This is a genomic window from Nonomuraea sp. NPDC001699 (assembly GCF_053596455.1).
On record NZ_JBSFGF010000040.1, the window covers coordinates 1 to 47,657 of the forward strand.

The 47,657-nt window shown below is 72.0% G+C and carries 42 protein-coding genes and 1 pseudogene; 28 read left to right on the forward strand and 15 right to left on the reverse strand.

Annotation, left to right across the window (positions count from 1 at the left end; all coding sequences use genetic code 11):
• Window positions 1-37: 37 nt before the first annotated feature.
• Window positions 38-889, reverse strand: a complete 852-nt coding sequence (locus ACWCSU_RS49905; RefSeq protein ID WP_357694234.1) for a glutamate ABC transporter substrate-binding protein — start codon at window positions 887-889, stop codon at window positions 38-40.
• 25 nt (window positions 890-914) lie between these two features.
• Window positions 915-1,670 (reverse strand): amino acid ABC transporter ATP-binding protein, encoded by a 756-nt coding sequence (locus ACWCSU_RS49910; protein ID WP_357694232.1) that lies wholly within the window; start codon window positions 1,668-1,670, stop codon window positions 915-917.
• 137 nt (window positions 1,671-1,807) lie between these two features.
• Between ACWCSU_RS49910 and miaB the strand changes: the two genes are divergently transcribed.
• Window positions 1,808-3,301 (forward strand): tRNA (N6-isopentenyl adenosine(37)-C2)-methylthiotransferase MiaB, encoded by a 1,494-nt coding sequence (gene miaB, locus ACWCSU_RS49915; protein ID WP_357694230.1) that lies wholly within the window; start codon window positions 1,808-1,810, stop codon window positions 3,299-3,301.
• Between the two features lie 56 nt (window positions 3,302-3,357).
• Here miaB and ACWCSU_RS49920 read toward each other — a convergent pair whose 3' ends face one another.
• Window positions 3,358-3,801: a hypothetical protein gene (locus ACWCSU_RS49920; protein ID WP_357694228.1), complete on the reverse strand. Its 444-nt coding sequence runs from the start codon at window positions 3,799-3,801 to the stop codon at window positions 3,358-3,360.
• Window positions 3,802-4,126: 325 nt separating this feature from the next.
• On the opposite strand from ACWCSU_RS49920, the gene ACWCSU_RS49925 reads away from it, so the two are divergent.
• From ACWCSU_RS49925 to ACWCSU_RS49935, 3 genes are all read left to right on the forward strand, one after another.
• Window positions 4,127-4,660, forward strand: a complete 534-nt coding sequence (locus tag ACWCSU_RS49925; protein ID WP_449944048.1) for a hypothetical protein — start codon at window positions 4,127-4,129, stop codon at window positions 4,658-4,660.
• Window positions 4,661-4,738: 78 nt separating this feature from the next.
• Complete coding sequence (locus ACWCSU_RS49930) at window positions 4,739-5,497, forward strand: isocitrate lyase/PEP mutase family protein (protein WP_449944051.1); 759 nt, start codon at window positions 4,739-4,741, stop codon at window positions 5,495-5,497.
• A 102-nt stretch (window positions 5,498-5,599) separates the two neighbouring features.
• A complete protein-coding gene (locus ACWCSU_RS49935) occupies window positions 5,600-6,271 on the forward strand; it encodes a class III extradiol ring-cleavage dioxygenase family protein (RefSeq protein ID WP_357694223.1) in 672 nt (223 codons plus the stop codon).
• A 21-nt stretch (window positions 6,272-6,292) separates the two neighbouring features.
• Here the strand turns inward: ACWCSU_RS49935 and ACWCSU_RS49940 are convergent, their stop codons facing one another.
• The gene (locus tag ACWCSU_RS49940; protein WP_449944054.1) at window positions 6,293-7,207 is read right to left on the reverse strand and encodes a ribonuclease Z; all 915 of its coding nucleotides are present in this window, start codon (window positions 7,205-7,207) and stop codon (window positions 6,293-6,295) included.
• Between ACWCSU_RS49940 and ACWCSU_RS49945 the strand changes: the two genes are divergently transcribed.
• From ACWCSU_RS49945 to ACWCSU_RS50000, 12 genes are all read left to right on the forward strand, one after another.
• Window positions 7,206-7,718, forward strand: a complete 513-nt coding sequence (locus ACWCSU_RS49945; protein ID WP_357694219.1) for a methylated-DNA--[protein]-cysteine S-methyltransferase — start codon at window positions 7,206-7,208, stop codon at window positions 7,716-7,718. The two genes, ACWCSU_RS49940 and ACWCSU_RS49945, sit on opposite strands and share 2 nt — an antisense overlap.
• Window positions 7,719-7,758: 40 nt before the next feature.
• Entirely contained in the window at window positions 7,759-8,664 is a 906-nt protein-coding gene (miaA, locus tag ACWCSU_RS49950) for a tRNA (adenosine(37)-N6)-dimethylallyltransferase MiaA (protein WP_449944057.1), read from the forward strand.
• A 9-nt stretch (window positions 8,665-8,673) separates the two neighbouring features.
• Window positions 8,674-9,486, forward strand: coding sequence for a diaminopimelate epimerase (gene dapF / locus ACWCSU_RS49955; RefSeq protein ID WP_357694215.1), 813 nt, complete (start codon window positions 8,674-8,676; stop codon window positions 9,484-9,486).
• Between the two features lie 52 nt (window positions 9,487-9,538).
• Window positions 9,539-10,294 carry an SCO6745 family protein gene (locus ACWCSU_RS49960; RefSeq protein ID WP_449944060.1) on the forward strand — a complete coding sequence of 252 codons (756 nt, stop codon included), beginning with the start codon at window positions 9,539-9,541 and terminating at the stop codon, window positions 10,292-10,294.
• A 19-nt stretch (window positions 10,295-10,313) separates the two neighbouring features.
• Window positions 10,314-12,590, forward strand: a complete 2,277-nt coding sequence (locus ACWCSU_RS49965) for a tetratricopeptide repeat protein (RefSeq protein WP_449944063.1) — start codon at window positions 10,314-10,316, stop codon at window positions 12,588-12,590.
• Window position 12,591: 1 nt separating this feature from the next.
• Window positions 12,592-13,350 carry an SDR family NAD(P)-dependent oxidoreductase gene (locus tag ACWCSU_RS49970; protein WP_449944066.1) on the forward strand — a complete coding sequence of 253 codons (759 nt, stop codon included), beginning with the start codon at window positions 12,592-12,594 and terminating at the stop codon, window positions 13,348-13,350.
• A gap of 26 nt (window positions 13,351-13,376) precedes the next feature.
• Window positions 13,377-14,000 carry a GNAT family N-acetyltransferase gene (locus ACWCSU_RS49975; RefSeq protein WP_357694208.1) on the forward strand — a complete coding sequence of 208 codons (624 nt, stop codon included), beginning with the start codon at window positions 13,377-13,379 and terminating at the stop codon, window positions 13,998-14,000.
• Window positions 14,001-14,082: 82 nt separating this feature from the next.
• A complete protein-coding gene (locus ACWCSU_RS49980; protein WP_449944121.1) occupies window positions 14,083-16,476 on the forward strand; it encodes a GcvT family protein in 2,394 nt (797 codons plus the stop codon).
• Window positions 16,473-17,675 carry a sarcosine oxidase subunit beta family protein gene (locus tag ACWCSU_RS49985; RefSeq protein ID WP_449944069.1) on the forward strand — a complete coding sequence of 401 codons (1,203 nt, stop codon included), beginning with the start codon at window positions 16,473-16,475 and terminating at the stop codon, window positions 17,673-17,675. The genes ACWCSU_RS49980 and ACWCSU_RS49985 overlap by 4 nt, the downstream gene beginning before the upstream one ends.
• A complete protein-coding gene (locus ACWCSU_RS49990) occupies window positions 17,675-17,923 on the forward strand; it encodes a sarcosine oxidase subunit delta (protein WP_357694204.1) in 249 nt (82 codons plus the stop codon). Before ACWCSU_RS49985 ends, ACWCSU_RS49990 begins: the two co-directional genes overlap by 1 nt.
• Window positions 17,920-21,021: a 2Fe-2S iron-sulfur cluster-binding protein gene (locus ACWCSU_RS49995; RefSeq protein WP_449944072.1), complete on the forward strand. Its 3,102-nt coding sequence runs from the start codon at window positions 17,920-17,922 to the stop codon at window positions 21,019-21,021. Before ACWCSU_RS49990 ends, ACWCSU_RS49995 begins: the two co-directional genes overlap by 4 nt.
• Window positions 21,022-21,081: 60 nt before the next feature.
• Window positions 21,082-21,753, forward strand: coding sequence for an HNH endonuclease family protein (locus ACWCSU_RS50000; protein ID WP_357694200.1), 672 nt, complete (start codon window positions 21,082-21,084; stop codon window positions 21,751-21,753).
• 6 nt (window positions 21,754-21,759) lie between these two features.
• Here ACWCSU_RS50000 and ACWCSU_RS50005 read toward each other — a convergent pair whose 3' ends face one another.
• Window positions 21,760-22,998 carry a sensor histidine kinase gene (locus ACWCSU_RS50005; protein WP_449944075.1) on the reverse strand — a complete coding sequence of 413 codons (1,239 nt, stop codon included), beginning with the start codon at window positions 22,996-22,998 and terminating at the stop codon, window positions 21,760-21,762.
• Window positions 22,995-23,672 carry a response regulator transcription factor gene (locus ACWCSU_RS50010; protein WP_364086709.1) on the reverse strand — a complete coding sequence of 226 codons (678 nt, stop codon included), beginning with the start codon at window positions 23,670-23,672 and terminating at the stop codon, window positions 22,995-22,997. The genes ACWCSU_RS50005 and ACWCSU_RS50010 overlap by 4 nt, the downstream gene beginning before the upstream one ends.
• Before the next feature lie 93 nt (window positions 23,673-23,765).
• On the opposite strand from ACWCSU_RS50010, the gene ACWCSU_RS50015 reads away from it, so the two are divergent.
• Window positions 23,766-24,176, forward strand: a complete 411-nt coding sequence (locus ACWCSU_RS50015) for a hypothetical protein (RefSeq protein WP_357694194.1) — start codon at window positions 23,766-23,768, stop codon at window positions 24,174-24,176.
• A gap of 22 nt (window positions 24,177-24,198) precedes the next feature.
• On the opposite strand, the gene ACWCSU_RS50020 is transcribed toward ACWCSU_RS50015, so the two are convergent.
• From ACWCSU_RS50020 to aceB, 7 genes are all read right to left on the reverse strand, one after another.
• Window positions 24,199-24,411: a DUF2277 domain-containing protein gene (locus ACWCSU_RS50020; RefSeq protein ID WP_397042821.1), complete on the reverse strand. Its 213-nt coding sequence runs from the start codon at window positions 24,409-24,411 to the stop codon at window positions 24,199-24,201.
• A 4-nt stretch (window positions 24,412-24,415) separates the two neighbouring features.
• Entirely contained in the window at window positions 24,416-25,156 is a 741-nt protein-coding gene (locus tag ACWCSU_RS50025; RefSeq protein WP_364086712.1) for an IclR family transcriptional regulator, read from the reverse strand.
• Between the two features lie 38 nt (window positions 25,157-25,194).
• Window positions 25,195-25,938, reverse strand: coding sequence for an IclR family transcriptional regulator (locus ACWCSU_RS50030; protein ID WP_449944124.1), 744 nt, complete (start codon window positions 25,936-25,938; stop codon window positions 25,195-25,197).
• Between the two features lie 2 nt (window positions 25,939-25,940).
• On the reverse strand, window positions 25,941-27,167 hold the full coding sequence (locus ACWCSU_RS50035; RefSeq protein WP_449944081.1) for a (Fe-S)-binding protein: 1,227 nt from the start codon (window positions 27,165-27,167) through the stop codon (window positions 25,941-25,943).
• Window positions 27,168-27,169: 2 nt separating this feature from the next.
• The gene (locus ACWCSU_RS50040) at window positions 27,170-28,363 is read right to left on the reverse strand and encodes an FAD-binding oxidoreductase (RefSeq protein WP_449944084.1); all 1,194 of its coding nucleotides are present in this window, start codon (window positions 28,361-28,363) and stop codon (window positions 27,170-27,172) included.
• Window positions 28,363-29,802, reverse strand: a complete 1,440-nt coding sequence (locus ACWCSU_RS50045; protein ID WP_449944087.1) for an FAD-linked oxidase C-terminal domain-containing protein — start codon at window positions 29,800-29,802, stop codon at window positions 28,363-28,365. Before ACWCSU_RS50045 ends, ACWCSU_RS50040 begins: the two co-directional genes overlap by 1 nt.
• A gap of 111 nt (window positions 29,803-29,913) precedes the next feature.
• Window positions 29,914-31,491: a malate synthase A gene (gene aceB / locus ACWCSU_RS50050; protein ID WP_449944090.1), complete on the reverse strand. Its 1,578-nt coding sequence runs from the start codon at window positions 31,489-31,491 to the stop codon at window positions 29,914-29,916.
• Window positions 31,492-31,648: 157 nt separating this feature from the next.
• Between aceB and ACWCSU_RS50055 the strand changes: the two genes are divergently transcribed.
• From ACWCSU_RS50055 to ACWCSU_RS50085, 7 genes are all read left to right on the forward strand, one after another.
• Window positions 31,649-32,341, forward strand: coding sequence for a DUF4097 family beta strand repeat-containing protein (locus tag ACWCSU_RS50055; protein ID WP_449944093.1), 693 nt, complete (start codon window positions 31,649-31,651; stop codon window positions 32,339-32,341).
• A gap of 96 nt (window positions 32,342-32,437) precedes the next feature.
• Entirely contained in the window at window positions 32,438-33,850 is a 1,413-nt protein-coding gene (gene hflX / locus ACWCSU_RS50060; protein WP_357694651.1) for a GTPase HflX, read from the forward strand.
• A gap of 427 nt (window positions 33,851-34,277) precedes the next feature.
• Window positions 34,278-35,486, forward strand: a complete 1,209-nt coding sequence (gene hutI, locus ACWCSU_RS50065) for an imidazolonepropionase (RefSeq protein WP_357694176.1) — start codon at window positions 34,278-34,280, stop codon at window positions 35,484-35,486.
• Between the two features lie 35 nt (window positions 35,487-35,521).
• Entirely contained in the window at window positions 35,522-36,331 is an 810-nt protein-coding gene (locus ACWCSU_RS50070) for a DegV family protein (RefSeq protein ID WP_449944097.1), read from the forward strand.
• A 612-nt stretch (window positions 36,332-36,943) separates the two neighbouring features.
• Window positions 36,944-37,576, forward strand: coding sequence for a ComEA family DNA-binding protein (locus ACWCSU_RS50075; protein ID WP_357694172.1), 633 nt, complete (start codon window positions 36,944-36,946; stop codon window positions 37,574-37,576).
• Window position 37,577: 1 nt separating this feature from the next.
• Window positions 37,578-40,451: a ComEC/Rec2 family competence protein gene (locus tag ACWCSU_RS50080; protein ID WP_449944102.1), complete on the forward strand. Its 2,874-nt coding sequence runs from the start codon at window positions 37,578-37,580 to the stop codon at window positions 40,449-40,451.
• A 575-nt stretch (window positions 40,452-41,026) separates the two neighbouring features.
• The gene (locus ACWCSU_RS50085; RefSeq protein ID WP_449944105.1) at window positions 41,027-41,242 is read left to right on the forward strand and encodes a hypothetical protein; all 216 of its coding nucleotides are present in this window, start codon (window positions 41,027-41,029) and stop codon (window positions 41,240-41,242) included.
• A 229-nt stretch (window positions 41,243-41,471) separates the two neighbouring features.
• On the opposite strand, the gene ACWCSU_RS50090 is transcribed toward ACWCSU_RS50085, so the two are convergent.
• The gene (locus tag ACWCSU_RS50090) at window positions 41,472-42,470 is read right to left on the reverse strand and encodes an alpha/beta hydrolase family protein (protein ID WP_449944108.1); all 999 of its coding nucleotides are present in this window, start codon (window positions 42,468-42,470) and stop codon (window positions 41,472-41,474) included.
• A gap of 480 nt (window positions 42,471-42,950) precedes the next feature.
• Here ACWCSU_RS50090 and ACWCSU_RS50095 point away from each other — a divergent pair, with 480 nt between their 5' ends.
• The gene (locus ACWCSU_RS50095) at window positions 42,951-44,693 is read left to right on the forward strand and encodes a leucine-rich repeat domain-containing protein (protein WP_449944111.1); all 1,743 of its coding nucleotides are present in this window, start codon (window positions 42,951-42,953) and stop codon (window positions 44,691-44,693) included.
• A gap of 29 nt (window positions 44,694-44,722) precedes the next feature.
• Here ACWCSU_RS50095 and ACWCSU_RS50100 read toward each other — a convergent pair.
• Window positions 44,723-45,037: pseudogene (locus ACWCSU_RS50100) on the reverse strand (transposase); the annotation flags it as partial.
• A 233-nt stretch (window positions 45,038-45,270) separates the two neighbouring features.
• On the opposite strand from ACWCSU_RS50100, the gene ACWCSU_RS50105 reads away from it, so the two are divergent.
• From ACWCSU_RS50105 to ACWCSU_RS50115, 3 genes are all read left to right on the forward strand, one after another.
• A complete protein-coding gene (locus ACWCSU_RS50105; protein ID WP_449944113.1) occupies window positions 45,271-45,642 on the forward strand; it encodes an ArsR/SmtB family transcription factor in 372 nt (123 codons plus the stop codon).
• Window positions 45,639-46,820 (forward strand): MFS transporter, encoded by a 1,182-nt coding sequence (locus ACWCSU_RS50110; protein WP_449944116.1) that lies wholly within the window; start codon window positions 45,639-45,641, stop codon window positions 46,818-46,820. The genes ACWCSU_RS50105 and ACWCSU_RS50110 overlap by 4 nt, the downstream gene beginning before the upstream one ends.
• A gap of 155 nt (window positions 46,821-46,975) precedes the next feature.
• Window positions 46,976-47,503, forward strand: a complete 528-nt coding sequence (locus ACWCSU_RS50115) for an isochorismatase family protein (RefSeq protein WP_449944118.1) — start codon at window positions 46,976-46,978, stop codon at window positions 47,501-47,503.
• Window positions 47,504-47,657 lie beyond the last annotated feature (154 nt).

Here is a 47,657-nt window from a genome sequence, read left to right on the forward strand (position 1 = left end):
GCGGCGGCCGGGATCCCGGCCGCCGCCTCTGGCGTGACTAGCTGCAACCCTCGGCCGGGGGCGCGGTCTCCGACAGCTTCAAGCCCTGGATGCCGCCGAACCACTTCTCCAGCAGCTGCTTCATGGTGCCGTTGTCCCACAGCTTCTTCACCGCGGTGTTGACGGCCTCACACGTCTTGCTGTCGCCCTTCTTCAGGCCGATGCCGTACTTCTCGTCCGTGAAGCCCTGGCCGAGCACCTTGAAGTTGCCGCCGGCCTGCTTGGCGAAGCCCGCCAGGATCAGGTCGTCGGTGGTGACGGCGTCGAGGTTGCTGCCCGACAGCTTCTGCACGCACTCGGAGTAGGTGGCGGCGTCGACGGTCGTGGCGTCGATGTCGAGCTTGCCGTCCGGGGGCGGGTCGGTGACCCGCTTGTAGGAGTTGGAGCCGGCCGCCTTGCAGATCTTTTTGCCCTTGAGATCCTGAGGGGTGTTGATCGCGGTGTCGTCCTTGCGGACCATGATGTCCTGGTGCGCGATCACGTACGGGCCGCCGAAGGAGACCTTGCCCTTGCGCTCCTCGGTGATGGAGTACGTGGCGAAGATGATGTCGACGGTGCCGTTCTGGAGGAAGGGCTCGCGGTTGGAGGAGGCCGACTCCTTCCACTCGATCGTGGCGTCCTTGCCGCCGTTCATCTCCTTCAGCACGGCCTTGGCGACGTCGACGTCGAAGCCCTCGGGCTCCGACCCCTTCTTCAAGCCCAGGCTCGGCTGGTCCCACTTCGTGCCGACCACGACCTTGCCGCCGTCCTGGACCTTCTCCAGGACGCTGGCGTAGGTCTTGTCCCCGCCGCAGGCGGCGAGCGCGGCGAGCATGCCCGCTGCCGTGACCACCGCTCCCAAACGACGCATGTGCATGTATACCTGCCTCAAAATCTCAGTGCGTGAGGATCTTCGAAAGGAAATCACGCGCGCGGTCGGTCTGCGCGTTGGTGAAGAACTCGTCGGGGGTGTTCTCCTCCACGATCTGCCCGTCCGCCATGAAGACCACCCGGTTGGCGGCCCGGCGGGCGAATCCCATCTCATGCGTGACGACCATCATCGTCATGCCGTCACGTGCCAGCCCGATCATCACGTCGAGCACCTCCTGGACCATTTCCGGGTCCAGCGCCGAGGTGGGCTCGTCGAAGAGGATCATCTTCGGGTCCATGGCCAGCGCACGTGCGATCGCGACCCGCTGCTGCTGGCCGCCGGAGAGCTGGGCCGGGTACTTGTCCGCCTGCGCGGCGATGCCCACCCGTTCCAGCAGTTCCATGGCCCGCGTGTCGGCCGCCTGGCGATCCTTGCGGCGCACCTTGATCGGCCCGAGCGTGACGTTCTCACGGATGGTCTTGTGCGCGAACAGGTTGAAGGACTGGAACACCATGCCGACCTCGGACCGCAGCCGGGCCAGCGACCTGCCCTCCTCGGGCAGCACCTGGCCGTCGAACACGATCCTGCCGTCGTCGATCGTCTCCAGGCGGTTGATCGTCCGGCACAGCGTGGACTTTCCACCGCCCGAAGGCCCGATGACCACCAGAACCTCGCCACGAGAGACGGTCAAGTTGATGTCCTTCAGGACGTGCAACGCCCCGAAGCGCTTGTTGACGCCCTCCAACTGAACGAGTGGAGTGGCGTCGCCGTTCTCCGTCATGGACCAAAACGGTAGAGGTCATTAAGACGCTGGTCACTAACCAGGTGGTACCGATCCGGTCACATCGAGCCGTCAAGCTGGTGTTTTAGACGGGGGCGGCTGCCGCGAGCCGGACAACGACTACCCTTGAACCTGCCATGACTGTGACCCAGGAGAGCGCCCGCACGTATGAAGTGCGCACATACGGGTGCCAGATGAACGTGCACGACTCCGAGCGCCTTTCCGGCCTGCTTGAGGACGCCGGTTACGTGCCGGCCCCCGAGGGGGGAACGGCCGACGTCGTCGTGTTCAACACGTGCGCCGTGCGGGAGAACGCCGACAACCGCCTCTACGGAAACCTCGGCCACCTGCGGCCGGCCAAGATGAGCAACCCGCGCATGCAGATCGCGGTGGGCGGCTGCCTGGCCCAGAAGGACCAGGGCGACATCGTCCGTAAAGCGCCCTGGGTCGACGTCGTCTTCGGCACCCACAACATCGGGTCTCTGCCGGTGCTGCTGGAGCGGGCCCGGGTGGCCGGTGAGGCCCAGGTCGAGCTGAAGGAGTCGCTGGAGGTCTTCCCCTCCACGCTGCCCACCAAGCGCGAGTCGGCCTACGCGGCGTGGGTCGCGATCTCGGTCGGCTGCAACAACACCTGCACGTTCTGCATCGTGCCGTCGCTGCGCGGCAAGGAGAAGGACCGCCGTCCCGGCGACGTCCTGTCCGAGGTGCGCACGCTCGTCGGCCAGGGCGTCCTGGAGGTGACGCTGCTCGGCCAGAACGTCAACACCTACGGCGTCGAGTTCGGCGACCGGCTGGCCTTCGGCAAGCTCCTGCGCGCCTGCGGCGACGTCGAGGGCCTGGAGCGGGTGCGCTTCACCTCGCCCCACCCGGCCGCCTTCACCGACGACGTCATCGCCGCCATGGCCGAGACGCCCAACGTCATGCACCAGCTCCACATGCCGCTGCAGTCGGGCTCCGACCGGGTGCTGCGGGCCATGCGCCGCTCCTACCGGGCCGAGCGCTACCTCGGCATCATCGAGCGCGTGCGCGCCGCCATGCCCGACGCGGCCATCTCGACCGACATCATCGTCGGCTTCCCCGGCGAGACCGAGGACGACTTCCAGGCCACCCTCGACGTCGTCCGCCAGAGCCGCTTCGCCAACGCCTTCACCTTCCAGTACTCCATCCGTCCGGGCACCCCGGCGGCCACGATGGAGGACCAGATCCCCAAGGAGGTCGTCCAGGAGCGTTACGAGCGCCTGGTCGCCCTTCAGGAGGAGATCTCCTGGGAGGAGAACAAGAAGCAGGTCGGCCGCACGCTGGAGGTGCTGGTCGCCGAGGGCGAGGGCCGCAAGGACGACGCCACGCGCCGCCTGTCCGGCCGTGCCGCCGACAACCGGCTCGTGCACTTCGCGGTGGGCGAGGAGACCCCCAGGCCCGGTGACATGGTCACGGTCGAGGTCACCTACGCCGCCCCCCACCACCTGGTCGCCGACGGCGCGGTCCGCGCGCTGCGGCGTACGCGGGCCGGCGACGCCTGGGAGGCCCGCCAGGGCGCCCCGGCCAAGGGGCCGGGCGTGCTGCTCGGCATGCCGTCCGTCGGCCGTCCGGCGACCCCCGCCCCGGCCGCCGGGGCCTGCTCGGCCCACTGAGTCACTGCGTTCCCGCACCCCGCCGCCCGTCCGGACGGCGGGGTGTCCTGCGTGGGTCAGCGGGTGAGACGGTCGAGGAAGCTGTAGCACGGCTGCCGGCGGAAGTCGTCGAACGTGGCGCACGGGTCGTGCCCCCCGGCCCGTACGGACGGAGGCGGCGGCGGGGGAGGCGCCTGACGGTCCGGCTCGGGCACCGACCGTTCCCGCGGCGGGGCCTGCGGGGACGCGTGCGGCGCCGGACGGCGTACGGTGGCCCGCCGGGACGGCCGCGGCGGCGCGACGAGCGGCGGATGCGTGGGAAGCGCCTTGGGCGAGAGCGGCGACGACAGCTCGCCCTTCAGCGGCGGGACGGACACGTCGACCTTCACCGCCGGGGCCGACGGCTCGCCCTTGTCCGGCGTCGCCGTCGTGGGCCGGCCGGGTGCCGGCACGGCCTCCATCCAGCCCGGCGACCACGGGCCCGCCGAGGGGATGGGCGGTGCGGGGGAAGGCTCGGCCACCGGGGAGACCGCGATCTGCGAAGGAAAATACGATCTTGGGATAAGCGGTGTTTCCTGATCGAATTCACGGTGGCTTTGCGGGCGTGATTCCGGAGAACTGGTGAATGCGAGGAATATCCCGAGGCCGGCCGTGACGAGTACCCCGGCCGCTCCGGCCGCGGCGCCCCACCGGGGACGGCCACCTGGGCAAACAGATCTTTGGGGGGACAAGTCGTGATTCCTTTGTGATTGGTGTGCGAGCATTCCGCTGATGCGGCTAGTGTGGTCCATCACCCGCGGAAGCCGGCGAGCTTTCCCCGATACGACCGCAGGGAGCTGCACCACCATGCATGATCCGACCGAACCGGATCGTCGGGAGATCCTCTCCGGGCCGGGCTCGTCCCCGAGGCCCCCGGGCAAAAGCAGGAAGACCGTCATCATCGCCGCCTCGGCCCTCGTCGGCGTGCTCGCCGCGGGCGGCGCCGGCTACCTGCTGGCGGCCAAGCCCGGCCAGAGCACCCAGCAGGAGCAGGGCGCCGGCCGGCCGTCCCCGGCCAAGAGCCCCGGCGACGAGGTGTTCGAGGCCGACGAGGAAGCCACCATGGGCGACGCCACCACCGACGCCCCCGACGACGGCCTGCCCACCGACGGTTCCGACGACTCCGCCATGGGCGACGCGGTCACGGACACGGGCGGCGGCACCGACGCCGCCGACAAGGGATCGACCGGCTCCGACGGCACCAGGCAGACGGGCACCGGCAAGAAGCCCGGCACGCCGTCCACCAAGCCGCCCACCAAGGCGCCCGAACCCGACGGCGACAACCCCGCCGACGGCCCCGCGGGCGAGCTCAGCGGCCAGTGCGCCCAGAACGGCTGCTGAGAGCGCCGCAAGTGGCTCGTCCTTTCCGGCCGGCAATGGACCTGCTGGGGAGCCGGCCGGGCTCGTAGGGTTCCGGGCATGACGACTGACAGAGCGGCCACGTCGGCGGCCGCGTTGCGACGGCTGCACGTGCCCGGCGACCCGCTGATCCTGCCCAACGTCTGGGACGCCGCCTCGGCGCGCGCCGTCCAGGAGGCGGGGTTCCCGGTGGTGGCCACCGGCAGCGCGGCCGTCTCCCGCGTGCTGGGCTACGCCGACGGCGAGAGCACGCCGGTCGGCGAGATGATGGCCGCCGTCGCCCGCATCGTGAGGGCCGTGGACGTGCCCGTGACCGCCGACGTCGAACGCGGTTACGGGCTCGCGCCGGGCGAGCTGGCCGAGCGGCTGGCCGAGGCCGGGGCGGTGGGCTGCAACGTGGAGGACTCCGACCCGCGTACCAAGGAGCTGGTGGACGCCGGGGCGCAGGCGGACTACCTGGCCGCGATGCGGGCGGCCGCCGGCGACGCCCTCGTGATCAACGCGCGGGTGGACACGTACGTGCTCGGCCGGGGTGACCGGGCGGCGGCGGTGGAGCGCGGGCGGCGCTACCTGGAGGCGGGGGCCGACTGCGTTTACCCGATCATGCTGGAGGACGAGGGCGAGATCGCGGCCCTGGTCGCCGAGGTGGGCGGGCCGGTGAACATCCTGTTCCGGCCCAAGGCGCCGTCGTACGCGCGGCTGGCGGAGCTGGGGGTGGCCAGGATCAGCTTCGGCGGCGGCCTGCACCAGGCGACCCACACCTACGCACAGCGCCTGTTCACCGCGATCGCCCAAGGCCACGACCCCTACACGAACTGACCGGCGGGCTGGGGACGCATGGGCCCTGGGCGGGCTGGGGACGCATGGGCCCTGGGCGGGCTGGGCGGTGGCGTCGAATGAGGGGCGCGTACGCTTGCGCTCGTGCTTGTCGCCGCGGCCGTCTGCCCGCAAACCCCGCTGATCGTGACCGGGCTCCCCGAGCTGCGCGCGGCCTGTCGCGCCGCGGTCGCCGCGCTCCGGGCCGCCCGTCCCGACGTGCTGGTCGTGGTGGGCGGGGCCGAGACGACCCGCTCGTACGACGGCGGCGCGGCGGGCAGCCTGCGGCCCTGGGGGTTCGAGGTCACGGTGGGCGAGGGCCGGCCCGTGCTGCCGCTGTCCCTGACCGTCGGCCGCGGGCTCCTGAACGACGCCGAAGAGGCTCCCGACCACGACGGTGACGGGGTGCCCGCCACAGCGGTGGCCTACGACGCCGCTCCGGAGGAGTGCCGGGCGATCGGCGCCGAGCTGGCCGCCCCCGGCAGGGTCGCGCTGCTGGTCATGGCCGACGGCTCGGCCTGCCTGACCCCCCGGGCGCCGGGCCGGTACGACGAGGCGGCCGGGCCGTACAACGCCCTGATCGCCGACGCGGTCGGCAGGGCGGACGCGGCGGCGCTGGCCGCGCTCGACCCCGTGGAGGCCGACCGGCTGTGGGTGACCGGCCGCGCGGCCCTCCAGGTGCTGGCCGGCGCGGCCGAGGGCACGTCGCTGACGGGCAGGCTGCTCATGGAGTCCTCGCCCTACGGCGTCGGCTACTTCGCGGGCGTGTGGAGCTGACGGGACAGCCTCCGAGCCGCGTCACGTCGTGGAGGTGTGGGGTCGGCGGCGGGGGACCGGGATGCGCATAAGGTCGCGGGCGGTGATCACCTCGCCGTCGAAGCTGCGCCGCACCTCCTCCACGAAGGCCGGCTCCTCGGCGAACCCGTAGCGCTCGGAGAAGTGCGTGAGCACCAGCCTGCGCACGCCCGCGTCCGCCGCCACCACGCCCGCCTCGAACGCCGTCAGGTGCCCGTACTCCTTGGCGAGCGCGCCCTCGGCGGACAGGAACGTCGACTCGATCACCAGCAGGTCGGCCCCCGACGCCAGCTCGAACACGGCGTCGCACAGCCGGGTGTCCATGACGAACGCCGCGCTCTGCCCCGGCCTGGGCTCGCTGCAATCGGCGAGCGTGACGCCCCGGACCGAGCCGGTGCGCTGGAGTTCGCCGACCTCGGGGCCGCGGATGCCGTGGCGGGCCAGCCGGTCGGGCAGCATGCGGCGGCCGGGCGGCTCCTGGATGCGGTAGCCGTAGGACTCGACGGGATGGGACAGGCGGCGGGCGATCAGCGGGCCCACCCCGGCCAGCGCGCCGGAGACCGGATGCTCCTCGATCACCGTGGTGTCGGCGAACGCGGCGGCGTGCCGCAGCCTGCGCCAGTAGCTCTGACCGGCGGCGGGGAAGACCGCGCGCACCGGATGGCGCACCCGGTCGCGGGCGATGCGCTGCACGACGCCGGGCACGCCCAGGCAGTGGTCGCCGTGGAAGTGGGTCACGCACAGCCAGTGGACGTCGTTCGCGCTCAGCCCGGCGTGCAGCATCTGCCGCTGCGTGCCCTCGCCGGGGTCGAAAAGGAAGCCCTGCCCGTCCCAGCGCAGAAAGTACCCGTTGTGGTTACGGTGTCGGGTGGGCACCGCACTGGAGGTGCCCAGCACCACGAGTTCACGTGAGGACATGATGACCACGGTCGCGTTCGCCGAGGTGCCGACGCCGGTCGGCCCGTTCGTCCTGGCCGTCACCGAGCGGGGGCTGGTCGCGTCGGGGTGGGGTTCCCCCGCTGGACTGGCCGGCAGGCTCGGCCTGGCTGAGGTTCATGATGCGGATCGTACGGCCTCCGCGGTCGCCGAGCTGCATGCTTATTTCGCCGGCGAGCTGCGCTCGTTCAGCACGCCCGTGGACTGGCGGCTGATGACGGGCTCGCGGTTGCAGGTGCTCCAGGCCCTGCACCGCGTCCCGTACGGCACCGCCGTCACCTACGGCGAGCTGGCCCGGCGAGCCGGGTCGAGCGTGCCCGCCCGCGGCATCGGTTCGATCATGGGCTCCAACCCGATCCCCATCATCGTGCCCTGCCACCGGGTGGTCGCGGGCAACGGGCTGGGCGGGTTCAGCGGCGGCGTGGGCGTGGAGACCAAGCGCTGGCTGCTGACGCACGAGGGATACCTCCAGCCGACACTCCTCGACCTGTAGATGGTCCGTCCACACCCGGACAGTTGACACACTGGTCGGTGTGCGCCAGCAGCCAGTCATCGCCGTCGTGGGCCCCACGGCGGCCGGGAAGTCCGACCTCGCCGTCGACATCGCGCTCCGGCTCGGGGGCGAGTGCGTCAACGCCGACTCCATGCAGCTCTACCGCGGCATGGACATCGGCACGGCCAAGCTCACCCCCGCCGAGCAGCGCGGCGTCCCGCACCACCTGCTGGACATCTGGGACGTCACGGTCACGGCCAGCGTCGCCGAGTACCAGCGGCTGGCCAGGGAGCTGTTCGCGAAGATCGACGTCCCGGTGCTGGTGGGCGGCAGCGGCCTCTACGTCCGCGCGGCCCTCGACGACCTGGAGTTCCCCGGCACCGACCCGGTGATCAGGGCCCGGCTGGAGGCGGAGCTGGCCGAGCGCGGCCCGGCCCCCCTGTACGAGCGGCTGCGCGAGCTCGACCCGCCCGCCGCCGAGGCGATCCTGCCGAGCAACGGCCGCCGCGTCGTGCGCGCGCTGGAGGTGATCGAGCACTCCGGCCGGCCGTTCTCGGCCACCATGCCGTCCTACGACGCCGTCTATCCCAGCGTGCAGCTCGGCCTGGAGGTGCCGCGGCCCGTGCTCGACGAGCGCATCGAGCTGCGGGTCGAGCGCATGTGGGCCGCGGGCCTGGTCGAGGAGGTCCGCGCGCTGCTCGGGCAGGGCCTGGCCGAGGGGCGCACGGCGGGCCGCGCGCTCGGTTACGCCCAGGTCATCCGGTTCCTGGAGGGAGAGTGGACCGAGGAGCAGGCGTTCGCCGAGACGGTCAGGGCCACCAGGCGCTTCGCCCGCCGTCAGGAGTCGTGGTTCCGCCGCGACCCCCGGGTGCGCTGGCTCCCGTACGACGCTCCCGACCTGCTTGAACGATCCCTGGCGCACATCGCCGACCCGGGTGCGGCATAAACTCAGGCAATGCGGTTTCTCAAGGGGCACGGCACCGAGAACGATTTCGTCATCCTGCCCGATCCCGACGACGGCGTGGAAGTGACGGCCGCGCTCGTGGCCAAGATCTGTGACCGGCGGGCCGGGATCGGCGCCGACGGCGTGCTCCGGGTCGCCAGGACCAAGCAGCACGCCGAGGTGGCCGAGCAGGCCGCGGTGGCCGACTGGTTCATGGACTATCGCAACGCCGACGGCAGCGTCGCGGAGATGTGCGGCAACGGCGTACGCGTCTTCGCCCGTTACCTGGTGGACGCGGGGCTGGTGGAGGGGACGGAGTTCTCCCTGGCCACCAGGGGCGGCCCGCGCCGGGTCCGGGTCGAGCCCAACGGCGACATCACGGTCGACATGGGCAAGCCCGTCGTGCTGGGGGAGAGCGTGGCCGGCGTCGGCGGCCACGAGTACCCCGGTATCCGCGTGGACATGGGCAACCCCCACCTGGCCTGCGCGATCGGCGACCCGGTCGTCCAGCTCGACCTCAGCCACCAGCCGGGCTTCGACACCGGGGTCTTCCCCTCGGGCGTCAACATCGAGTTGTTCAACCCGGTCGGCGTCAGCCGTGTGGTGATGCGGGTCTACGAGCGCGGCTCGGGCGAGACGCGTTCCTGCGGCACGGGCGCCGTGGCCACCGCCGTGGCCGCCGCCCACCTGTCCGGCGACACCACCGGCACCTGGACCGTCGAGGTCGTCGGCGGCTCGCTGACCGTCATCCTCGACGAGGACACGAGCTACCTGTCCGGTCCGGCGGTGATCCTGGCGAGCGGCGAGCTCATGCTTGCAGAATGATGTTCTCCTGAGGGATGCTGGGTCCACTTTCCGAACCGAGAAGGGGTTGAGGATGGCGGACCCACGTACCACGGCGGTTCAGGTCAAGGCGCCCATCGGCCAGTACGGCGGCGGCTTCATGGTCTCCCGCGAGGCCAAGGCCATCTGCGAGGAACACGGACTCGGCCCGCGCGAGCTGTACTTCCGCGGGCGGTGCGGGGTGCTCGGCGAGTGCCACGCCGACGTGGTCACCTCGGTGGCGGTCTTCTTCCCCGCCGCCCACGTGGAGGAGAGCTGGAACGGCGGCAGGAAGATGCACGTCGAGCGGGCCGTCGAGCTCTACACCGAGGCGTGCAGGCAGTGGGGGCGGCGCAAGCTGGGCGGCCACGACGGCTGCGCCAGGATCGCCGAGCTGCTCGAACCCGTCGTCGCGCAGGCCTCGCCGGTGGGGGCGCCGCTGTTCGCCGGCTGGCGGGCGGTGCCGCTGCCGGACGACCCGCCCGCGCGCGCCGTCCAGCTCATGCACGTCCTGCGCGAGCTGCGCGGCGGCCTGCACGCCAATGCCGTGCTCGCGGCCGGCCTGCACCCCCTGGAGGCGACGCTCGCCGCCACCCACGACACGACCCCCTTCGGCTACGCCGACGGCGTGACGATCGCCCGGTTCTTCACCTGGCCCGAGCCCTACGCCACCCCCGGCCCTGACGTCGTGGCGCGGCGGGCCCAGGTCGAGGAGACCACCGACGACCTGATGGCACCGTTCTTCGCGGTGCTGCGCGACAACGAGTCGGACGAGCTGATCGAGCTTCTGCGTTTTGGGCACGCTCGTTGACCTGGCAGACTGACTGCCCATGGACGTGGACATCTGGGCCTGGGTCGGCGAAACCCAGCAGCAGCTTTCCGAGGCGGGCAACGTTGGCCTCGCCATGGCGCTGGGAGACCTTCCCGCACAGGCCTACGAGGGCCGGTATCCGCAGCTCGACGTGATGGCCCCGGCCATCGCCCAGCAGGCCGAGTCGCTTGAGCTGCCCTGGCTGGAGTTCTACGCCCGCTACTGGCACCTCATGGGCCGCATCGGCGACCGGGCCCAGGGCGCGGTGGCCATCGACGACGCGCGGCAGCTGCTCACGTTCGCCCAGCGCGAAGACGTGCGCGACTGCCCGGCCACCCCGGCCGCCGTCGAGGCGATGGCCGTCGTGTGGGCCAACACCGACGGCCCCGGCTACGCCGCCGAGCGGCTGGAGACGGTGGGCGCCTTCCTGGAGGGCATGAGCCCGGAGCGGCCCGCCTTCTGCGGCCTGGTGACCCAGTACGTCGCGGCGCTCGTCGACGCGGGCAAGGCCGGCGAGGCCGTCACCTACGCCGAGTCCGCCGTCGAGCGGCTGCGCACGGCCGGGCGCGAGGCGAGCTGGGAGCTCGGCGCCGAGGGCGCCCGCGCGCTGCTGGCCGCCGGCCGGGCCGACGACGCGCTGGCCGCCCTGCAGGCCGCCGCCGACCTCGCCCCCGACGACCCGCCCGCCAAGGCCCACCGCGAGGGCGTGCGCCGCGCGCTCATCCTGGCCGAGCTCGGCCGCACGGCCGAGGCCGTCGACGCGCTGCCCGACCTCGACGTGGTCGGCGAGCACCCGCGCGTCTTCGTCGAGTGGTCGCGCGCGGTCGCCAAGCTGGCCGGGTCCTCCCAGATCACCAACACCTGGCAGCTCGGCCGGGTGCTGCGCCAGTGGATCGACTACTTCGGCATGATGGGCGGCTACCGCGCCCGCGTCGAGCTCGCGCTGGTCGCGGGCGACCTGGCCGTCGCCAGGAAGGGCGTGTGGCAGGCCCGGCTGCTCGCCGACCTGGCCGAGTCCGGCGCGGCCGAGCTGCGCGAGACGAGCGGCCTGGGCGAGCGCGTCGCCGCGCTGCGCGGCGCCGCCGACGCCACCTCCGAGCCGGAGGCCCCCGGCCCCCTGTCGGAGCGGGTCGGGCTGTTCGACGCCGCCGACGGTTTCAACGCCGACCCCGAGAAGTGGGTGGGCTGGCTCGCGCCGCTGTCCGGCTCCGACCTGGAGGCCACCCGCCGCCACACCACCACGCTCGGCTTCCTCGGCTTCCCCTCGGCGGGCGCCGACATCTACTGGAAGCTGCTGGTCGACTCGGGCGAGACCGCCTCCGCCGACCCCGACGACGTGGCCTACCTGACCACCCTGCTCATCGAGGCCCGCCAGGACGAGCGGCTGGAGCAGCTGGCCGCGCTGCTGCCGCACGCCGCCCAGCACCTCGCGCTGGCTCGCCTGCACAGCGCCCGCGAGCGCTGGCCGGAGACGCTCGACGCCGCCGAGCACGCGGTCGCGGCCGGGGCCGGCATCGAGGCCAGGCGCCTGCTGTCCGGCGCCGCCCAGCAGCTCGACCACAACGACAGGGCCGCCGGCGTGCTGCTGGAGGTGCTCGACGAGCTGACCGACGAGGACATCTGGCGCATGATCGTCATGGCCACCTCGGCGGAGGACTGGGACACCGTGCGCAAGGGCGCGGCCAAGATCGGCATGCCGATCAAGTCCAAGGAGGGCCCGATCGAGGAGGAGATGGGCCTGATCCGGCTCATCCTCCCGGCGCCCGACGGCGGCCAGCGCCAGGTGCTGTCCATCCGCACCGGCCCGGCCACCGCCCGGCTGGCGCTGCCGCAGCCGCGCGGCATGGACTACAACGCGGGCGACCTGGTCGTGTTCGACCCGCAGCTGCTGGAGCCCGTCCCCGAGGACCCGCAGGAGCAGCAGAACTTCGTGCCGCCGTTCGCGGCCGTGCGCATCCTGCGGCCCGGCGGCTACACCAGCTACTTCTTCGACGGCGCCGCGCCGAGCGAGGAGGACTGGGCGGAGTTCACCGAGGTCATGGCCGAGCGCGGCTGGCCGATGTGGGTCTACAGCGACGAGAACTACACCGTCACCCACCCGACCAGCGGCGAGCCGCTGCCGGGCGTGTTCGGCTGGGTCGCGGTGCCGCCGGACGTGTCGGCCTCCGAGGTCGACGCCCTGCTCGACGACGCCACCGAGCGCTGGGTGCACCCGCTGGCCTGGCTCGACCTGGCCCGCGAGATCGACGTCGAGATCGAGCGGCACGAGCGCATCGTCAAGGAATACGGGCTCTGACGTGCTTGAGCGCTTCAGCCTCGACGGCAAGGTCGCCATCGTCACGGGCGCGTCGTCGGGGCTGGGCGTGGCCTTCGCCCACGGGCTGGCCGAGGCGGGCGCCGACGTCGTGATCGGCGCCCGGCGCAGGGAACGGCTGGAGGAGACCCGGCGTCTGGTCGAGGAGACCGGGCGCCGTTGCCTGGCCCTCCAGACCGACGTGTCGGTCCCGGAGGAGTGCGACGCGCTGGTCGCCGCGGCCGTCGCCGAGTTCGGGGCGGTCGACGTGCTGATCAACAACGCGGGGGTCGGCACCGCCGTCCCCGCGCTGCGCGAGCGGCCCGAGGAGTTCCGCCGGGTGGTGGAGATCAACCTGCACGGCACGTACTGGATGGCGCAGGCGTGCGCGCGGGTGATGCGGCCGGGGTCGTCGATCGTCAACGTCGGCAGCATCCTCGGCGCGACCACCGCCGGGCTGCCGCAGGCCGCCTACAGCGCGTCGAAGGCGGCCGTCGCCGGGCTCACCCGCGACCTGGCCCAGCAGTGGACGGCCCGGCGCGGCATCCGGGTCAACTGCCTGGAGCCGGGGTTCTTCGCCTCGGAGATGACCGAGCAGTATCCCCCCGGCTACCTGGAGCGCATGCTGGAGCTGCGGGTGCCGATGAAGCGGGCCGGAGATCCGGCCGAGCTGGTGGCGGCGGCGGTCTTCCTGGCCGGCGACGCCTCCTCGTACGTCACCGGCGTGACGCTGCCGGTCGACGGCGGCATCCTGATCACGTAGAGGGTCCTTCTAGTACGTTGTCGGGAATGACCGCCCCCTTCGTACGTCCGTATCGTTCCGCCGATCTGGCCGCCGTCTACGACATCTGCGTGCGTACCGCCGACGCCGGTGGCGACGCCCGCGGCCACTACGCCTCCGACCTGCTCATGGGCGACATCTTCGCCGTCCCCTACGTGACCCTGGAGCCCGAGCACGCCCACGTCCTGGACGACGGCACGGGCCAGGCCGTCGGCTACGTCGTGGGCACCGCGGACACCGCGACGTTCGTCCGCCGCTACCGCGAGGAGTGGATCCCGAGGTCCGCCGGACGTTGCCCCCTTCCCGCCGATCCGCCGGTCACGGCCGACGACGTGATGCTCGCCCTGCACCACCGGCCCGAGCGCATGCTGGTGCCCGAGCTGGCCGGTCACCCCGCCCACCTGCACATCGACCTGCTGCCCGACTGGCAGGGCAAGGGCTGGGGACGCCGGCTCATGAGCGCCCTGGTCGACGGCCTGCGTGCCGCCGGGGTCGCGCGGCTGCACCTGGGGATGGTCAGCACCAACGCGCCGGCGCGGGCGTTCTACGACCGGCTCGGGTTCGCCGAGCTGGCGGTGGCCGACGCGGGAGCGGTGACGTACCTGGGGCGGGACACCTCGCCGCTCGGCTAGCTCTTGTCCCCGAGGATTCGGGGCCTTATGTTCGTTGCGTAGTCCGGTGCGTGTTGCGTAATAAGGAACAACCGGAGGCGTGATGGGTCGGCCGCGCGTAGTGATCATCGGGGCGGGGATCGTGGGATGCGCGGTGGCCGACGAGCTCACCGAACGCGGCTGGACCGACGTCACCGTGGTGGAGCAGGGCCCGCTCTTCGCCGCGGGCGGCTCCAGCTCGCACGCCCCCGGCCTGGTCTTCCAGACGAACCCGTCGAAGACCATGACCGAGTTCGCCGCCTACACCGTGCGCAAGTACACCGCGCTCGGCCGGCACTGCTTCCGGCAGGTCGGCGGGCTGGAGGTGGCCACCACCCCCGAGCGCTGGACCGACCTGCACCGCAAGCTCGGCTGGGCGCAATCGTGGGGCGTCGAGGGCCGCCTGCTGGACGCCGAGGAGTGCGCCCGGCTGTGGCCGATGCTGGACCGGAGCCGGGTGCTGGGCGGCCTGCACGTGCCCAGCGACGGCCTGGCCGCCGCCGTGGCGTGCGGCGAGACGCAGGCGGCGCGGGCCACCGGACGCGGCGCCCGGTTCCTCGGCGGGCACACCGTGATCGGCGTCGAGCAGAAGGGCGGCCGGGTCACCGGCGTGTCCTGCGCGGTCGAGGGGGAGTACCGGACGATCCCGGCCGACGTGATCGTGTGCGCGGCCGGTTTCTGGGGCCCCTCGATCGGCGAGCTGGCCGGGCTGACCGTGCCGCTGCTGCCGCTGGCCCACCAGTACGCGAAATCCGGCCCGCTGCCCCCGCAGCCCGAGGGCCCCATCCTCCGCCACCAGGACCGCGACCTGTACGCCCGGCAGCACGGCGACCGCATCGGCATCGGCTCCTACGCCCACCGCCCGATGCCGGTCGCCCAGCACGAGATCGGCCCGAAGGGCACCACCATGCCCTCGGTCCAGTCGTTCACCGAGGAGGACTTCGACCCCGCCTGGCGCGACGCGGCCGAACTGCTGCCCGCGCTCGCCGAGTCCAAGTACGAGGACGGCATCAACGGCGTCTTCTCCTTCACCGCCGACGGCTTCCCGCTGATCGGTGAGGCGCCGCACCTGGACGGGTTCTGGCTGGCCGAGGCCGTCTGGGTGACACACTCGGCCGGGGTGGCCAGGGCGGTGGCCGAGCTGCTGGTGACCGGCCGGTCGCAGGTGGACGTGCACGAGTGCGAGCTCGCCAGGTTCGAGCAGGCGCAACTGTCGCCCGCCTATGTCGAGGAGCGCGGCAGGCAGAACTTCGTCGAGGTCTACGACGTCATCCACCCGCTGCAGCCCATGGAGTCGCCGCGCCCGATGCGGACCAGCCCGTTCCACCCCCGCCAGGTGGAACTGGGCGCGTTCTTCCTGGAGTCGGCCGGGTGGGAGCGGCCGCACTGGTTCGAGGCGAACGAGCCGCTGCTCGCCGGCCTCGAAGAGCCCCGGATCGGCGCCGACCGGCGGGACGCGTGGGCCGGCCGCTACTGGTCGCCCGTCGCCGCCGCCGAGGCGTGGGCCACCCGCGAGCGGGTCGCGCTCTACGACATGACCTCGCTCAAGCGCATCGAGGTCAGCGGCCCCGGCGCGGCGGCGTTCCTCCAGCACATGACCACGAACAACGTCGACAAACGGCCCGGGACGGTCACCTACACCCTGCTCCTGGACGCCGGCGGCGGCATCCGCTCCGACCTCACGGCGGCGCGGCTGGAGGAGGACAGGTTCCAGATCGGCGCGAACGGCAACCTCGACCTCGACTGGCTGACCCGGCACGCCCCCCGCGGCGTGCACATCAGGGACATCACGTCCGGCACCTGCTGCGTCGGCGTGTGGGGGCCGCAGGCCAGGGAGCTGGTGCAGGGGCTCACCGACATGGACCTGTCCAACGAGAACTTCCGCTACTTCACCTGCCGGTCCGGGTACGTCGGGCAGGTGCCGGTGCTGGCGATGCGCGTCTCGTACGTGGGCGAGCTGGGCTGGGAGCTCTACACCGGCGCCGACATGGGCCTCAAGCTGTGGGACACGCTCATGGCCACCGGGATGCCGGTCGCGGGCGGGCGGGCCGCGTTCAACAGCCTCCGGCTGGAGAAGGGGTACCGGCTCTGGGGCGTGGACATGACCACCGAGCACGACCCGTACGAGGCCGGACTGGGGTTCGCGGTCAAGGCGGACAAGGACTTCCACGGCCGCGACGCGCTCTCCGCCGAGCCGTCGCGCAGGCTCGTGCCGCTGCTCAGCGCGGAGGTCGTCATGGGCAAGGAACCGGTCTCGCACGCCGGCCGCGTTGTCGGGTATGTCACCAGCGCCGCGTACGGGCACACCGTCGGCCGTCCCATCGCCTACGCCTGGCTGCCCTCCGAGCTGGCCGGACCCGGGACGCGGGTGGACATCTCCTACTTCGGCCGCCGCGTGCCCGCGGAGGTCGCCGCCGAGCCGCTGTTCGACCCCCAGATGGAGAAGATCAGACGTTGACCCACCCCGGCTTCCTCTGGCGCAACCCCGATCCGAGGCCCTCCTACGACGTGGTCGTCGTGGGCGGCGGCGGGCACGGCCTGGCCACCGCCTACTACCTGGCCAGGAACCACGGCCTGACGAACGTCGCCGTCCTGGAGAAGGGCTGGCTGGCCGGCGGGAACATGGCGCGCAACACCACCATCATCCGCTCCAACTACCTGTGGGACGAGAGCGCCGCCATCTACGAGCACTCCCTGAAGCTGTGGGAGGGCCTGAGCGAGGACCTGGACTACGACCTGCAGTTCAGTCAGCGCGGCGTGCTCAACCTGGCGCACAACCTGGGCGACGTGCGCGAGGGCAGGCGGCGGGTCAACGCCAACCGGCTCAACGGCGTGGACGCCGAATGGCTGGAGGCCGACGAGGTCAGGAAGTTCTGCCCGATCGTCAACGTGTCCGACCGGGCGCGCTACCCCGTCCTGGGGGCCACGTTGCAGCGGCGCGGCGGCATCGCCAAGCACGACCACGTCGCGTGGGCGCTGGCCCGCAAGGCGGACGCGTACGGCGTCGACCTGATCCAGGGGTGCGAGGTCACCGGGTTCGAGATCACCGGGAACCGGGTGACCGGCGTGCGGACCTCGCGCGGGCCCATCGCGGCCGGCAAGGTCGCGCTCGCCTCGGCCGGGCACACCTCGGTCCTGGCCGAGCGGGCCGGCCTCCGGCTGCCGCTGCAGTCGCACCCGCTCCAGGCGCTGGTGTCGGAACTGCTGGAACCGGTGCTCGACTGCGTGGTCATGTCCAACGCCGTCCACGTGTACGTCAGCCAGGCGCACAAGGGCGAGCTGGTCATGGGGGCGGGCATCGACGCGTACAACTCCTACGGGCAGCGCGGCGGGTTCCACGTGATCGAGGCGCAGATGGCGGCGGCCCTGGAGCTGTTCCCGCTCTTCAGCCGGGTCCGCGTGCTGCGGACGTGGGCCGGGATCGTCGACGTCGCGCCGGACGCGTCCCCGATCATCGGCGCCACCCCCGTGGACGGCCTCTACGTCAACGCCGGCTGGGGCACCGGCGGCTTCAAGGCGACCCCCGGCTCCGGCTGGGTGTACGCCGACACGATCGCCAACGGGCGGCCGCACCCGCTGGCCGAGCCGTTCGCGCTGGAGCGGTTCACCACGGGCGCGCTCATCGACGAGCACGGCGCGGCGGCGGTGGCCCACTGATGCTGCTCCTCGACTGCCCCCACTGCGGCCCCCGCGACGAGAACGAGTTCCACTACGGCGGCCAGGCCGGGGTTCCGTATCCGCAGGCCCCCGCCGAGCTGTCCGACCAGGAGTGGGCCGCCTACGTCTTCCTGCGCGACAACCCCAAGGGCTGGTTCCGCGAACGCTGGTTCCACACCCACGGCTGCCGGACCTGGTTCACCGTCGAACGACACACGGTCACGCACGAGATCAGGAAGGCGCCATGAGGTTCACCTTCGACGGCCGTCCCCTCCAGGGGGAACCGGGCGACACGCTGGCCGCCGCGCTGCTGCGCAACGGGGTGCGCGTGGTGGGCCGGGGCGTGGAGTCCGGCCGCCCGCGCGGCGTCTTCTCGGCCGGCCCCGAGGAGCCGAACGCCCTGGTCCGCGTCGGCGCCGACCCGATGCTGGCGGCCACGACCGTGGAGCTGTACGACGGTCTGGAGGCGTGGAGCCTGCGTGGCAAGGGCCGGGTGGACCTCGGCGCGGCCGACGACCGCCGCTGCGACAAGGGCTACCTGCACTGCGACGTGCTGGTGGTCGGCGGCGGCCCGGCCGGGCTCGCCGCGGCCGCCGCGGCGCGCGAGACCCGGGTGATCCTGCTCGACGACCAGCCCCGCCTCGGCGGCGACCTGCTGAACAGCCGGGTGCTGCTGGACGGCGCACCCGCGCTGGACTGGGTGGACTCGCTGGACCTGTCCGGCGTACGGGTGCTCACCAGGACCACGGCCGTCGGCTACCACGACCACGGCTACGTGGTGGCGGTGGAACGGCGGGCGCGCGGCGAGCGGCTGTGGCACATCAGGGCCCGCCGGGTGGTCCTGGCGACCGGCGCGCACGAACGCTCGCTCGCCTTCCCCGGCAACGACCGGCCCGGCGTCATGCTGGCCTCGGCCGCCCGCGCCTACGTCAACCGGTACGGCGTGCTCCCCGGCCGCCGCGCGGTCGTGTTCGCCTGCGCCGACTCCGGCTACGAGGCCGCCGGGGACCTGCGCGCGGCCGGTGTGGAGATCGCCGCGATCGTCGACCCGCGCCCCGAAGGGCTCACCGCCGACGCCCTGGCCGGGCAGGTGGTGACCGGCACCACGGCCGGGCCGGACGGCGTGCTGACCGGCGTGCGGGTGGGGGAGCGGCACATCGAGGCCGACCTGCTGGCCGTGGCGGGCGGCTGGAACCCCGCCGTGCACCTGTTCAGCCAGTCGCAGGGACGGGTGCGCTTCGACGAGGCGTCGCAGGCGTTCGTCCCGGACGTCTCGGCCCAGGCCGAACGCTCCGCCGGCGCCTGCCGCGGCCTGTACGGCACCCGCGAGGCCATCGCCGACGGCCACGCCGCCGGACGGGAGGCCGCCGGATCCGCCGCCCGCGAGCTGCGCGTGCCGGAGTGCGACGAGCGGTCCCCGCGGCCACCGGCGGCGTTGTGGCTGGTCGACGGGGACGGCGACGAGCCCGCCTTCGCCGACCTGCACCGCGACGTGACCGTGGCCGACCTGGCCAGGGCGACCGGGACCGGGATGCGCTCGGTCGAGCACGTCAAGCGGTACACCACCGCGGGCACCGGCGCCGACCAGGGCAAGACGTCGGGCGCGGTCGTCGTGGGCGTGATGTCGGCCCTGCTCGGGACCACGCCCGGGCAGGTGGGCACGACCACGTTCCGGCCGCCGTACACGCCGGTGTCGTTCGCGACGCTGGCCGGACGGGACCGGGGCGCGCTCTCCGACCCGGTCAGGACCACCGCCATGCACGCCTCGCACGTCGCGGCGGGAGCGGTGTTCGAGGACGTCGGCCAGTGGAAGCGCCCCCGCTACTTCCCGCTGGACGGCGAGCCGATGGAGGCGGCCGTGCAGCGCGAGTGCCGGGCCGCCCGCACCTCCGTCGCCGCCATGGACGCCTCCACCCTGGGCAAGATCGACGTCCGGGGCGCGGACGCGGGCGTGTTCCTGGACCGGATCTACACCAACATGTACTCCACGCTCGCCGTCGGCGCCTGCCGGTACGGGCTCATGTGCCGGGCCGACGGCATGGTGTTCGACGACGGCACCACCACCAGGCTGGCCGACGACCACTACCTCATGACCACGACCACCGGCAACGCGGCCGCGGTGCTCGACTGGCTGGAGGAGTGGCGGCAGACCGAGTGGCCGCGGCTCGACGTCTCCCTCACCTCGGTGACCGACCACTGGGCGACGGTGGTCGTGGCCGGACCCAAGGCGCGGCGGGTGATCGCCGCCGTCGCGCCCGGCGCGCTCGGCCTGCCCTTCATGCGGTACGCGGAGACGGACGTGCTCGGCGTGCCCGGCCGGGTGTTCAGGATCAGCTTCTCCGGCGAGCTGGCCTACGAGGTCAACGTGCCCTGGCCGTACGGCAGGGCGTTGTGGGAGGCGGTGCTGGGGCTGGGCGCGGTGCCGTACGGGACCGAGGCGATGCACGTGCTGCGGGCCGAGAAGGGGTTCGCCATCGTCGGCCAGGAGACCGACGGCACGGTCACGCCGCACGACCTCGGCATGTCGTGGATCGTCTCCCCGCGCAAGCCCGACTTCGTGGGCAGACGCTCGCACGCCCGCCCCGACACCGCGCGGGACGGCCGCAAACGCCTGGTCGGGCTGCTGGCCGACGACCCCGCGACGCCGATCGAGGAGGGCGCCCAGCTCGTCAGGGGCGGGCCGGGCGCGCCCATGCTGGGCCACGTGACCTCCGGCTACGCCAGCGCGGCGCTCGGCCGGACGTTCGCGCTGGCCATGGTCAGGGACGTCGTTCCGGGGGACCGGCTCACGGCGGTGTCGGGGACGGCGGCGCACGGCGTGACGGTCGTCGAGCCGGTCCTGTACGACCCGGACAACGCCCGCCGCGACGGCGACCCCCTGGAGGAGGACGCGCCCGCGGTCCTCGGGGGCCTCCCGGCGCGGGAGAGCCCGGCGGCGGCGTTCGCCGGGCGGTTCGCGGCGGCGAGCGGGCCGTCGGCGCGGCTGCGGGAGCTGCCGTTCGAGCCGATGTGGGAGGTCCGGGGCGCCGATCCCGGCGTGGGGCTGCGGCTCGGCCCGTCCTGGTGGCTGGTCGCCGGGGACGCCGTGCCCGGTCCCGGCTGGGTGGACGTCTCCGGGCAGCGCACGATCCTGGAGCTGTCCGGGCCGGCGGCGGACGACGTCCTGATCACCGGCTGTCCGGTGGACCTGCATCCGGACGTGTTCCCCGGGCACGCCCAGACGTTCCTGGGGAAGACCTCGGTGATCCTGGAACGGCGGACGTCCGGCGTCTATCGGATCCACGTCAGGTCGTCGTTCACGTCGTACCTGGCAGAGTGGCTCTTGGACGCCATTTTGGCGTTATAAGACCATTTAAGGGTACTTGCTATACCTAGACTTTACGAAAACCGAAGTCTGGGAGATGACGTGCGCGTACGGGCGTTCACGGCCGGTCTGGCCGCAGTGACCATGCTGACCGGCTGCGGCGGCCTGGCGGCGCAGTCGGGCGGCGGCCCGGACCCGGCCAAGCCGGACTCGGCGTCCGTCTCGGACGCCCGCAAGAAGCTGGACAAGCTCAAGGTCAAGGGCCGCGCCCCGCGCACCGGCTTCGACCGGGACGCGTTCGGCCCCGCCTGGGCCGACGTCGACCACAACGGCTGCGACACCCGCAACGACATCCTCAAGCGCGACATGAAGGACGAGACGTTCAAGTCGGGCACCCACGACTGCATCGTGCTCACCGGCACGCTGGACGACCCCTACAGCGGCAAGACCATCAAGTTCAAGCGCGGCCAGGACACCAGCACGGCCGTCCAGATCGACCACCTGGTGCCGCTGTCGGACGCCTGGCAGAAGGGCGCCCAGCAGTGGTCGCCCACCAAGCGCAAGGAGTTCGCCAACGACCCGCTGAACCTGCTGGCGGTGGACGGCCCGCTGAACAACCAGAAGAGCGACTCCGACGCGGCCACCTGGCTGCCGCCGCGCAAGGCGTACCGGTGCGCCTACATCGCCCGCCAGATCGACGTGAAGAGCAAGTACGACGTCTGGATCACCGACGGCGAGAAGAGCGCCATGGAAGGCATACTCAAGGACTGCTGACGCGCGTCAGGGGGCGGTCAGCGTCAGCTCCACGCGGGCCCCGCCGCCCTCCGGCGCGGAGACGGCCAGCGTGCCGCCGCAGGACTCGGCGGTACGCTGGGCGATGTCCAGCCCGAGCCCGGTCGAGCCGCCCCCGCTGTTCCCCCGCTCCAGCAACTCCGGGTCGAACCCCGGCCCCGAGTCCTCCACCACCAGCAGCGCCCCGCCGGGCCGGGACGACAGCCGTACGGCCATGGCGGTCCCCTCCGGGGTGTGCGCGAACACGTTGCCGAGCAGCGCGTCCACGCACGCGGCCAGCTCCTCGCCGCCGACCGCGACCGGCGCGGGAGCCTCGGGCAGCGAGACCGACACCGGCCGCCCCTGGTCCTCGGCCAGCACCGACCAGAAGCGCACCCGCTCCCGGACCACCTCGGCCGCGTCGCACGGGCCGCGCCCGGCCGAGCGCCGCCGCGCCTCGGTGATGACCGCGCTGACCGCCCGTTCCAGCGCGTCCACCCTGGTCTGCACGCGGGCGGCCTCCTCCGGGTCGCGCAGCGACTCCGCCTCCAGCCGCAGGCCGGTCAGCGGCGTGCGCAGCCGGTGGGACAGGTCGGCGACCGACTCGCGTTCGGCGGCCAGCAGGTCGCCGATGCGCCCGGCCAGATGGTTGAGCGCCAGCGCCACCGACCGCACCTCGGGCGGCCCGCCCGGCTCGGCCCGCGCGCTCAGGTCGCCGCCGGCCAGCCGGTGCGACACCCGCGCCAGCCCGACCACGGGCCTGGTCACGGCCAGGGCCAGCCGGTCGGCCAGCACGATGCCGAGCACCACGAGCCCCAGCCCGAGCACCAGCAGCGCCAGCCAGGCGGCCCGCACGCCGTGCGTCAGCTCGTCGTCCGGCACGAACACCCTGATCACGGCCGTGCCGCCGGTCGACTGCGCCGACACCAGCACCTCCCGGCCGCCGGGGGCGACGGCGGTCACGCTCCGGCCGGTCGCGGCCAGCCGTACGGCGTCGGAGCGGGCGGCGGGCGCGCCCATCGTCTTCCCGCCGGGCAGGAACACCGTCACCCGCCGGGGCACCTGCTCGACGGCCAGCGGCAGGTCGGGCGTGCCGACCGCGACCGCGACGGACTCGGCGGCGGCGGTGGCCCGGCTCATCGCGCCGTTCTCGGCCACCGTCCCGATCAGCAGCGCCATCGGCACCAGCAGCGCGATCAGCACGAGCGACGTCGTCGCCGCCACCAGCAGCGCCAGCCAGCGCCTCACGACGGCTCGACCAGCTTGACCCCGACGCCTCTGACGGTGTGCAGGTAGCGGGGTTCCGCCGCGGTCTCGCCCAGCTTCCTGCGCAGCCACGACAGGTGCACGTCCACGGTCTTGTCGGCGCCGCCGTACGGGAGCCGCCACACCTCCGTCAGCAGCTCGCGCTTGGTGACCACCTCGCCGGGCCGCGCCGCCAGGAAGTGCAGCACGTCGAACTCGCGCGGCGTGAGGTCGAGCGACACGCCGTCGAGCGTGGCCGTACGAGCCCGGGGATCGACGCGAAGGCCGCCCACGGCCAGCGGTTCCGGCACGGCCTCGCCCGCGCGCCGCAGCACCGCCCGCACCCGGGCGTCGAGCTGCCGGGCGCTGTACGGCTTGACCACGTAGTCGTCGGCCCCCGCGTCGAGGACGGGCACCATCTCGGCGTCGCCGTCGCGGGCGGTCGCCACGATCACCGGTACCCGGCTCACCGCCCGCAACATGCGCAGCAGCTCGACGCCGTCGAGGTCGGGCAGGCCCAGGTCGAGCACGATCAGGTCGGGACGGTCCTGCACGGCCAGCCGCAACCCCTCCAGCGCGGTCGGGGAGGAGGAGACCGCGTGGCCGAGATCGCGCAGGCCCCGGCTCAACGACGTGCGGATGGTCACGTCGTCTTCGATGAGCAGGATGTCAGCCATATACCCAAACCGTAGACGGTCCCTGACGATGCCCCGAGCATCCTTAGTGTCGCCTTAACCTGCGCTTAGCCGTACATGGGGGAGGGTGAGAGCGTGAAGCGTCTCGTGCTGGCCTGGGCCGTCACCGCGGCCGCCGCGACCGGGACGGCCGTGGCCGTGCTCGGCCTGCTCGGAACCGAGGTGACCGGCACCTCCAGCCGGGTGCTCAGCGGGCCGGAGGTGCGCGCCGCCCTCTCCACGGCCACCGCGCGCGCCGTCACGCCCATGCCGCGGACGTCCGCCCGCGCCCAGGACCGGCTCATGCGCACCGAGGCCGGCACGGTGATCGCCTCCTGCTCAGGCGGCCTGGTCACCCTGCGCTCCTGGAGCCCCGCCCAGGGCTACTCGGTGGACGGCGTCGAGCCCGGCCCGGCCCAGGAGGCGAAGGTGGAGTTCGAGCCGGAGGACGGCAAGGAGGTCGAACTCAAGATCTTCTGCACGCCGGAAGGCCCCGCCACCCGCTGACCGCTTCCCCGGCGCGGGCCGTTCAGTGCCCTCCGCGCACTTCCAGCGCTCCCAGCAGCTCCTCGGACGCCCTGGTGATGGCCTCCACCGCCCGGTCGAACGCCTCGGCGTTGTGGGCGGCGGGGGCGCGGAATCCGGAGATCTTCCTGACGTACTGAAGGGCGGCGGCCCGCACGTCCTCCTCGGTCACGCTCTCGGCGTACGGCGGTCGGAGGGTCTTGATGCTTCTGCACATGCCCTCAACGGTAATAGCCGATGCGCTGGCTTATCTCCCTCGCGCCCTCGGCGAGCAGCTCGCCGACCTCGGGCAGCCGCTCGGGCGTGAGCCGGTAGGACGGGCCCGACGCGCTGACGGCGGCCACCACCGAGCCGTCGGCCCCCCTGATCGGGGCCGCCACGGCGTTCAGGCCGACCTCCAGCTCCTCCACCGTGGCCGCCCAGCCGCGCTCCCTGATCTCCTCCAGGCCCAGGCCGGCGGGGGAGGTGACGGTGCGCGGCGTGTAGCGCTCCAGCTCGCCGGCCAGGCGCAGGGCGCCGAAGGCGAGCAGCACCTTGCCGCTGGAGGTGGCGTGCGACGGGGTGCGCTGGCCGACCCAGTTGTGGCCGCTGATCGCCGCAGGGCCGCGCACCTGGCTGATGTTGACCGTGTCGCCGTCCTGGGGGACCGCGATGTTGACGGTCTCGCCGACCGCCTCGGCCAGGCGCAGGCACACCTCGCGGCTCTCCCTGGACAGGTCGAGCTGGGCCGTGGCCGCGCCGGCCAGCCGTACGACGCCGAATCCGAGCCGGTAGCGCCCCCGGTCGCCGCTCTGCTCCACGAGCCCGCCCTGCTCCAGGGCGGCCAGCAGCCGGAACGCGGTGGACTTGTGCACGTCGAGCTCGACCGCGAGGTCCGTCACCCGGGTGGCGCCCTCGCGGGCCAGGATCTCCAGGATCGCGATGGCCCGGTCGACGGACTGAACCGTCGTGCTGTTGCTCACAGCGCAACAGAATAACCGGCGGAGCCCCGCCGCTGCGGCTACTTCGAGGAGGCGGGGGCGAGTTCGCGGCCGAAGTCGAGGGCGATCTTCCGCATGCCCTCGGCCAGCTCGTCGCGGTCGAGGGCGTCGATGCGCTCGGCCGGCCCCGACACCGACATCGCGGCCACCACCCGGTCGCCGTCCCGGACGGGCACCGCCAGGCAGTGCACGCCCAGCTCCTCCTCGCCCAGGTCCGTCGCGTAGCCGCGCTCCTTGACCCGGTCGAGCTCGGCCAGCATGCGGGCCGCGTCCGTGATCGTGTTCGGGGTGCGCCGCGGCATGCCCGTACGCTCGAACACCGCCATCGCCTCGGCGGCCCCCCGCCCGGCCAGCAGCGCCTTGCCCACGGCCGTGCTGTGCGGCAGCACCCGCCGGCCGACCTCGGCGAACATGCGCAGCCTGCGCGGCGAGGGCACCTGCGCCACGTAGACGACGAAGTCGCCTTCGAGCACGGCCAGGTTCGCGGTCTCGCCGGACAGCTCCACCATCCGCGCCAGGTACGGCTGCGCCCATACGCCCACCATGCTCTCGGCGATGCCGCCCAGGCGGACCAGCCCGCCGCCGAGCGCGTACCGGCGGTCGGACTCCTGGCGCACGTATCCGCGGGCGAGCAGCGTCCGGAGCAGCCGGTGGATGGTCCCGTACGGCAGGCCCGTCGTGGCCGCGATCTCCGACAGCCCGGCCTCGCCGCCGTGCCCGGCCAGCGCCTCCAGCACGTCGAGCGCCCGCTCGACCGACTGCACGCTCACAGCGACACCCCGCGCAGGGACGCGTCCAGCACCTCGGCGGTGTGGGCCACCCTGATCTCCTTCCCGGCCCGGCGCATCGCCGAGGCGATCTGCATCGTGCACCCCGGATTGGCCGAGACCAGCAGCTCGGCCCCGGTCGAGCCGACCGCCTCGGCCTTGCGGTCGCCGAGGTCGCGGGCCGCCTGGGGTTGCAGGATGTTGTACGTCCCCGCCGACCCGCAGCAGATCGCCGACTCGGGGATCTCCCGCAGCTCAAGCCCGGGGATGCCGCGCAGCAGCTCGCGCGGCTGCGCGCGGACGCCCTGGGCGTGGGCCAGGTGACAGGCGTCGTGGTAGGCGACCGTGAGCGGCAGCGGATGCCGCCTGGCCGCCGGGCCCAGCTCGGCCAGGAACTCCGACAGGTCCGTCACCCGGAACCCGGGGTCGGCGCCGAACAGCTCGCCGTACTCCTTCATGGTCGAGCCGCAGCCGGCCGCGTTCACCACGACCGTGTCCACCCCCGCCCTCCTGAACGCGCTGATCGTCCGTCGCGCCAGCCGCCGGGCCTGCCCGGTGCGCCCGGCGTGCACGCTGAGCGCCCCGCAGCAGCCCTGCCCGGCCGGGACGAGCACGTCGCAGCCCTCCAGCGCCAGCACCCGCGCGGTGGCCGCGTTCACCTGCGGGAAGAACTCGCCCTGCACGCACCCGGTGAGCATCCCCACCACCGCCCTGCGCCTGCCCCTGGCCCTGACCAGGCGCGGCAGGCGCTGCCGGTGCTCCACGCGCGGCGCGAGCGCGGCCATGGCCCCCAGGCTCGGGTGGACGCGCGTGAGGAACGGCGCCATCCGCCCGGCCAGCCACATCGTCGGCCGCAGCAGCCGCAGCCTGCGCGGGTAGGGGAACAGGCTGAACACGATCTCCCGCACGGCCCGCTCCCGCGGCTCCCGCACGTGCGTGCGCTCGACCTCCGCCCGCGTCTGCTCGATCAGCCGGTCGTAGCGCACGCCCGACGGGCACGCCGTGACGCACGCCATGCAGCCCAGGCAGGCGTCGAAGTGCCCGGCCATCTCCGGCGTGACCGGGGTGCCCTCGACGTGCTGCTTCATCAGGTGGATGCGCCCGCGCGGTGAGTCCATCTCCTCGCCCCACAACGCGTACGTCGGGCACGTCGGCAGGCAGAAGCCACAGTGCACGCAGTCGTCGATCAGCTTCGGGTCGATCTTCGGGTCCAGCTCCGGGTCCATGGTCAGACGCCTCCCGTCAGCCGTCCGGGCGACATCCTGCGTCCCGGATCGAACCGTTCCTTGACCCGCCGCATCAACGGCAGCGCGCTCACCCGCCCCCACCTGTCGATCCCGGCGTACGGCGCGGCCAGCACGTTCACCCGGCCGCCCGCGGCCTCGACCCGCTCCCGCAGCCCGGCCACCAGGCCCGGCAGGACGTCCGCGGCGACGGGGGCCCGCGGCTCCAGCAGCACCCGCCCGGCGACCACCGACCCGCGCAGCGACAGGCCGCACCCGGCCGCCGCCCGCAGCACCACCCCGGCCGCGGCGGGTGGAAAACGCACCTCGACCAGCACTTCGTCCCGTGGGAGGCGTCCCCACCAGGACGGCGGCTCGCCGGTCACCGCCCCGGCGCCGGCCAGGTCGCGCAACGCCTCGGCCCGCGCGCCGGCCGCCGTGCCCTCCACCAGCACGGCCAGCGTCACCGGCCCGCCCGGCTCCGGGCGGTCCACCTCGACCGCGCTCGGCTCGGCCTGCGAGGCCGCCAGCGCCGCCGCGATCGCCGGCACGTCGTCCGCGGGCAGCCCGGCGACCACCCAGCTCCGCTCGCCGGGCAGCGGATGCAGCCGGAACGTGGCCTCCGCGATCACCCCGAGGGTGCCGTACGAGCCGGTGAAGAGCTTGCCGAGATCGTAGCCCGCGACGTTCTTGACCACCTTGCCGCCCGACCGGGCGACCGTGCCGTCGGCCAGCACCACCGTGACGCCGATGAGCAGGTCGCGGGCGGCGCCGTACCGGAAGGCGCGAGGGCCGGGCAGGCCGGCGGCGAGGGTGCCCCCGACGGTCGCCTCGCGGGCGGACGGCACGTCGAGCGCCAGCTCCTGCCCCCGCGCCGCGAGCACCTCCGCCAGCGCCCCCATCCTCACCCCGGCCTGGACGCGCACCACGAGGTCGCCCGCCGCGTGCTCCAGGACCTCGTCCATGCGGCGCAGGTCGAGCAGCACGTCGCACCGCTCCGGCGGCGGCCCCCAGTGCAGCTTCGTGCCGCCGCCCACGGGCACCACCGCCAGATCGCGCGCGGCGCAGGCGCGCAGCACGGCGGCGACCTCCTCGACCGTCTCCGGCAGCGCCACCCACCGGGCTCCCCACCGGAGCACCGGGTCATCGGGAGCGGCCGCCCGGACCGTCACGCCGGTGCCCGAGAACGGATCGGCCATCAGAACTGCTCCGCCCTGCCCGACTCGACCAGCGGGTGCGCGCCCTTGCGCACGCCCGGCACCTCGCCGCACAGCCGCGGCGTGGGGAACACCTTGCCCGGGTTGGACAGGCCGCCCGGGTCGAACGCGCACCGGACGAGCTGCATGGTGTCCAGGTCGGCCGCGGTGAACATCTTCGGCATGTAGCGGGCCTTGTCCACCCCGACGCCGTGCTCGCCGGTGATCGAGCCGCCGTGCTCGACGCACAGGTCGAGGATCGCGCCCGAGACCGCCTCGGCCCGCTCGCCCGCGCCCGGCTCGGCGTCGTCGAACAGCACGAGCGGGTGCAGGTTGCCGTCGCCGGCGTGGAAGACGTTGGCCACCCTGATGCCGTGCTCGCGCGAGAGCCGGTCGATGGCCGCCAGCACGCCGGGCAGCGACGTGCGCGGCACGACGCCGTCCTGGACGATGTAGGCCGGGCTGATCCGGCCCACCGCCGCGAAGGCCGACTTGCGGCCCTTCCAGATGGCCGCGCGCTCCTCGGGACCGGCCGCCACGCGCAGCTCGAACGCGCCCGAGCAGATCTCCGCGAGCTGGGCGAACTGCCGCTCGACCGACTCCCGCGGCCCGTCCAGCTCGACGATCAGCACCGCGCCCGCGCCCGGCGGGTAGGAGCAGGCCACCGCCGCCTCGGCGGCCTCGATGGCCAGCGCGTCCATCATCTCGATCGCGGCCGGGACGATGCCCGCCCCGATGATCGCCGACACCGCCCGGCCGCCCTGCTCGATGTCCTCGAACGCGGCCAGCACGGTGGTCACCGCCTCCGGCGTCCGGCTCAGCCGTACGGTGATCTTGGTGGCGATCCCCAGCGTGCCCTCCGACCCGACGAACGCGCCGAGCAGGTCGTAGCCCGGGTCCATGCGGTCGAGGACGACCAGGTCGCCGTCGGGGGTGACGATCTCGCACGCCTCGACGTGGTTGACGGTGAAGCCGTACTTGAGGCAGTGGGCGCCGCCGGAGTTCTCGGCCACGTTGCCGCCGATCGAGCAGACCTGCTGGCTGGAGGGGTCGGGGGCGTAGTAGTACCCCTGCTCGCGGACCGCCTCGGTGATCGCCAGGTTGGTCACGCCCGGCTCGACCACGGCCCGGCGGTCGGGCAGGTCGATCTCCAGGATCCGCCGCATCCTGGAGGTGACGATGAGCACGCCGTCCTCGCGGGGGAGCGCGCCGCCCGACAGGCCCGTGCCCGACCCCCTGGCCACGAACGGCACCCCGAAGTCATTGCACCTCCGGACGACCCCGGCGACCTGCTCGGCCGTGGCAGGCAGCACGACCACGCCCGGTGTCGCCCGGTGGCTGGTCAGCCCGTCGCACTCGTAGGTGCGCAGGCGTACCGGGTCGGTGATCACCGAGTCGGGAGGCAGCAGCGAGCGCAACGCCGCCGTCAGCGTGTCGAGCACCAGTCACTCTCCAGGTCCGTCACCTCTAGTGTGCGACTGTTTCCACCGTTATGGCCAGTTTTCGGAGGCCATCCGGGTGGTTTTCGGGGGGCCGCTTATGCACGCCCGCGTCTACGGCATTCGGGCGTACGCCGGCAGCGTCAGGAACTCGGCGAAGTCGTCGTCCAGCGCCACCTCCTTGAACAGCGCCGTCGCCTGCCCGAACAGCCGCTCGTCGTAGCCAGGCTCGGCGGAGACCCGGTCCAGCTCCTCGGCGATGATCCGCTCGACCAGCTCCTTGGTCACCTGCTCGCCGGTGTCGGCCAGCGTGATGTCGTTGTGGATCCACTGCCAGATCTGCGAACGCGAGATCTCGGCCGTCGCCGCGTCCTCCATGAGGTTGTGGATCGCGACCGCGCCCAGCCCGCCCATCCAGGCGGCCAGGTAGCGCAGGGCCACGTCGACGTTGCTGCGCAGGCCCGTCTCGGTGATCTGGCCGGGCGTCTCGGAGACCGACAGCAGGTCGGCGGCCGAGACGCTGACGTCCTCGCGCAGCCGGTCGAGCTGGTTGGGCCGGTCCCCCAGGACGCCGTCGAACACCTCGCGGCACACCGGCACGAGGTCGGGGTGGGCCACCCAGGAGCCGTCGAACCCGTCGCCCGACTCGCGCGTCTTGTCCGCCCGCACCTTCTCCAGCGCCACCGCGTTCACCTCGGCGTCGCGCCGCGAGGGGATGAACGCCGCCATCCCGCCGATGGCGTGCGCGCCGCGCTTGTGACACGTACGCACCAGCAGCTCGGTGTAGGCCCGCATGAACGGCGCCGTCATGGTCACCGCGTTCCGCTCGGGCAGCAGGAACTCCCGCCCCCGCGTGCGGAACTTCTTGATCACGCTGAACAGGTAGTCCCAGCGGCCCGCGTTGAGCCCGGACGAGTGGTCGCGCAGCTCGTGGAGGATCTCCTCCATCTCGAACGCCGCCGGGTAGGTCTCGATGAGCACGGTGGCCCTGATGGTGCCGTACGGGATGCCCAGGAGCTCCTGGGCCCGCGTGAACACGTCGTTCCAGAGCCGCGCCTCCAGGTGCGACTCCATCTTCGGCAGGTAGAAGTACGGCCCCTTGCCCTTGTCGAGCTGCCGCCGCGCGCAGTGGAAGAAGTAGAGCCCGAAGTCGAACAGCGACGCCGACACCGGCCGCCCGTCCACCTGGGCGTGCTTCTCGTCCAGGTGCCAGCCGCGCGGGCGCACCACGATCGTGGCCAGCTCGTCGTCGGGCCGCAGCGCGTACGTCTTGCCGCCGGTCTCGAAGTCGATCGCCCGGTCGAGCGCCTCGCGCAGGTTGAGCTGCCCGGACACGCAGTTCTCCCACAGGGGTGAGTTGGCGTCCTCGAAGTCGGCCAGCCACACCTTGGCGCCGGAGTTGAGCGCGTTGATGGTCATCTTCCTGTCGACCGGCCCGGTGATCTCGACGCGGCGGTCCTCCAGGCCGGGGGCCGGTGGCGCGACCTGCCACTCGCCCTCCCTGACCGCCTTCGTCTCCGGCAGGAAGTCCAGCGTCCCGCCGGCCGACAGCTCCGCCTGGCGGGTCTGGCGGGCTTCGAGCAGCTCCAGCCGCCTGGCGCCGAACTCCCGCTGGAGAGCCGCCACGAAGCCGAGCGCTTCCGGCGTGAGGATCTCGTCGAACCGTTCGAGCATCGGGCCGGTGATCTCCATGTCCCCCTCTTTTCCGTAGGGTGGAAAACTGATTCTGGATTGTGGAAGTGAAGCTACTCCGGCCAGGGTTCCCGGGTCAAAGGCTGGGGTATCCCTGGTGCGCCTTCCGGGGCATCCCCGATGCGGAGGGGGTCATGCCCGCGAAAGGATCGGGGGCATGAAGACGATTGCCGTGGCGGGCGGGCTGCTGGCCGCCGCGCTGGTGCTGACGGGTTGCGGGCTTGAGAGCCTCGGGGGTTCCTCGAACCAGGACACCGTGTCCTACGAGGTCAAGGACAAGGTCTCCAAGCTGCAGGTCAAGAGCGACGCCGGGGATGTCGTGATCACGGAGACCGACGGTCCCGCCGTCCGCGTCATCGAGACGCTGCGCTGGCGGAACGACGACAAGCCCAAGCCGCAGCACAAGGTCGAGGCCCAGGCGCTTTTCGTGACGTACGACTGCCCGTCCAACTGGGGGAGCTGCAGTGTCGACTACAAGATCGAGATCCCCAAGGGGATGGCGGTCGACCTCGACAGCGGCTCGGGCGACATCACGTTGCGGGCGCTGAGCGGCCAGCTCACGGCCGACCTCGGCTCCGGCGACCTCGACGGCTCCGGCATGACCGGCAAGAAGGCCTACGTCAAGGCCGGGTCGGGCAACGTCGAGCTCAAGTACGCCGCCGCGCCGGACAGTACGGAACTGGAGTGCGGTTCGGGGGACATCGTCCTGAAGGTGCCCGCGGGCGCCTACAACGTGAAGACCGACGTGGACTCCGGGGACTCCGCCGTCTCCGTCAAGTCCGACCCGAGCTCTCCCCGTACGATCTCGCTGACCGCCGGTTCCGGCGACGTGGCGCTCTCCGCGGAATGATCCGCGGGATAACCAGATGATGACTCCGGGGATGTCGTGCCACCATCGTGGGAAGACACCGAGGTGTCCAGACGTTCCCTCATAGAGATGACACGAATGCACGAATACACCGCGCTCGACGAGTTCGAGACCGGCGACATGGACCTCGAGGAGCGCCAGGCGCTGCGCCGCGTGGCGGGCCTCTCCACCGAACTCCAGGATGTCTCCGAGGTCGAGTACCGGCAGCTGCGGCTCGAGCGGGTCGTTCTCGTCGGCGTCTGGACCTCCGGCACGGCCGAGGACGCCGAGAACTCCCTCCTCGAGCTCAAGCTCCTGGCCGAGACGGCCGGCTCCGAGGTGCTCGAAGGGCTCATCCAGCGGCGCCAGAAGCCCGACCCGGCCACCTACATCGGCTCGGGCAAGGCCCTGGAGCTGCGCGACGTGGTCGAGTCGACCGGCGCCGACACCGTGATCTGCGACGGCGAGCTGACCCCCGGCCAGCTCCGCCAGTTGGAGGAGACGGTCAAGGTCAAGGTCATCGACCGTACGGCGCTGATCCTCGACATCTTCGCCCAGCACGCCAAGAGCCGCGAGGGCAAGGCCCAGGTCGAGCTGGCGCAGCTGCAGTACCTGCTGCCGCGCCTGCGCGGCTGGGGCGGCAACCTGTCCCGCCAGGTCGGCGGTCGTGCCGCCGGCGGCGTGGGCATCGGCGGCCGCGGCCCCGGTGAGACCAAGATCGAGCTTGACCGGCGCCGCATCCGCGAGCGCATGTCCAAGCTGCGCCGCCAGATCAGCGGCATGTCCACCTCGCGCGAGACCATGCGCCACCGGCGCCAGCGGCGCGAGGTCCCGGCCGTGGCCATCGCGGGTTACACCAACGCGGGCAAGTCCTCGCTGCTCAACCGCATCACCGGTGCGGGCGTGCTGGTCGAGGACGCGTTGTTCGCCACCCTCGACCCGACCGTGCGTCGCGCGCGCACGCCGGAGGGCCGGCTGTTCACGATCGCCGACACCGTCGGCTTCGTGCGCCACCTGCCCCACCAGCTCATCGAGGCGTTCCGGTCCACGCTGGAGGAGGTCGCCGACGCCGACCTGATCCTGCATGTGGTCGACGGCTCGCACCCCGACCCCGAGGGGCAGCTCGCGGCCGTCCGCGAGGTGTTCGCCGACATCGAGGGCGCCTCAGAGGTGCCCGAGGTCGTGGTGATCAACAAGGCCGACGCGGCCGACCAGGAGGTGCTCGACCGCATCGCCAGGCGCGAGCGTGACAGCATCGTGGTCTCCGCCCGTACCGGCAAGGGCGTCCCCGAGCTCATGCGGCTCATCGAGGAGCGGCTGCCGCGCCTCGACCACGAGGTCCACCTGCTGGTGCCGTACGACCGGGGCGACCTGATCTCGCGGGCCCACAAGGAGGGCGAGGTGCTCTCCGTCGAGCACGTCCAGGACGGCACCGTCCTGCACGCCCGCGTGCTGCCGAGCCTGTTCCAGGAACTGGAGCGGGTCGGCAAGCCGGTCGAGCGCGTCTCTTAGCGGGACGGCTGGGCAGCTCTTCGCTCAAAGTAGCGCAGAGCTGCCCAAATAGGGCAGTGGTCCCCGAACCCCGGGGTTGCTAGGATGGCCAGACCTAACATTGGTCTGGTTTTTTGGTTTCGGTTCTGGGTTTCGGATGATGACGTCGAGTGCGGCAGTCGTCAGCGGGTCCAGGGGGGCAAGGCGTGGCCGGGTGACGGATGGGATGAGAGGTCTTTCTTCCGAATAACCCTGTACACCAAGCCCGGCTGTGAAATAACGTAACTGAACTGAAATCGCCGGATCATGTCTCTGGCGATACGGTCACCGCACAACATCACGCGGATGAGAGCAGGAGACCCCCCATGTCGTCCGGACCCGGAGCGGACTCAGTGGGCGCGGCACAGGCCGTGCACTGGGTGCTGCGCCTGCAGGGGGCGGTGGTGCGATGACCGTTCGGCTCTTGACCAACATCGGTCGCCTGTGGACGGGTAACGAGGTCCTCAGCAACGCGGCCATCCTGGTGCACAACGACCGCATCGCCTGGGTCGGGCGGGCGCCCGACCTCCCGCAGAGCGTGCCCGGCGTCGTCGACGACATCGTCGACGTCGACCACGTGGAGAACCTCGGCGGCGCGCTCGTCACGCCCGGTCTCATCGACGCCCACACGCATCCGGTCTACGCCGGCAACCGCTACGCCGAGCTTGCCATCCGCACCGGCGGCTCCAGCGCGGCCTCGATCACCGCGGCGGGCGGCGGCGTCGGCTCCACGGTCACCGTGACCCGCGGCACCGACCCCTGGACGCTGTGCAACGGCGTGCGCGAGCGGCTGCGGAGCTGGCTGCTCAGCGGCACCACCACCGTCGAGGCCAAGACCGGCTACCACCTCACCCGCGACGGAGAGCTGGCCGACGTGCGGCTCCTGCGCGAGCTGGAGAAGGAGCCGATGATGCCGCGGGTGCACGTCACCTTCCTCGCGGCGCACGTCGTCCCTCCGGAGTACTTCGGCCGTCAGCGCGAGTACGTCGAGGCCGTGGGCGCGTGGTGCGCCGACGCGGCGGCGGCCGGCGCCGACAGCGTCGACGTCTACTGCGACGAGGGCCACTTCACCACCGAGGAGTCCCGCTGGGTCCTCGCCTCGGGCCGCAACGTCGGGCTGCTTCCGCGCATCCACGCCGGCCTGTTCAGCCGTCGCGGCGCCGTGCAGCTGGCCGCCGAGCTCGGCTGCGCCTCCGCCGACGGCCTGCACCACATGTCCGACGAGGACATCGCGATCATGTCCCGCTACGGCGTGCCCGCGGTGGTCTGCCCGGCCACGGCGCTCCAGCGCGGTCACGTGCCGCCGGTCCGCCAGATGATCAAGCACGGCGTGCAGATCGCCCTCGGCAGCGACCACAACCCCGGCTTCTGCGGCATCACCTCGATGTCGCTGGTCATCGCGATGGCGGTGTCGGCGTTCGGCATGAGCGTCAACGACGCGCTGCGCGCGGCCACGCTGGGCGGCGCGACCGTCCTCGGGGCGCCCGACCGCGGGGTGCTTGCTCCCGGGCGGCTGGCCGACATCGTCCAGTGGGACGCCGACCACGAGGGCGCCTTCGCCTGGTCCTTCGGGCTCAAGCCGCGCCGGGTGTGGCGGGGCGGCACTCCCGTCCAGTAACACCGCGTTCCGGGTCGGGTGGCTAATCTCGGGATATGCCGCCCTCTGTCGCCGTCGTCACCGATTCCACCGCGTACCTGCCCGCTGTGCCCGGGGTGACGGTGGTGCCCGTACAAGTGGTCGTCGGCGGCATCCCCCGCGACGAGGGCGCCTTCACCGGCGACCTCGCCACCGCCACCACCTCGCGCCCGTCACCCTCGCGCTTCGCGGCCTGCTACGACGCGCTGGCCGCCGCCGGCGCCACGGGCGTGGTGTCGATCCACCTGTCCGGCGAACTGTCGGGCACCGTGGACTCCGCCGTCGCGGCCGCCGGGAGCGCGCCCGTGCCGGTTGAGGTGATCGACAGCCGGTCCATCGCGATGGGTCTCGGCTATCCCGTGCTCGCCGCGGCCCGGTCCGCCGCCGCCGGCGCCTCCCTGACCGCCGTGGCCGACGCCGCCCGCCGCACCGCCACCCGGACCTTCTTCTACGTGGACACGCTGGAGTACCTGCGGCGCAGTGGCCGCATCGGCGCCGCCACGTCGTTGTTCGGGTCGGCCCTCATGATCAAACCGCTGCTGCACATCGTGGACGGGCGCATCTCCCTGCTGGAGAAGGTCCGGACGTCGGGACGGGCGATCGCGCGGCTGGAGGACCTGGTGGTGGAGGCGGCGGCGGACCTGGGCGGGGTGGGGGTGGCCGTGCAGCACATGGGGGCTCGGGGGCGGGCCGAGCTGCTGGGGGAGCGGTTGTCGAAGCGGGTGGCGGGGCTCGGCGAGGTGCGGGTGGTGGAGGTGGGGGCGGTGATCGGGGCTCATGTGGGGCCGGGGATGCTGGGGGTGACGGTCACGTCGTACGAGGGGTGACCGGGGTGTGTGCTCGTGGGTGTGTTTGGGCGGTTGCTTGTCCACAACCTCTTCGTTTCTGACGGGCGTCGTCCCCAGAATTCGGTTCGGTAGCTCGGGGCTGGGAGTGGCGCGTCTAGGTTCGTCGGCGTGCGATCTCAGGAACCGACGGCGGAGCGGACCATAGCCGAATCCAGGCTCCGGTCGATCACCACCCCTGCCCGCCGGGCCCGTCCGGGACGACGTGCCAGGCATCCCTATGGGGACGTGCCTCAGCTCAGAGCGGTACCGGCAGCGGCTCCGCCTCGGTCGCGCACTGGGGCGTGGGACGTGCGGCAGGTGGGGGAGCTGGGGGATGAGTCGCAGTCCGGCCTTCAGGGGAGTTCCTCCCGGGGTGATCATCAGGGGGAGTCTCTGCCGGAGCGGTGGGGTGATCATCAGGGGGAGCCTCTGTCGGGGCGGTGGGGTGAGGCTCCGCGTGAGCTGTGGGCCGATCTCCCGGCTGCGGAGACTCCGTCCGCAGCCGACTCGGCCGCCCGCGGCCCTTCCTCGCCCGACCCGGCCTCGTTCGGTTCGTCCTCGGCTGGTTCGTCTTTGCCCGGTCGTCGTCGGCTCACCGGGAGTCCTGCTCCCATGCCTCCGACCTTCCAGGCGTTCCGCGATGCCGTCACCTCCGCCCAGCCCTCTGCCGCCCTCGACCTCAGCAAGCCCGGGCTGCGGGTGCTCATGGCCGTAGGGGCTCTGGCCGTGGCGGTCGCCGCCTTCTTCGTCTGGCGGTCCCAGCCCACGCCTGAGCCTCTGCCGCCCACACCCGTGATGACCTCTCCGACTCCGTCGCCCACCGTGAAGGTGACCGTTCAGGTGGCGGGCAAGGTCCGCAGTCCCGGCGTCTACCTGCTCCCTCAGGGCTCCCGGGTGACGGACGCCGTGTCGGCGGCAGGCGGGCTCAGGCACGGCGCCTCCACCGGCGCCCTCAACCTGGCCAGACGCCTGCTCGACGGAGAGCAGATCGTGGTGGGCGCCCCCGCAGCCGCCGCCGCACCTCCCGGTCTCCCCGGATCCGACCCCGCCACGGCCGTCCTCGACCTCAACTCCGCCACCACCGACCAACTCGAAGAACTCCCCGGAGTGGGAGAGGTGCTGGCGGCCAGGATCGCCGAGTTCCGCACCGCCCACGGCGGCTTCACCAGCGTGGACCAGCTCCGCGAGGTGAGCGGCATCGGCGCGAAGAAGTACGAGGAGATCAAGCCGAAGGTCCGCGTCTGACATGGCGCACCTCACCACCATGGACGACGGCGAGCACAGGCGCTCCTGGACCCTCGTCCTCCCGGCGCTGTCGGCTTGGGCCGGTGCCCTGGTCCTGCTCGGCCAACCGCCCGCTGTGGGCATGACGGCAGCCGCCATCCTCGCGCTGGCCGCCTGTGCCCTGGCCTGGTGCACGCGCTCCGCGTCCAACTCCGCCGCCTGGCTGCTGCGCCTGCCGTTCAGCCGTCCACGGTCGCAAGGCTCTTCGTCCGCTCGCTTCGGACGGGGTCCTTGGGGAGGATGTTCGCCCTGGTGGGCGGCCTGGCGCAACGTCGTGCTGGCCGCACTCGTCTGCGCGGCGGCGGCAGCCGCGTCGGTCGCCTTCCGCGTCCAGGCTCTGACCGCCGGGCCGGTGGCCGAGCTGGCCGCCGGGAACGCGACGGTGACCGCCGAGCTCGTCCTGTCCGACGATCCGAAGCGGAGGCAACGCGGAAGCGGCCACTTCAACCGGGACAGCTACGTGATCCCGGCCACCCTCAAGATCATCGATCTCCCGGCGGGCACTGACGGAGGGACGGCGCAGGCATCCCGACCGCCGGGACGCCAGGCCATCGATGTCCCCATAACCGTCTTCGCCGGCGGCAACGCCTGGAGCACCCTGCTGCCCAGCCAGCGGCTGCAGGTCACCGGCCGCCTGGCCAGGCCCACGCCCGGTGACCTGGTGGCGGCCATCCTCCTGGTACGAGGCGAGCCCCGCATCCTGACGCCGCCCTCGTCCGTGCAGACCATGGCGGGCACCCTCAGAACCGGCCTGCGGACGGCCGCCGACCCCCTCCCGCCCGACCAGCGCGGCCTCCTGCCCGGCCTGGTGGTGGGAGACGTCTCCCGCATCGACCCTCAGGTGGCCGCCGACCTCAAGGAAGCGGGCCTGAGTCATCTGAACGCCGTGAGCGGCGCGAACCTCGCCATCGTCGCCGGCGCCGCCCTGGCGCTCTCCCGCCTGGTCGGCCTCTCCCTGCCGCTCAGAGCCGTCTTCGCGGCCGTCGCGATGCTCGCGTTCACCGTGGTGGCCCGGCCGTCCCCGAGCGTTCTCCGCGCCCTCCTGATGGGCCTGGCCGCCGCCCTCGCGCTGGGCACGGGTCGTGCGAAGGACGGTCTCGCCGCTCTGTCGGCAACCGTCCTCTTGCTGGTCCTGTTCGCCCCGGACCTGGCCCGTTCGTACGGCTTCGCCCTCTCGGTCGCGGCCACCGCCGGCATCCTGCTTCTCGCTCCACGCTGGCGCGACAAGCTTTCACTCCCGCCACCGGCGCATGCCGTCCCTGATGCATCGCCGGCAAGGGGCCGGACTGCGGAAAAGCAGAGTGGGCGTGATACGACGGAGACGTCCACCACTCCCGATCGTCGATGGGCGAATTCCGGCCGGGGCGGGAATGCGGCAGGCTTGCTGAGAGCCGGTCATGGGGTAGGGGAGGCGGCCGAGCGTGGGGTACATGGGGCTGTGAGGGCTGCCGAGCGCGGCGGGGTGCCTGGGGCTGTGAACGCTGCCGAGGGCGGCGGGGTACATGGGGCTGCGACGACTGCGCGCGTGGAGGGCGCCGCCGGCTGTCTCTCGTCGTCGCTCCCGGAAGACGCGTCCGCCGGTCGAGGGCGCGCCGTGTCGAGGCTGTGCCGCCTGCCGAGATGGCTGGCGGAGGCGCTGGCCGTGTCGGCCGCCGCGCAAGCGGCCGTGACGCCCGTCCTGGTGCTGATGTCGGGACAGTTGACGCTGGTCGCGGTGCCCGCCAACCTGCTCGTGGCCCCCGCCGTGGCTCCGGCGACCCTGCTCGGCTTCGCTGCCGCCCTGGTGGCCCCGATCTGGCCGGACGCCGCCGGCATGCTGGTGGTCCCGGCCGGATACGCGGTGGGCTGGATCGTCACCGTGGCTCGCTGGGCGGTGAACGTCCCGCTCGCCACCGTGCCCTGGCCGGGTGGTCTTCCTGGTCTCGGCCTCCTCGCCGTCGCCGTGGCAGTCGCGATCCCGGTTCTCAGACGTCGCCCTTGGCGGACGATGGCGCTGGTGGCGGCAGCGGCCGCCCTGGTGGCCGTACTGGTGATCCGCCCGCTGGCCGGGGCGTGGCCGCCGAAGGGCTGGCTGATGGTGATGTGCGACGTCGGCCAGGGCGACGGGCTGGTGGTGGCGGCCGGACCAGGACGAGGGGTGGTCGTGGACACCGGCCCGGACCCGGTCGTCATGGACCGATGCCTGCGCAGGCTCGGCGTCGAGGAGGTTCCCCTGCTCGTCCTGACCCATCCGCACGCCGACCATGTGGACGGTCTGCCAGGCGTGCTCAGAAACCGACGCGTCGGAGCCGTGATCGTCAGCCCTCGGCCGACGGCGGTGCAGTCCAGCGCGCGGATCTCGGCCGTACTGGCTCGTCACCGGGTTCCCGAAGGGCGGGCGGAACCCGGCACACGATGGAGGTTCGGGCCGTCCGAGCTGACCGTCGTCGCCCCTGACTCGACGTCCGGCGGGTGGAACGGCCAGGGCGAGGGCAGTGTGATCAACAACTCCAGCGTCGTCATCCACGTACGCTGGCGCGCCGGTTCCGCCCTGCTCGCCGGAGACCTGGAAACCGAGGCGCAGGACGATCTGGCACGCCACCTCACCGTGCGCGCCGACATCCTCAAGACCCCGCATCACGGCTCGAACCGCCAGTCCCCGGCCTTCCTGGCCTCGCTGGGCGCGCGAGCCGCCCTGATCAGCGTGGGCGCCGGCAACGACTACGGCCATCCGGCCACATCGACCCTCGCCCTCCTCCACCGACTCGGCACCGCCATCTACCGAACCGACCGATCCGGTGACCTGGCAGTCGTCGAACACGAAGGCAGCCTGGCCGTGGTCCCTCGTGGACCGTGAGTCGTCCGACGCCGAGCGAGCGGGACCTGGGACCATCAGGGCGCGAAGGAGCGGGACCGGTGCCGGTGGGTTGCCCGAACCGGACGAGGACCTGGCCGCCGAGGTTCTTGAGCGGGTCGCGGGGTGTTGGCTCTTCACGCCCGGTGCCGAGCTGGCGAGGGGATCTCCCGGGCGGGGGCGTCGCGGCGCTTCCGGAGGGCTTCGATCCGGTGGCGACCGATGGCGAGCTCCGACCGTTCTCCGATTTGACGCGACTGGCGAGCTGCGTCCCGGCCGGATGCCTCTGCACAGACTGTGTGCCGATGCCACGGATGGCGGGCTGTGCCAGCGTCACCGCGCAGGCCGATCGGTTGCATTCCGTATGTGATCGGGTGATATCTGTGATAAGGCGCCGCTGAGGGCGGGCGGTGCGGGAGATGCAGCAGCGGCCCCAGCGGACGGGCCTCTTCCCTGAAGGACACACATGTTCTGTTCTCTCAAGGCTCGCTTGCGATGTGCCGCCCTCGTCACCCTGGCCGCCATCCTGAGCCCTGCCAGGGTCCGCCGTTCCGGCGCAGGCCGCCAGCCGGAGAGTGGTGCTCTTCAATGGCAGCGGCTCGTATCTGCGCTTCTACACCAACCTCAGCGGCTGCACGCTGCTGCCCGGCCTCGACGCCGTCATCCTCAACGAGACCGATGGGTTCATCCGCATCTACTCGCACACGGACTGCCAGGGCCCATCCCTCATCATGATGTCCAACACCGGCATCCGCGTCGGCATCGTGTCGAGCTTCTCCGTCTCTACGCCGTGAGCCACGTACACCCCTCAGGCCCATTGCCTGGGGCGGTCCGAAGGCTTTCGACCTATAGGGCGGCTTCGCGTAGGTGCAGGCTGTCGGGCACCTTGCCGAACCGGACGGCCGCCTCGTGCGGCTTCTTCATCCGGTCGAGGCAGCGGTGTTTGACTGTTGGCCGCCGCAGGAACCGCGCTTCTTGCGGTTGGCCCCTGCGGGAGTTGGCGCCAGTCTCGCAACCGGCGATCTAGTGAAGGGTTTGGCTGAAGAAGTCGAGCAGGGCCCTGCGTTCCAGGTGGAGGGCTTGCTGGGGGTCGATGGTGCCGTACTGCTCGGGGGTGGGGTTGGGGTCGAGCCATTCGCCGTCGGAGAAGGTCAGGTGCTGGGCGCCGGCCAGCCGGACGACCCGGCCCGGCAGCGGGGGGTGGCTGTCGGCTTGGGCGGAGGTCAGCGACAGGAGGGGCTTGGTGATCGGCCACCGGCTGACGTCGCCGAAGATGGGCTCGGTCCACGGGCCGTCCAGGTTGACGCCGGCGATGATCCGCGGGTCGTCGTGCATCGCCGCGACCGTCTCCACGCCGCCGAAGGAGGCGCCGAACATGCCCACTCGTGCCAGGTCCAGCTGGTTCAGCACGAAGCGCACGTCGGCGACCCGGGTGGCGACCTCATGGGCGGTGTCGGGGTCTTTGACCTCGTCGACGATGCGGCCATCGGGAAACTCCACCTCCTCGGCGTAGTGGGTGTGGTCGATGGTGACGACCTGGTAGCCGTGGCTGGCCAGTTCCTCCACCAGGACGGTGTTGCCGGTCCGGGTGTCGTGAGAGCCGTGGGCGTACACGATGACCGGGTGAGCGCCGGGGGCGATCGGGGCGTTCAGGTAGGCGTGGGTGACTGGCAGCTTCACCTCATCGGGGATCGCGTTGATCTGCCGGGTCCGTGCCTCGGCGCCTTTGGCCATGTACGGCGCGAGCGTGCCGCTGGACGCCGAGGTGGGATACCACAGCTGGACCATCAGTTCACGTACCGGTTGCCCCTCCACCCAGTCGTCGCGGCGGGTGGAGTCCACCAGTCGCAGCATCCTGGTGCCGATCTTGTTCGGGCCGGTGGGCGGCGGCAGGGTGAGCTGCGCGCTGGTGATCCCGGGCAGCGGTGTGGGCTTGCCGGATTGGTCGGCGGCGCTGGAAGAGGTGCTGGAGCAGGCCGACATGGTGAGGATCGCCACCGCACTTATGATCAACATTCTCATGCTTTTGAGGATCAGGAAGTGCTCGGGGGCAGTCATCCTGCCGTGGAATGAGCAGTCCCGGAGATGGCTTCTCGGGGACTCCCCTACGGGAAGCTCGGTTGTCGCCACAGCCGCGCAATCACGGGACGCCCGGGGCGCGGCCATGGCGTCGGTGTGAGGGATGTCGGGGGGCGATGACCGTCTGTCCAGGCATTCCGCGGGCGAGGTGGGACAGGCGTTCGTAGTCGCGGACGGTCCGGCGTGCCCACAGGGATCTTTCGACTATCCGTCGGCATGGGAGATAGGGCGTGATTTAGAACGCTGTCGCGTTGATCGCGCCACGCCGGGATGATCTCGGTGTGGCGCGTGGGGATCTCACCGATGAACAGTGGGCTGTGTTGAACTTCTGCTACCGGTGTCGACGGCGGGGCGGCCGGCAGCCTCACGACGGCGCTGGACTTTCCCGTAGGGCTGTCACAGCGCGGACCTATGCTCGTCGCCATGTCGATATCCGCCACCCCCGCATCCCTGTCCTATGCCGACGCCGACGCCCGTCTGAGCGGCGCGTTGTCCGCCGCGTTCGAGAGTGAAGGAGAGTCGTCCGACTATGACAGCGTGCTGTTCTTCGACGGCGATCTCGCGGTCGACGGGGACTTCCTGGACGCCGTCAATGCCCTGCGAAGCGGGGACGACGAGGACGACGTCGAGTTGATCGTGATCACCGGCAATCTGACGGTCAACGGCCCGATCGCGCTCTATGAGGACCAGCCCGGACTCTACGTCGGCGGTCGCACCGAGGCCGAGACCTTGGAGGCCGGCGACTGCGAGATCTACATCCACGACGGCGCCTTCACGCACCTCGTCTACGGCTGTTACAACCACGGCCGGCTATGGACCGGGACCGTCGAGACCCCTTGGGTGATCGACTTCGAACACGCCATGAACGTGCACGCCGTCGGCGGGCGCTGGGTGGACAACTTCGGCGACGCCAAGGACGCCGACTACGCCAAGCCGGGCATCGTCGAGGCGTTCGTGCCCGAGGTCGTCGACGCGGAGGACCGCTGTCTGGACGTCGAGGCGTTCCTGGACCGGCTGCGGGCCGGGCTGCCGGTCCTGCGGCCCGGAGCCCGGACGGCGGCCGAGTCGGCCGAAGCCGACGTGTCCCGGTCCCGGGCCGACCGAGTGGAGCACCTCGACCTGACCGATCGCAACCTCAAGGAGTTTCCCGCCGAGGTGCTCCAGATGCCGTGGCTTCGTACCCTGATCCTGGACGGCAACCCGATCGGCGAGCTGCCCGAGGCGCTCGGGACGCTCACCCGGCTGGAGCACCTGTCGGTGCGCAAATGCGAGCTGATCGCCCTGCCGGAATCGATCGGCGACCTGGCCGCGCTCCGGGTGCTGTGCGTCGCCGGCAACCGGGACACGGACCTGGACACGGTCGAGTTCACCTTGCCGGCCGCCATCGGCCGGCTCACCGCTCTGGAGGAACTCGACATCTCCTATCTGTCCGTCTCCGTCGACACGGAGTCGGGGTCGGAGTGGAACCTGCCGGAGGTGACGCGGTTCGTCCTGCCGGACGCCTTCGGCGACCTGGTCGCGCTGCGCAAGCTGGTCGCCGACGGGACCGACGTCGTGTTCCCCGACTCCGCGCACGGGCTGGCCGCCGTCGAGGAGGTGTCCATGACCGGCGGGAGTCATTACTTCCTGCGGACCTTCCCCGAGGCCGTCACCACCTTCCCGAACCTGCGCCGGCTCGACCTGAGCGGCAACTACTTCGACACCGTCCCCGACAGCCTGCTGCGGTTGACCCGCCTCGAAGAGCTCGACCTCGGCGACAGCCTCGGTCTGCTGCGCGACCCGCTGCCCGACCTTGGCCGCCTGCCCGCGCTGCGGGTCCTCGGCTTCGGCGGAGACAGCCGCCGCGCTAGCACGCCCCTGCCGTCGCACGATTTCCTGCGGGAGCTGTTCGCCATGGAGCTGCCCGGACTGGAGGAGCTCCGGATCAGCCGGTGGCAGCGGAACACCAAGCGCCTCAAGCTCAAGCCCGAGCACTTCGCCGGGATCGGGACGTTTCGTCGGCTGCGGGTCGTCGACCTGAGGTTCAATCAGCTCAACGACCTGCCGGCGGATTTCGACACGCTCCCCGATCTGGCGGTGGCCAACTTGTACGGCAACCTGTTCCCAGGGGCGGTCCGCGACCGGCTCACCGCCGCACACCCGACCGCCCAGATCGACTTCGAGTAGGCGTTCGAGGTCGGCGTGGCCTTCGAGCGGTACGCCTTGTCGGCCCGCACCCGATCCGGGCGGCAGCGGGGACGGCCGGCACCCGGGCGGGGCACCCGAATCGCCTCCGACACGGGCACGAACTGTGGACTGTCGCCGCGCTGCCCAGCGGTGACGACCAGGGACAACAGACGCTGTCCGTGTTCGCAGGCCAGATGAATCTTGCTGGTCAGGCCGCCGCGGGAGCGGCCCAGGCCGTGGTCGGCCGGTTCGATGTCCACCCCGCCCGGCGGCTCCTTCTGGGCTGCGCCGTCGCGGCGGGCGCCGGCGGCGTGCTGATGGGCCCGGCTGATCGTGGAGTCCACCGACACGTCCCAGATAATCCGCCCGGCTATCGGCCCTGGTCTGCAGCTTGATGAGCGGCATGGCCCACACGCCCTCGCGCAGGGCCTGTACGGAGTTCGGATCTACAGCCCGGCCAGGCGGCTGTCAGGCGTCTTGTCGAACCGGCCCGTCGTGCTGACCTGGTCTGCTTTCGGAGCCGGCGCACCGCCTGCAGATCGATTTGATCGTTCGAGAATTCTCGCACTATCATCGTGTGAAAATTGTCGAACGATTGAAGGTGGTTCCGTTGGCGCCGGCACGGGTGTACCAGCATCCCGAGGTTGATGAGATCGCGATCCCGCGCGTGTTGTTCGCGTTGAGTGAGCCGCTGCGGTTGTCGATGGTGCGGATGCTCGCGGAACGCGGTGAGGTGGACAGCATCGAGCTGGGCCCGGACCTGCCGCGCTCGACGCTCACGCATCACACCAGCCTCCTGCGCGAGTCCGGAGTGGTGTTCGTCCGTGCTGAGGGACGCAAGTGCCTGATCCGACTTCGCGACGACGACCTGGAGGCGCGGTTCCCCGGATTGATCGACACCGTGCTCAGCGGCTACCAGGAAGCCGCTCCCGCGCAGGAGGACGCGTGATCCGCCGTGTCTGGCCGCTTGTCGCGGCCGCGATCGCGCTGGGGATAGACGCCTACGTTCTCGCCGGGGTGCTGCCCTCGATCGCCGATTCGCTCGCCACGACGGTCGCGGCGGTCGGCCTGGGGGTGACGGCCTTCACCGCCGCGTACGCTCTGGCGGGACCGTTGTTGTCCGGATCGCTGATCCGCGGGAGTACCGCGAGGGCGCTGCTGATCGCGCTGGGCGTGTTCAATCTCGGCAACCTCGTCACCGTGATCTCGCCGGGGACCGAGGTGTTCCTCGCCTCGCGGGTGATCGCGGGCGTCGGCGCCGGCGTGCTCACCGCAGTGGCGACCGCAGCCGCCGCCGCCATGGTCGCCGACCACGAACGGGGTCGCGCCATGGCCATGGTGACCTTCGGCCTGTCCACCGGGACGGTCGCCGGAGTACCGGTCGGGATGCTCATCGGCGACCGGCTGAGCTGGCGATGGACCATGGCCCTGGTCGTCGCGGTCGGCCTGCTCAGCATGGTGGCCCTGGCCGTCAAGGCGCGTACGATCCCGTCGTTGCCCGCTTCGCGTGGTCCCGCCTTCGCGGTGCTGCGTTCGGCGAGGACGCTCGTCGGGGTCGCCGCCGCGTTCCTCCTCGGTGTGGCCAGTCTCGGGCTCTACACCTACCTGCTGCCCATGGCCGAGGCGCGAGGGCTCCAGGACTGGGGATTCGCGCTGGTGTGGGCCTGGGGCATCGGCGGAGTCGCCGGCTCCGCCCTGGTCGGCAGGCCGCTGGACGCCTTCGGGCCCCGTACGCTGCTCATCGTCCTGCCGGCAGTGCTCCTGGGGGGCTTCGCCGTCTTCTGGGTCTGTGCCACACCGGCGGCCTGGCTCGTCGCGGCGGCGTTGTGGGGGGCGGCGGGGTGGGCGAGCGTTCCCACCCTGCAACAAGCTCTGACCGGAGCCTGGCCCGAGCGGGCGATGCCGATCGTCGCGTTCCAGATGGCGGCAATGTATCTCGGGTCCGCCGCGGGAGCCGCCGCGGGCAGCGGTCTGCTCGCCAAGGGCGTCGATCCGGGCGATCTGTCCGCATGGGCGCTGATCCCCGCAGCCCTGGCGTTGCTGCTCACCTGCCGGCTCGGCATCGGCACGCTCCGCGCTCATGCCCGGCGCCCCGCCTCCCGCCTCGCCTGCGAGGCCGCAGACTGAGCGGGCGGCCCGTACGAAACCTCGGTGGCTCCTCCGGCAGGCGGTCGAAGGGCGGGAACGATCGCTGTCGCGGCAGGCCGACTGGCATGCTACTGTCCTTACATCATTCAGCTTATGAACGATTTCGGGTGAGAATAGTGATCGACCATCGCGCAGTGCAGATCGTCTTCGCCGACCTGCAGGACAGCATCGTGGCCCTGAGCAGTACGAACAGCCCTGGGGCCATCAGGCGGTCTGCCGGGGTGCTCGGCAAGGTCGCGCAGCTGCTGGAGATTCCCTTCACCGTGTCGGTCGCACCCAGGCCCGATGGGCCTGGCGTCATCGCCGAACTTCCCGAAGCGCCCCCCTTCGTGCGCGGCGGACCGTGCTGCTGGGACGACCAGGCATGGCGCGAAGTGATCGCCGTCGAGGCCCGCAAGACGCTGGTCGTCTGTGGTGTGACCTCGGAGATCGTCGTCCTGCACACCGCGCTCGACGCCCTGGCCGATGGGTATGACGTCATCGTCCTGGTTGATGCGAGCGGCGGTATGTCGGAGCGTACGGAGAACGCGGCCTTCCGTCAGATCGAGGCGGCGGGCGGCACGGTGACCTCGGTGGCGAGCTTCGTCACCGGCATGGTGCGCGACTTCACCACCCCCATCGGCCGCCAGGTCATCGCCGCACTGCACGGCCTGTCGGGCTAGCGATCACAACCGCGGCCCGTGCCCGCAGAGGCCGCCCTCCGTCCAGATCTCCGAGAGAAGTCCCATGAAACTCGCGCCCCACCTGCACCGCCTCGGCAACGACATCGTGGCCTGCTACCTCGTCGACACCGCCGAGGGCATCACGCTCATCGAC

Excerpts from the sequence above, each read along its gene's own strand:
- ACWCSU_RS49905 (WP_357694234.1), bottom strand. The coding sequence starts at position 889 with ATGCGTCGTTTGGGAGCGGTGGTCACGGCAGCGGGCATGCTCGCCGCG.
- ACWCSU_RS49910 (WP_357694232.1), bottom strand. The coding sequence starts at position 1,670 with ATGACGGAGAACGGCGACGCCACTCCACTCGTTCAGTTGGAGGGCGTC.
- miaB (WP_357694230.1), top strand. The coding sequence starts at position 1,808 with ATGACTGTGACCCAGGAGAGCGCCCGCACGTATGAAGTGCGCACATAC.
- ACWCSU_RS49925 (WP_449944048.1), top strand. The coding sequence starts at position 4,127 with ATGCATGATCCGACCGAACCGGATCGTCGGGAGATCCTCTCCGGGCCG.
- ACWCSU_RS49930 (WP_449944051.1), top strand. The coding sequence starts at position 4,739 with ATGACGACTGACAGAGCGGCCACGTCGGCGGCCGCGTTGCGACGGCTG.
- ACWCSU_RS49945 (WP_357694219.1), top strand. The coding sequence starts at position 7,206 with ATGATGACCACGGTCGCGTTCGCCGAGGTGCCGACGCCGGTCGGCCCG.
- ACWCSU_RS49940 (WP_449944054.1), bottom strand. The coding sequence starts at position 7,207 with ATGTCCTCACGTGAACTCGTGGTGCTGGGCACCTCCAGTGCGGTGCCC.
- dapF (WP_357694215.1), top strand. The coding sequence starts at position 8,674 with ATGCGGTTTCTCAAGGGGCACGGCACCGAGAACGATTTCGTCATCCTG.
- ACWCSU_RS49960 (WP_449944060.1), top strand. The coding sequence starts at position 9,539 with ATGGCGGACCCACGTACCACGGCGGTTCAGGTCAAGGCGCCCATCGGC.
- ACWCSU_RS49965 (WP_449944063.1), top strand. The coding sequence starts at position 10,314 with ATGGACGTGGACATCTGGGCCTGGGTCGGCGAAACCCAGCAGCAGCTT.
- ACWCSU_RS49975 (WP_357694208.1), top strand. The coding sequence starts at position 13,377 with ATGACCGCCCCCTTCGTACGTCCGTATCGTTCCGCCGATCTGGCCGCC.
- ACWCSU_RS49980 (WP_449944121.1), top strand. The coding sequence starts at position 14,083 with ATGGGTCGGCCGCGCGTAGTGATCATCGGGGCGGGGATCGTGGGATGC.
- ACWCSU_RS49990 (WP_357694204.1), top strand. The coding sequence starts at position 17,675 with ATGCTGCTCCTCGACTGCCCCCACTGCGGCCCCCGCGACGAGAACGAG.
- ACWCSU_RS49995 (WP_449944072.1), top strand. The coding sequence starts at position 17,920 with ATGAGGTTCACCTTCGACGGCCGTCCCCTCCAGGGGGAACCGGGCGAC.
- ACWCSU_RS50010 (WP_364086709.1), bottom strand. The coding sequence starts at position 23,672 with ATGGCTGACATCCTGCTCATCGAAGACGACGTGACCATCCGCACGTCG.
- ACWCSU_RS50020 (WP_397042821.1), bottom strand. The coding sequence starts at position 24,411 with ATGTGCAGAAGCATCAAGACCCTCCGACCGCCGTACGCCGAGAGCGTG.
- ACWCSU_RS50035 (WP_449944081.1), bottom strand. The coding sequence starts at position 27,167 with ATGGACCCGGAGCTGGACCCGAAGATCGACCCGAAGCTGATCGACGAC.
- ACWCSU_RS50040 (WP_449944084.1), bottom strand. The coding sequence starts at position 28,363 with ATGGCCGATCCGTTCTCGGGCACCGGCGTGACGGTCCGGGCGGCCGCT.
- aceB (WP_449944090.1), bottom strand. The coding sequence starts at position 31,491 with ATGGAGATCACCGGCCCGATGCTCGAACGGTTCGACGAGATCCTCACG.
- ACWCSU_RS50055 (WP_449944093.1), top strand. The coding sequence starts at position 31,649 with ATGAAGACGATTGCCGTGGCGGGCGGGCTGCTGGCCGCCGCGCTGGTG.
- hflX (WP_357694651.1), top strand. The coding sequence starts at position 32,438 with ATGCACGAATACACCGCGCTCGACGAGTTCGAGACCGGCGACATGGAC.
- hutI (WP_357694176.1), top strand. The coding sequence starts at position 34,278 with ATGACCGTTCGGCTCTTGACCAACATCGGTCGCCTGTGGACGGGTAAC.
- ACWCSU_RS50070 (WP_449944097.1), top strand. The coding sequence starts at position 35,522 with ATGCCGCCCTCTGTCGCCGTCGTCACCGATTCCACCGCGTACCTGCCC.
- ACWCSU_RS50075 (WP_357694172.1), top strand. The coding sequence starts at position 36,944 with ATGCCTCCGACCTTCCAGGCGTTCCGCGATGCCGTCACCTCCGCCCAG.
- ACWCSU_RS50080 (WP_449944102.1), top strand. The coding sequence starts at position 37,578 with ATGGCGCACCTCACCACCATGGACGACGGCGAGCACAGGCGCTCCTGG.
- ACWCSU_RS50090 (WP_449944108.1), bottom strand. The coding sequence starts at position 42,470 with ATGAGAATGTTGATCATAAGTGCGGTGGCGATCCTCACCATGTCGGCC.
- ACWCSU_RS50095 (WP_449944111.1), top strand. The coding sequence starts at position 42,951 with ATGTCGATATCCGCCACCCCCGCATCCCTGTCCTATGCCGACGCCGAC.